The organism is Synechococcus sp. MU1642, from assembly GCF_020514115.1.
GTDB lineage: Bacteria > Cyanobacteriota > Cyanobacteriia > PCC-6307 > Cyanobiaceae > Parasynechococcus.
Map to the genome: position 1 here is coordinate 1 of NZ_VTKZ01000003.1, position 57,671 is coordinate 57,671.

44 protein-coding genes and 1 tRNA gene (1 of these 45 running past the window's edge) are annotated in these 57,671 nt (G+C 51.8%); 28 read left to right on the plus strand and 17 right to left on the minus strand.

Annotated features, from left to right (window positions below; genetic code table 11):
• Positions 1-358 precede the first annotated feature (358 nt).
• Complete coding sequence (locus FZZ85_RS04070; RefSeq protein ID WP_226412510.1) at positions 359-1,144, plus strand: hypothetical protein; 786 nt, start codon at positions 359-361, stop codon at positions 1,142-1,144.
• Between the two features lie 120 nt (positions 1,145-1,264).
• Here FZZ85_RS04070 and FZZ85_RS04075 read toward each other — a convergent pair whose 3' ends face one another.
• Entirely contained in the window at positions 1,265-2,947 is a 1,683-nt protein-coding gene (locus FZZ85_RS04075) for a hypothetical protein (RefSeq protein WP_226412512.1), read from the minus strand.
• 150 nt (positions 2,948-3,097) lie between these two features.
• Between FZZ85_RS04075 and FZZ85_RS04080 the strand changes: the two genes are divergently transcribed.
• The 3 genes from FZZ85_RS04080 (at position 3,098) to FZZ85_RS04090 (ending at position 6,034) form a co-directional block, all read left to right on the plus strand.
• Complete coding sequence (locus tag FZZ85_RS04080; protein ID WP_226412514.1) at positions 3,098-3,943, plus strand: hypothetical protein; 846 nt, start codon at positions 3,098-3,100, stop codon at positions 3,941-3,943.
• Between the two features lie 546 nt (positions 3,944-4,489).
• A tRNA-Gly gene (locus tag FZZ85_RS04085) sits at positions 4,490-4,561 on the plus strand.
• Positions 4,562-4,684: 123 nt separating this feature from the next.
• A complete protein-coding gene (locus tag FZZ85_RS04090; protein WP_226412516.1) occupies positions 4,685-6,034 on the plus strand; it encodes a sugar transferase in 1,350 nt (449 codons plus the stop codon).
• Between the two features lie 666 nt (positions 6,035-6,700).
• Here the strand turns inward: FZZ85_RS04090 and FZZ85_RS04095 are convergent.
• Both FZZ85_RS04095 and gmd read right to left on the minus strand, forming a co-directional pair.
• Positions 6,701-7,714 (minus strand): GDP-L-fucose synthase, encoded by a 1,014-nt coding sequence (locus FZZ85_RS04095; RefSeq protein ID WP_226412898.1) that lies wholly within the window; start codon positions 7,712-7,714, stop codon positions 6,701-6,703.
• Positions 7,715-7,727: 13 nt separating this feature from the next.
• Positions 7,728-8,825 carry a GDP-mannose 4,6-dehydratase gene (gmd, locus tag FZZ85_RS04100; RefSeq protein WP_370631131.1) on the minus strand — a complete coding sequence of 366 codons (1,098 nt, stop codon included), beginning with the start codon at positions 8,823-8,825 and terminating at the stop codon, positions 7,728-7,730.
• Between the two features lie 66 nt (positions 8,826-8,891).
• Here gmd and FZZ85_RS04105 point away from each other — a divergent pair, with 66 nt between their 5' ends.
• The 4 genes from FZZ85_RS04105 to FZZ85_RS04120 all read left to right on the plus strand — a co-directional run bounded on the left by FZZ85_RS04105 (position 8,892) and on the right by FZZ85_RS04120 (position 13,565).
• Positions 8,892-10,559 carry a glycosyltransferase family 4 protein gene (locus tag FZZ85_RS04105; protein WP_226412520.1) on the plus strand — a complete coding sequence of 556 codons (1,668 nt, stop codon included), beginning with the start codon at positions 8,892-8,894 and terminating at the stop codon, positions 10,557-10,559.
• Positions 10,560-10,567: 8 nt separating this feature from the next.
• On the plus strand, positions 10,568-11,266 hold the full coding sequence (locus tag FZZ85_RS04110; protein WP_226412522.1) for a class I SAM-dependent methyltransferase: 699 nt from the start codon (positions 10,568-10,570) through the stop codon (positions 11,264-11,266).
• A gap of 1 nt (position 11,267) precedes the next feature.
• The gene (locus FZZ85_RS04115; RefSeq protein WP_226412524.1) at positions 11,268-12,092 is read left to right on the plus strand and encodes a hypothetical protein; all 825 of its coding nucleotides are present in this window, start codon (positions 11,268-11,270) and stop codon (positions 12,090-12,092) included.
• A gap of 276 nt (positions 12,093-12,368) precedes the next feature.
• On the plus strand, positions 12,369-13,565 hold the full coding sequence (locus FZZ85_RS04120; RefSeq protein WP_226412526.1) for a glycosyltransferase family 4 protein: 1,197 nt from the start codon (positions 12,369-12,371) through the stop codon (positions 13,563-13,565).
• On the opposite strand, the gene FZZ85_RS04125 is transcribed toward FZZ85_RS04120, so the two are convergent.
• Both FZZ85_RS04125 and FZZ85_RS04130 read right to left on the minus strand, forming a co-directional pair.
• Entirely contained in the window at positions 13,548-14,723 is a 1,176-nt protein-coding gene (locus FZZ85_RS04125) for a tetratricopeptide repeat protein (RefSeq protein WP_226412528.1), read from the minus strand. The two genes, FZZ85_RS04120 and FZZ85_RS04125, sit on opposite strands and share 18 nt — an antisense overlap.
• A gap of 20 nt (positions 14,724-14,743) precedes the next feature.
• Positions 14,744-15,715, minus strand: coding sequence for a glycosyl transferase family 90 (locus FZZ85_RS04130; protein WP_226412530.1), 972 nt, complete (start codon positions 15,713-15,715; stop codon positions 14,744-14,746).
• Positions 15,716-15,852: 137 nt separating this feature from the next.
• On the opposite strand from FZZ85_RS04130, the gene FZZ85_RS04135 reads away from it, so the two are divergent.
• Positions 15,853-16,668 (plus strand): hypothetical protein, encoded by an 816-nt coding sequence (locus tag FZZ85_RS04135; RefSeq protein ID WP_226412532.1) that lies wholly within the window; start codon positions 15,853-15,855, stop codon positions 16,666-16,668.
• Here the strand turns inward: FZZ85_RS04135 and FZZ85_RS04140 are convergent.
• On the minus strand, positions 16,611-17,675 hold the full coding sequence (locus tag FZZ85_RS04140; RefSeq protein WP_226412534.1) for a hypothetical protein: 1,065 nt from the start codon (positions 17,673-17,675) through the stop codon (positions 16,611-16,613). The two genes, FZZ85_RS04135 and FZZ85_RS04140, sit on opposite strands and share 58 nt — an antisense overlap.
• Before the next feature lie 11 nt (positions 17,676-17,686).
• On the opposite strand from FZZ85_RS04140, the gene FZZ85_RS04145 reads away from it, so the two are divergent.
• Positions 17,687-18,883 (plus strand): glycosyltransferase, encoded by a 1,197-nt coding sequence (locus tag FZZ85_RS04145; protein ID WP_226412536.1) that lies wholly within the window; start codon positions 17,687-17,689, stop codon positions 18,881-18,883.
• On the opposite strand, the gene FZZ85_RS04150 is transcribed toward FZZ85_RS04145, so the two are convergent.
• The gene (locus tag FZZ85_RS04150) at positions 18,863-20,059 is read right to left on the minus strand and encodes a glycosyltransferase family 4 protein (RefSeq protein WP_226412538.1); all 1,197 of its coding nucleotides are present in this window, start codon (positions 20,057-20,059) and stop codon (positions 18,863-18,865) included. The genes FZZ85_RS04145 and FZZ85_RS04150 overlap by 21 nt on opposite strands.
• Positions 20,060-20,680: 621 nt before the next feature.
• On the opposite strand from FZZ85_RS04150, the gene FZZ85_RS04155 reads away from it, so the two are divergent.
• From FZZ85_RS04155 to FZZ85_RS04175, 5 genes are all read left to right on the plus strand, one after another.
• Positions 20,681-21,685, plus strand: a complete 1,005-nt coding sequence (locus FZZ85_RS04155) for a glycosyltransferase (RefSeq protein WP_226412900.1) — start codon at positions 20,681-20,683, stop codon at positions 21,683-21,685.
• A gap of 263 nt (positions 21,686-21,948) precedes the next feature.
• The gene (locus tag FZZ85_RS04160) at positions 21,949-22,890 is read left to right on the plus strand and encodes a hypothetical protein (RefSeq protein ID WP_226412540.1); all 942 of its coding nucleotides are present in this window, start codon (positions 21,949-21,951) and stop codon (positions 22,888-22,890) included.
• A 13-nt stretch (positions 22,891-22,903) separates the two neighbouring features.
• Positions 22,904-24,130: a glycosyltransferase gene (locus FZZ85_RS04165; RefSeq protein ID WP_226412542.1), complete on the plus strand. Its 1,227-nt coding sequence runs from the start codon at positions 22,904-22,906 to the stop codon at positions 24,128-24,130.
• Positions 24,131-24,263: 133 nt separating this feature from the next.
• A complete protein-coding gene (locus FZZ85_RS04170; RefSeq protein ID WP_226412544.1) occupies positions 24,264-26,480 on the plus strand; it encodes a calcium-binding protein in 2,217 nt (738 codons plus the stop codon).
• A 122-nt stretch (positions 26,481-26,602) separates the two neighbouring features.
• Complete coding sequence (locus FZZ85_RS04175; protein WP_226412546.1) at positions 26,603-28,702, plus strand: hypothetical protein; 2,100 nt, start codon at positions 26,603-26,605, stop codon at positions 28,700-28,702.
• On the opposite strand, the gene FZZ85_RS04180 is transcribed toward FZZ85_RS04175, so the two are convergent.
• The gene (locus FZZ85_RS04180) at positions 28,689-30,854 is read right to left on the minus strand and encodes a tetratricopeptide repeat protein (protein ID WP_226412902.1); all 2,166 of its coding nucleotides are present in this window, start codon (positions 30,852-30,854) and stop codon (positions 28,689-28,691) included. The two genes, FZZ85_RS04175 and FZZ85_RS04180, sit on opposite strands and share 14 nt — an antisense overlap.
• Between FZZ85_RS04180 and FZZ85_RS04185 the strand changes: the two genes are divergently transcribed.
• Complete coding sequence (locus FZZ85_RS04185) at positions 30,844-32,631, plus strand: tetratricopeptide repeat protein (RefSeq protein ID WP_226412548.1); 1,788 nt, start codon at positions 30,844-30,846, stop codon at positions 32,629-32,631. The genes FZZ85_RS04180 and FZZ85_RS04185 overlap by 11 nt on opposite strands.
• 53 nt (positions 32,632-32,684) lie before the next feature.
• Entirely contained in the window at positions 32,685-33,362 is a 678-nt protein-coding gene (locus tag FZZ85_RS04190; protein WP_226412550.1) for a peptidyl-prolyl cis-trans isomerase, read from the plus strand.
• Here FZZ85_RS04190 and FZZ85_RS04195 read toward each other — a convergent pair.
• Positions 33,350-33,559: a hypothetical protein gene (locus FZZ85_RS04195; RefSeq protein WP_226412552.1), complete on the minus strand. Its 210-nt coding sequence runs from the start codon at positions 33,557-33,559 to the stop codon at positions 33,350-33,352. The two genes, FZZ85_RS04190 and FZZ85_RS04195, sit on opposite strands and share 13 nt — an antisense overlap.
• Before the next feature lie 30 nt (positions 33,560-33,589).
• Between FZZ85_RS04195 and FZZ85_RS04200 the strand changes: the two genes are divergently transcribed.
• Positions 33,590-36,352 (plus strand): peptidase domain-containing ABC transporter, encoded by a 2,763-nt coding sequence (locus FZZ85_RS04200; RefSeq protein WP_226412554.1) that lies wholly within the window; start codon positions 33,590-33,592, stop codon positions 36,350-36,352.
• Entirely contained in the window at positions 36,345-37,589 is a 1,245-nt protein-coding gene (locus tag FZZ85_RS04205) for an HlyD family efflux transporter periplasmic adaptor subunit (RefSeq protein WP_226412556.1), read from the plus strand. The genes FZZ85_RS04200 and FZZ85_RS04205 overlap by 8 nt, the downstream gene beginning before the upstream one ends.
• 6 nt (positions 37,590-37,595) lie before the next feature.
• Here FZZ85_RS04205 and FZZ85_RS04210 read toward each other — a convergent pair whose 3' ends face one another.
• Positions 37,596-38,387 carry a glycosyltransferase family 25 protein gene (locus FZZ85_RS04210; RefSeq protein ID WP_226412904.1) on the minus strand — a complete coding sequence of 264 codons (792 nt, stop codon included), beginning with the start codon at positions 38,385-38,387 and terminating at the stop codon, positions 37,596-37,598.
• On the minus strand, positions 38,374-39,525 hold the full coding sequence (locus FZZ85_RS04215; protein WP_226412559.1) for a glycosyltransferase family 4 protein: 1,152 nt from the start codon (positions 39,523-39,525) through the stop codon (positions 38,374-38,376). Before FZZ85_RS04215 ends, FZZ85_RS04210 begins: the two co-directional genes overlap by 14 nt.
• Before the next feature lie 65 nt (positions 39,526-39,590).
• Between FZZ85_RS04215 and FZZ85_RS04220 the strand changes: the two genes are divergently transcribed.
• Positions 39,591-41,174, plus strand: a complete 1,584-nt coding sequence (locus FZZ85_RS04220; RefSeq protein WP_226412561.1) for a tetratricopeptide repeat-containing glycosyltransferase family protein — start codon at positions 39,591-39,593, stop codon at positions 41,172-41,174.
• Here the strand turns inward: FZZ85_RS04220 and FZZ85_RS04225 are convergent.
• Positions 41,151-42,215, minus strand: a complete 1,065-nt coding sequence (locus FZZ85_RS04225) for a hypothetical protein (RefSeq protein ID WP_226412563.1) — start codon at positions 42,213-42,215, stop codon at positions 41,151-41,153. The two genes, FZZ85_RS04220 and FZZ85_RS04225, sit on opposite strands and share 24 nt — an antisense overlap.
• A 23-nt stretch (positions 42,216-42,238) precedes the next feature.
• Between FZZ85_RS04225 and FZZ85_RS04230 the strand changes: the two genes are divergently transcribed.
• Positions 42,239-43,369: a glycosyltransferase family 9 protein gene (locus tag FZZ85_RS04230; RefSeq protein WP_226412565.1), complete on the plus strand. Its 1,131-nt coding sequence runs from the start codon at positions 42,239-42,241 to the stop codon at positions 43,367-43,369.
• On the opposite strand, the gene FZZ85_RS04235 is transcribed toward FZZ85_RS04230, so the two are convergent.
• The 3 genes from FZZ85_RS04235 to FZZ85_RS04245 are packed head-to-tail and all read right to left on the minus strand — an operon-like array spanning position 43,357 to position 45,882.
• The gene (locus FZZ85_RS04235) at positions 43,357-44,283 is read right to left on the minus strand and encodes a DUF5672 family protein (protein WP_226412567.1); all 927 of its coding nucleotides are present in this window, start codon (positions 44,281-44,283) and stop codon (positions 43,357-43,359) included. The two genes, FZZ85_RS04230 and FZZ85_RS04235, sit on opposite strands and share 13 nt — an antisense overlap.
• Positions 44,284-44,285: 2 nt before the next feature.
• Positions 44,286-45,158 carry a hypothetical protein gene (locus FZZ85_RS04240; protein WP_226412569.1) on the minus strand — a complete coding sequence of 291 codons (873 nt, stop codon included), beginning with the start codon at positions 45,156-45,158 and terminating at the stop codon, positions 44,286-44,288.
• A 4-nt stretch (positions 45,159-45,162) separates the two neighbouring features.
• Positions 45,163-45,882 carry a sulfotransferase domain-containing protein gene (locus FZZ85_RS04245; RefSeq protein ID WP_226412571.1) on the minus strand — a complete coding sequence of 240 codons (720 nt, stop codon included), beginning with the start codon at positions 45,880-45,882 and terminating at the stop codon, positions 45,163-45,165.
• 166 nt (positions 45,883-46,048) lie between these two features.
• On the opposite strand from FZZ85_RS04245, the gene FZZ85_RS04250 reads away from it, so the two are divergent.
• The 6 genes from FZZ85_RS04250 (at position 46,049) to FZZ85_RS04275 (ending at position 52,535) form a co-directional block, all read left to right on the plus strand.
• Entirely contained in the window at positions 46,049-47,023 is a 975-nt protein-coding gene (locus tag FZZ85_RS04250; RefSeq protein ID WP_226412573.1) for a hypothetical protein, read from the plus strand.
• A 655-nt stretch (positions 47,024-47,678) separates the two neighbouring features.
• Positions 47,679-48,431 carry a glycosyltransferase gene (locus FZZ85_RS04255; RefSeq protein WP_226412575.1) on the plus strand — a complete coding sequence of 251 codons (753 nt, stop codon included), beginning with the start codon at positions 47,679-47,681 and terminating at the stop codon, positions 48,429-48,431.
• Positions 48,432-48,592: 161 nt separating this feature from the next.
• Positions 48,593-49,753, plus strand: coding sequence for a glycosyltransferase (locus tag FZZ85_RS12170; protein ID WP_226412577.1), 1,161 nt, complete (start codon positions 48,593-48,595; stop codon positions 49,751-49,753).
• A gap of 199 nt (positions 49,754-49,952) precedes the next feature.
• On the plus strand, positions 49,953-50,573 hold the full coding sequence (locus FZZ85_RS04265; RefSeq protein WP_226412579.1) for an ATP-binding cassette domain-containing protein: 621 nt from the start codon (positions 49,953-49,955) through the stop codon (positions 50,571-50,573).
• The gene (locus tag FZZ85_RS04270) at positions 50,570-51,391 is read left to right on the plus strand and encodes an ABC transporter permease (protein ID WP_226412581.1); all 822 of its coding nucleotides are present in this window, start codon (positions 50,570-50,572) and stop codon (positions 51,389-51,391) included. Before FZZ85_RS04265 ends, FZZ85_RS04270 begins: the two co-directional genes overlap by 4 nt.
• Before the next feature lie 43 nt (positions 51,392-51,434).
• The gene (locus tag FZZ85_RS04275; RefSeq protein WP_226412583.1) at positions 51,435-52,535 is read left to right on the plus strand and encodes a glycosyltransferase; all 1,101 of its coding nucleotides are present in this window, start codon (positions 51,435-51,437) and stop codon (positions 52,533-52,535) included.
• Here FZZ85_RS04275 and FZZ85_RS04280 read toward each other — a convergent pair.
• A complete protein-coding gene (locus FZZ85_RS04280) occupies positions 52,516-54,093 on the minus strand; it encodes a glycosyltransferase (RefSeq protein ID WP_226412585.1) in 1,578 nt (525 codons plus the stop codon). The two genes, FZZ85_RS04275 and FZZ85_RS04280, sit on opposite strands and share 20 nt — an antisense overlap.
• Entirely contained in the window at positions 54,093-55,034 is a 942-nt protein-coding gene (locus FZZ85_RS04285; protein WP_226412587.1) for a hypothetical protein, read from the minus strand. Before FZZ85_RS04285 ends, FZZ85_RS04280 begins: the two co-directional genes overlap by 1 nt.
• 236 nt (positions 55,035-55,270) lie before the next feature.
• On the opposite strand from FZZ85_RS04285, the gene secA reads away from it, so the two are divergent.
• Positions 55,271-57,671, plus strand: the 5' portion of a protein-coding gene (gene secA / locus FZZ85_RS04290) for a preprotein translocase subunit SecA (protein WP_226412589.1). The gene runs 434 nt beyond the window's last position; only the first 2,401 of its 2,835 coding nucleotides appear in the window; its start codon is at positions 55,271-55,273; its stop codon lies off the right edge, out of view.

The window sequence follows — 57,671 nt, forward strand, 5'->3', positions numbered from 1 at the left end:
GTCTTGTTTTCGCGAGCCTTTGTATCACGCTACCAAATTTTCCCATCAGCCTTATTATGATCTCTTTTACATATATTTATCTTGAATAATAAGCCATTGCCTCCTTCAGTAGTATCTAGATAAGTTGAATGCATAGTCGCTTATTAACCCATTAGTTTTACTTCGTGGCTAATAATCTTTCATTCTACTCAAACTTGGCTGAATTATTTTGCCATCGCTTATCGATGCTATGGCTTTCAGCATTTTTCAAGATTATCATTAAATAGTCCTCTTGTTCCTAACTGGATCTGTCTTTTATCTGTTATTACTCATTATCAACTCTAGATCTCCGACTAACTCGATGTTATCATTCTCTTAGATGAACCTTCAACCTGTGCCAAAGTTGTTTTGTGTTTATGCCAATATTTATATTGATAATCAGGAGAGGTGCCAACGAATGTGGGATAGTTTCTTTTCTATATATCCCTTTTTAGATGGTGTTGAATGGTATGTTAATCTTCGCGGTTCATATGCAAAGTCTGTCGGAGAACGTCTCGCCAAGCATTCTCATATATTTGTGAGCTATTATCAGGGAGATTGGATTAACCTAGCCCATAAATTCACTATAGATTATCGTTTTAGATATGAATATGTTTTAATCTGGTTGGAAGATCATATCTGCATGAATCCATCGATAATCCCTGACGTATGTCTAGACATGCACCAGACACTTTCTGATTCTCTCTATTATTCATGCTTCCAGTTTGGGAAATATAGAGAGATGCACTATGACCTTACTGAGCCATGTCTTGAGACTAACCTTATCTATGTCTATGATCGTTTAAATGGGGTTCAAGTATCAAGTACTGCTGATCCTTTTCTTTTCTCTGTTTGTTCCATTACTTCCCTTAGGGTATTTGAGTTTATAACCCGACAACGCTACAACTATCAGTACGGATACGAGGATATTCTTGAAGCTCCCTTTGCTTGCGAAGTAGATTCCTCACATAATTGGTTGAAGCCATTTAGGTCTTGTCTTCCTAAAATTGAGCTATTTGCGTCAATAGATGATGATCATGGGGTGATTGGAAGCTGTCTTATTGCAAGGGGTTTATATCAAAATCGCTTAGGTCAAAGGCTTTCATATGCCGACAAGAATGAGTAGACATTATTCTGTCTTGATTGCTAACATTGAGTTCCTCTTATTGAATTCCTTTCTTGCGTTTTAATGTGTATTCGCCTTTATTCTGTCTTACTATGATCAATATGTTTCTATATGCTCATTTTATGGCCTATCTAGTAGATATCTCATTACGTACTCGTTGTATCTATTGGTTACTTCGATAGCCCTTTGAACTTCCAATATATTAGCCTTATATAGATTCTCAGAGCATAGAATTAAATTGCACAGATTATTGTAGTATTCTTCAATGTCTTTTGACAGATTTTTTTCACCTATTACTTGTGAGATATCATTGGGTGAGTTCACAACTGATGCTATTCCAGCATTTGCACATAGTGTTACCGCTTCCCCGCTGCCAGATGTGAGTGGAGGTACACATAATATGGTTCGTATGGGAGATCTAGAAATTTTCTCTAAAAAACTCTCTAATCCATTGATAAACGGCAACTTTAGAATTCTATCTCCAAAGTAGTGCTCTAGGTTGTCATATAGTATCTCATTTTCAGCTGACTCTACCCAGCCGACAATTGTTACACCTGTCTTTCTTGTTTTTGATTTTAGTATTCTATCTATTGTGTGTCTATCATTTTTACTATAGAAGCTTTTTGCATTTTTGGTTCCAATTAGTATGATTTCGCTTGTCAATTCTGGTTGTGTCTCTATAAATCTATCTCGATCACTAATTGACCTATTTACTGCCAAACTTGATCCTTTGTAAGGCAAATCTATATATGGACAGCCCCAGGGATAAATCGGTTTGTTAGAGAGTGTTTGTTTTGGCGAAGGACTCAATACAGCTGTTATGAGGTCAGGTAATTCTCTCACTCGGTTATTTACGCATGGCAATACTACATAGTTGCGACACGATTTGTATTTTCTTAGGTAGTAAAAGAATGGTACGCCTGTTACGCATGCAATTGAAAATGTTGCAACTGGCGGTTTTATAGAGGTGATTTCTGACCCGATTCTTTTTATGTTACTCCGAAGTGTTTTGCCGATATCGTTGTCGTTTTTTAGGTTAATTATCTGTATCCGATTGTGTAGTTGATTTATTAGTGGATGTTTTCTTAGGAGATATTTAATAGCATTCATTAATGTCTGCTTGAAGTTTTCGCCATATTTTTTGTGCATCAAAAGAAGTGGATCGCCGGATGGCCACCCATTCCCACCCAGTGGAATATTATGTATAAATAATCTTGTTCGATATCCCATTGATAAAAATGTCCATATGTACATCCCTAAAAGTCTAAAATGTGAGTCAAGGTCAAAGTCCTCAAGAGGTGGTGTATTAAATCTATTTAGGTGTATATCAATGTATTCATTTCCAACCTCTATTTTTGATTGCTCGATCTCTAGTCCTGTACTGAATTTTTCTCCAAATCCTATTTTTCCACTATCTCTACTCTTGCTTCTCACCTTTTGTGTTTTTATCATGTTGTCCCAGATTAAATGGTGGAGTGCAATTCTTTCTTGCTCTCTCCCCATTAGAAGTAGGTCTAGTTCAAGTAGTTTGTCTATAGAGGTTGATGCTATAAAGCTTGACGATATGTATTTTGAGAAAAATCCCCTTATTTCATTCCTTTCAGATATTCGAATTCCGTTTAAATATCTTTTTTCGTACTCCCATAAATTGTAATATTGCGGGAATCGACGCTCTATTTCCCCTAGTTTATGTTCTGCTTTTTCTATTGCCATTTTATTGCAGTAATTGTCGAACTCAGTGATGGCTATGATGAATTCTCTTGACTCTTTATTATTTAATTCCGAATCTTGATGGCTTGACAAATTTCTATTTGATTTACTATAATAATTTTAACATAAACCAGTTTTTCGTCAAAGGTGCATATGGATATTTATGATAAATACCTTCGTCTTCCTAGAGTTGCAAAAAAGACGTATGTAAGCTCATACCCGCTGATTTCGCCGTATACATTTATGGCAGAACTCTCTGATATGTCATTGATGAGAGGTGATGACACCTTCTTTGCACGTAATTATTCTCCATTAAATTTAGATCATATTGAGGATGGGACTATTATTTACTGCGTGACAGATCTTGCAAGACACTTATATGATGCTCTAAAGAAAGTACAGAAGCGTGTAGTTATTATTTTCGGACGAAGTGTTTATTCCGTAAGTGACGATTATTCTCTCTTTTTTGATGATTGCAATGTTGCACATATCTTTGGCCAAAACTGCATTACCTCGGATCCTAGATTTACCAAAATTCCATTAGGTCACGAGAATAAGCATTTCGGTTCATTGTGTCATCCATCCAACTCCGTTGGACTTATTCAGCGAATGATTGAGGAGCAGACCACTAAGCCTAAACAAGTCTCCGAAGAGTTATTTACTTCTTTTTCTGTGGCTACTAATCCTGTCGAACGTAAACGTTGTCTTCTCAGCGCTATACGAGCACCTTACACTCGTATTGCCAATATGATCATTGACACATCTGACGAATATCAACAATTGCAATTTTATAATCAGATTCGGCGTGCCCGTTTTGTTCTTTGTCCGTGGGGAAACGGTGTTGATACACATAGATTTTGGCAGACTCTTTATATGGGTTCTGTACCCATTACTAGAAGAAATCCTGCTCTTACGGACTTTTTAGATACAGGTGCTTTATTTATTGATTCCTGGGAACAGATTCTAAGCTACGAGACTCTTCTTGATATGTACGATCAAACTGTTGTTGGCCGTGTCAATCAAGATAAAATATTTTTTGAGTATTGGTCAAATGTTTTTTATAGCAAGATCAAAGAGCTTGGTTTTTGACGAGCTACCTTTTTGATTCGTTCTTGGTCTATAGCTCTATTTTATGCTTTGTTTTTGTGCTTACACCCATTGAAATGCATATTTCTTTGTCCTTTTCTTAGTTATTATAATTAGAGTTCTATTTCTTTGATTTCTTTCAGTTTCCATTTGATCTCCTTAATTGCAGGCTTTTACTCTTCTATATTTGATTTATTACTCTTTTACTCCTTAATTCTCTTCTCGTTTCTATCCTGTGCGTATCTTTATTTTTCCGTGGCAAACATCCTTTGTGATATTCTACGTCGGTCTTTGGACTTTTGGATACCTTTATTACGCTTCTTGCTTTGTTAAGCATGGTGACATCTCGTAATTATTCAGTGTTGTTGCCACCTGACTGATGTTATGGGCCGCTTTATCTTTATATCGCTAGCTACAGCCCACTCCCGCTCTGTGCTTGCCGCTTATTCACACCCCAACCTGTACTGTCTTTTCTGCATGGATTGACCTATGGGCCCTCGATGCTGCATGATTACGGGGTCGTGAGGGGTATCTCCCAAGCGCCCTAACGCGGATGTAGCTCAGTGGTAGAGCATCTCCTTGCCAAGGAGAGGGTCGAGAGTTCGAATCTCTTCATCCGCTTTCTTTTGTACGGCCTCTGGTCGCTTGTATTAGCACCATATTTCCCTTGCATCTCCCTAATCCAGTCATGCTTTGCGTTAGATGCTTTTGTCAAGCCGTGTGGGTACGTAACCTTCCGCGTGGGTGAGTGACTTGCGCTCACTTCTTTTCCGGGCTCTGCTTCTTGACTGGTTCGGTCAGGCTCTGATCCTTTCCCTCTTCCTCTTTATTCCCTCCTTGACAGCCGGCGCTCAAGGTGTGAGCAGTTCTGACGAGCAGTGGTCTTGGTTTGCGTTTGTGCTTGTTCTTTATCCCATTTTGGGATGGTTATTCGGTAGCTATACCGTTCTTCGTTGGAAACGGCTGGTTTTGCCGGTGCTTATACAGCGCCTTTTGATTACTGCTTTCGCCACATTTATTGTCCTTTCGACAGCTCGTTGGTTCATCAACCCTGTTGATGCTGTTTGGATTGTGGACAATCAAATTCAGTTTCTTTGGATTGGGGGGACCACGCTCTGGGCGTTAATTGTCCGTGTTGGCTTGCGTCGTGGTTTTTTACTGCCTGTGCAGCCTCGTATTCTGCTTCTTGCTCAGACTGAAGAGCTTAAGAATCTTTTGGCAGCCTGGGCCAGGGTTCAACATCGACAGCATCTACTACCGGTTGCGGGATCTTCCTTCGTCCAGCATCTCCAAAATACTGAGGAGCCGCTTCTTGTTGCTTTCAGTCAGTCCGCGCTTCAGGATCCTGCTTTGCCTCCATTAATCGCCAGTCTTGAGATGCATGATCCACGCCAGGTGCGTGTGCTTTCTGTTCTGAGCTTGTTTGAGCAGCAGCAGGAGCGTTTACCACCTTTTTTGATGCCCGAAACTGTTCTTGCTTATGACGATTTGCCGTGGGCTGCCACCTTTAGTGTGCAAGCCCAGCTCAAGCGCATGGCAGATCTACTTGTATCGGGCGTTTTGCTTTTGCTTACCACTCCGTTTGTTCTTCTTTCGGCGCTGTTGATTTGGCTTGAAGACCGCGGCCCTGTGTTTTACGCCCAGCAGCGGAGTGGATGGTTGGGCAGGCCGTTCACTGTATATAAATTGCGCACTATGTCTGTGCAGCCTGTTGATGCTCCGGCCCGCTGGACACAACCGGGTGATCAGCGTATTACTGCTGTGGGTGGCTTGTTGCGGCGTGTTCGAGTCGATGAACTCCCCCAGCTACTCAATGTTATTAACGGCGAGATGAGCTTGATTGGTCCTCGACCAGAGCGCCCCGAATTGGAAGAGGAGCTTGAGCGGCGTATTCCTCATTATCGAAAACGACACTGGATGCGTCCGGGATTAAGTGGTTGGGCCCAAGTATGCGCTCCTTACGCGAGCAGTATTGAGGATGCAGAGCTCAAGCTTTCCTACGACCTTTATTACTTGCGAAATTTCAGTTCTTGGCTTGACCTCCTGATTTTGTTTCGCACCGTAAAGACTGTGCTTAAGGCTGGCGGGCGTTGATATTGAGGGATTGCTCAGATGTTTGTAATCCAGATATACCCCATTCGCGAATCCTTCTGATCCGTTAAATCTCTTTTGGTCTAGTTTCCCAGATAGTATTGTTTCTCGCCAGGGTTTTTAGATGGCGACCTTCAGAATATTTTGCTAAAGCTATATCGTTGTCTTTGCTGTTATTCCTCTCTAGATTGGCTTATTGAAATTGGCGCACGACTAATGCGACAATTCCCCGTCCCTGAATGTACAAGTTGATGATTTTTGTTCTTTGGCCACTTTGTCATTTCTAGCCCGGACCTCTTTTGCCAAGTTCCACTGCGAGTTTTTATGGTCTGATTAGGTGAATCCAATCATGTGTCCGACTTGTTGCGGGTGTTATCATTTTCCTGCTCTATTAGTAGTCCTAAGCTTGTCTGGGTTTATTTATAGATTCTTTTTGATATCCACTCTGTATGCGTCCATCAAGTTTAAATCTACTAAGGTTTGGTTTTCCTTTTGAATTTTTCTCCAGGCTGTTCCCGCTACCGCCACCCTTTTCTATGATCTTCTTTTGACTGCTTGATATTCCAGGGTTGCTCTGTCGGTATTGCTGATTAATTAATGCTGTAGAAACGCTGTTTTTTCAATTTATTTGTTACTTGCTCTATGGCAGCATCTTGCTGGATCATTTTTTCACTGATCTAGGCCACGTGGCTTTTCTGAAGAAGCGAATTCAGCAACGGTACTAACCAATCCTTGTGTTAGTGGAATTTGTGCTTGCCAGCCCATGGCAGAGAGTCTGCTTACATCTAGTTGTTTCTTAGGAGTGCCATCAGGTTTACTGTTATCCCAGTGAACCGTTCCCTTGTAGCTCACTGCATCGGCCACCTGTTCAGCTAGCTGGCGGATGCTTACATCCACGCCGGTCCCGACGTTTAGAAAAGCCAGTGGTTTGCCCTCGTCGTCTCTAGGAGCTTCTTCGCTGAGTGCCGACCAGTGTTGCAGGGCGAATACGCAGGCTTCGCCAAGATCGTCAGAGTGAAGAAACTCTCTTAAGGGTTTGCCTGTGCCCCAGCATGTCACAGAGGTTTCGCCGCTTTTCTTCGCACTGTGGAAGCGTCGGATTAAAGCCGGAAGTACGTGGCTGTTGCTCGGGTGGTAGTTGTCGCCCGGCCCGTAGAGATTCGTAGGCATCAGGCTGATTGCATCAAAGTTGTGCTGCAGGCGCAGCGCTTCGCAGAGCTTGATCCCGGCGATCTTGGCGATCGCGTACCAGGCATTGGTGGGCTCCAGGGCGCCCGTGAGTAGTGACTCCTCTCGAATCGGCTGCTCAGCGAACTTGGGGTAAATGCAGCTACTTCCCAGAAACAGCAATCGCCGTACGCCTGTCCGCCAGGCTGCTTCGATCACCTGGGTTTCGAGTCGCAGGTTTTCGAGCAGGAAATCTGCCGGCCGTCTGCGGTTGGCTTCAATTCCCCCCACGGTTGCGGCAGCTAGCACCACCACATCTGGCTTGTGCTCACTTATCCAGCGATGCACGGACGCGTCATCGAGCAGGTTTAACTCCTGCCGGTTAGGGGTAAGCAGCTCGCCGCCTTGAGCTGGATTGCCATAGCCGTTGCGTTGGAGGGCCCGCACGATGGCACTGCCGGCCATGCCCCTGGCGCCGGCCACAAAAAAACGATCGCTCGGCTGGATCAGTCGCATCGCCATCGTTCCTTTATTCCCTCGGTCCCACCACCTGGAAGCCCTTGCGCTTCAGGTAGGCCTCCTTACGTGCTTCTTGTCGGTCGTGATCGATCATCTCGTTCACCATCTCTTCCAGGCTGGTGCTGGGTGTCCAGCCCAGTCTCTCTCTTGCTCTGGTCGGGTCACCGAGCAGGGTTTCCACTTCAGCCGGGCGGAAATAGCGCGGGTCGATCCGCACCACCACCTCACCATTGTCACTGCGGCGCCCCACTTCCTCAACGCCTTCTCCCACCCATTGCAATGCTCCCCAGCCCAGGGCGCTGGCCGAGAGTTCGATGAAGCGGCGTACTGATTCCTGGCGGCCGGTTGCAATTACAAAATCCTCGGGTTGCTTCTGTTGCAGCATCCGCCATTGCATCTCCACGTAGTCGCGTGCATGGCCCCAGTCGCGTAGGGCATCGAGGTTGCCCATAAAAAGACACTCCTCGAGGTTCGCATCGATCCGGGCTAGGCCTCGGGTGATTTTGCGAGTCACGAAAGTTTCACCCCGGCGCGGTGATTCGTGGTTGAACAGAAGGCCGTTGCAGGCATACATGCCGTAAGCCTCCCGGTAGTTAACCGTGATCCAGTAGGCGTAAAGTTTGGCTACTCCGTAGGGGCTGCGCGGGTGGAAGGGAGTCGTTTCCCGTTGGGGGATCTCCTGCACCAGGCCATAGAGCTCGGACGTTGAGGCCTGGTAAATGCGGGTTTTGTCGACCAGTCCGCAGATACGCACTGCTTCAAGGATGCGCAGTGTGCCCAGGGCATCCACGTTGGCGGTGTATTCCGGTGCCTCGAAGCTCACCGCCACATGGCTCTGGGCGCCCAGGTTGTAAATCTCATCGGGCTGAACCTGCTCAATGATTCGCTGCAGGTTGCTGCCGTCGCTCAGGTCGCCGTAGTGCAGCGTCAGGCGTGGATCCAGCTCATGCGGATCCTGGTACAGGTGATCGATCCTTGTGGTGTTGAAGCTGCTGGCCCTGCGCTTGATGCCATGCACGGCGTAGCCCTTCTCCAACAGCAGCTCCGCCAGGTAGCTGCCGTCCTGGCCGGTGATGCCGGTGATCAGGGCGTTTTTCCGGTTGCTCATGGTTTTCATTGTCGCTGTTGATCGCTGCAAGTCCCCGTAAACTCTCCTCAAAACAGTGGTGGCGGCATGCGCCTGGCGATTCATGCCCCCAATCTCGGACTGAGTCTTCCGAATCAGCCTTTCGGTAAGGATGTGGCCAACCGAGGCCTCTACACCGCCTTGGCAAGCCATGGAGGCTTTGATCAGATCAGCTTTTGCACGGCGGAGCATCCCACGCCGGCCAGTCTGCAGCAGCAGTTTGGAGCTGCACCAGGCGCTGCCCGCCTCAGCGTTTCGTCACTCATCCAAACGGATTCAGCTGTCCAGGCCGGCACCCTGCTCCGCGGTCAGCCCTATCTCTCCGAACTAGCCTGGGAGCGAGGACATCGTCATGGCCATCAGGCCTACAGCCTGGTGGGGATGATCCATACCTTGGCTCCTCCCAAAGTGCGCGAGCTGATCGGTGAGGTTTTGCTGGCTCCTGTGCAGCCCTGGGATGCCCTTATCTGCACCTCACCCGCAGTGCGTCAGTGCCTGGAGGGCTTGCTGGATCGCTGGCAGGTGCACCTCAACCAGCGTTTCGGTGGAACCCGTGCACCGCGCCCCCAGTTGCCCTTACTGCCATTGGGTGTCGACCAGGCGGCTCTCATCGAGCAGCGAACCGATCAGCGCTCCCGTGATTTCCTACGCCGCCACCTTCGCCTCACGGAGCATGACGTGCTTGTGCTCTGGCTGGGGCGGCTCTCGTTTTTTGAGAAGGCCTACCCCCAGGGCATGTTCATCGCCCTTCAGAAAGCGGCACAACGCTGTGGAAGGCGCCTCCATTTCGTCATGGCGGGCTGGTTTCCCAACGGCGAAAGCGACCATAGCTACTACCAGGAGGCGGCCCAGTGCCATGCCCCGGACGTGCCGGTGCACTTTCTTGATGGCAAGAACCCGGAGGTGGTCCGCTGCTGTTGGGCTGCGGCGGATCTTTTCATTTCCCTAGTAGATAATCCACAGGAAACTTTCGGTCTGGCGCCGGTGGAGGCGATGGCGGCTGGGTTGCCTGTTGTAGTGAGCGATTGGGATGGCTACCGATACACAGTTAAAGATGGGGGGGAGGGCTTCCGGGTGCCGACGTTGGCCCCCCCCTATGCAAGGCAAGGTGAAGAGCTAGCCCTAAAGCACGATCACGGCCTGCTCTCCTATCAGGACTATGTCGGCGCAGTGGCACAGCATGTGGCGGTCGACACCGAAGCGGCGGCTGCGGCCATTGTGCGCCTCGCTGAAGACCCAGCCCTGCGTCAGCGTATGGGTGAGGCTGGCCGGCTCACCGTGCAGCAGCGTTTCGACTGGCCAGTAGTAGCGCGTCTGCACCACCAGCTCTATGCAGAACTGGCTGAGCGTCGTCTTGCCGGTCAGGAACGCCTCGGCTTGGAAGCTCAGCACCCTCTGCGGGGCGACCCTTTCCGCGATTTTGCGCCGTTTGCCACGGCCTGCCTCGGGCCTGAAACCAAGCTGCGCCTGGCGATGCCTTTGCCTGTGTTAGGTAACCGGCTAAGCAACCTCACATGTCTGGATCGCTTCTACGGGCAGCTCCATGCGAGTCCAGAGGATGTGCAGCGACTGCTGGTCCAGCTTCAAAGTGAAGGAGCCCAATCCTGCTCTCTGGAGAGATTGCTAAGCGCCTGGCCCGTCGAGCAGCACGATGACCTAAAGCTGTCGCTCACCTGGTTGGCGAAACTGGGCTTCATTCACTGGTCTCACCCCTAGGCAGCGCGATGACTCAGGCGGAAAATCCCTACCGGCAGGATGTGTTCCTTGAAGATCTGAGGCAGCAGAAGGATCGTGGACAGCAGCGTATCTGGGCTGAACACCAGGAGATGCAACTTTCGTTTCTGCAGCGCAGTGGCCTTACAGCGTCTTCAACAGTGCTCGATATCGGCTGCGGTCCAATGCGGCTCGGTTCGGCTCTGATTCCCCTGCTCAACGAAGGTTGGTATTACGGACAAGATATCAACCCTGGCACTATCGCCTTTGGTGAGGAGGTACTGCGTGAGGCCGGTATTTCGGAGCAGGCTCCCTATACGCTTTTCGCCTCCGAACAGTTCGAGTTCACATCGGTCGATCGCCAGGTGCAGATCGCATTTGCCAATTCAGTATTTAGCCATCTCACCCTCAATTCGATCTTCACGGCCTTGCTGCAGCTGCAGACCGTGCTAGCTCCGAATGGCGTTCTTTATGCAACGTTCTTCGCGCTGGAGCCCGGTCGCCTTTGGCTCAAGCCCCATCCGCGCAACAAGTGGGGGCGTCAGTTTGAGACCTTTCCCCATCAGGATCCCTACCACTACCCTCTACCTCTGTTGCAGGATCTGGCGCGTCAGGCCGGGTTTCGCCTGGACGTAGTCGATGATTTCGGCCACCCCACCCAGACCATGGGCAGATTCCATCGGCCAAGGTGGCGGCGCTGGTTCTGCTGATATGCGCATTGGTCTGCTGTCCACCCTCAGGGATGAAAGTCAGGCCCTGCCCCGTTTTTTCGGGTTGCTTGAAGCGATCGAGGCCGACCCCAGAGTGGAGCGTCTGTTCTGCAGTTTTTATGAGAACGACTCAAGCGACGACACCTCCCAATGTTTGGCTGCTTGGCTGAGGGATCGCCCGGGCCTCCTCCAGAGCGAACGGTTGGGTGCTCCCCGCCTGCGAGGTCGCGAGATCAGCCGCACCATGCGCATGGCGGATGCGCGTAACAAAGCTCTGGCCGGTTTCGCTGATGAGCGCCTCGATTGGTTGGTTGTTATCGATGCCGATCTTCATGCCAGTCCTAGGCACATCTGGCAGTTGATAGACGTGCTGCAGCATGACCGCGGCGTGGCCATGGCCTGTGCCAGCGCCCTGCAGAACCTGCCCGACATCTTCGGGCGCAGCTCCTGGAGCTACTACGACAGTTTTGCTTTGGTTGATCAAGGCGGACGCCAGGGTATGACGGGTGCGCGCGTCCCTTTCTGGGATCTTGATGACCGTGCAGCCTGGATGGCCGGTCGACCGGTGTCTGTTCGATCTGCGTTTGGCGGAATTGCGGTTCTGCCTATGGAATTGCATCGGCGTTATCAGCTGCAATGGCAGGGCGATCAGGGCTGTGAGCACTGGGCGTTCTGTATGGCAGCTGGACAGGCGGGGCGGGTTTTGGCCTGTCCAGATGTCATGCCGTTGGTGATTCATGAAAACGATTCGATCGCCTGGCATCCCACTTATCCCGACCGTCGTCGCCAACAGTTGAAGGCGTTTTGGCGCAACGCGTTGATGTGATCGCTTATCCGCTCTAGTGCCCCCACACTCGGTTTGTGTACAACATCGGCATTCAGCGTTGTATGAGCGCTAAGGGTCTCACCGTCGTTGGCAGCCGTTCAAGGCGCGATGGGCTGAAAGTTTTTGGGAGGTTTGGATGGGGTGCCCTGGCGGCAGCTTTGGATCGATTCGTTCTTTGGCTATCCCGTTTGCATCAGAGCCAAGATGATTTAAGCCGACGTTGAGGTGCTCGGCAGACTGTGTCGATCAACTGCGAGCCATGCTGAGTTGTATTACTTGAATCAGAAACGCACTACGGCCTTTGTGGGTTTGGCCCCAGCCCCGTGGACGGGGTGGGGAATCTATGCAAAGCAACTTTGCATGGCCTTAGTGAGTGAAGGCTTGGCCTGGCCCCACACTCCATTTGGTGCAGGGAAGACCCCAGCTTGTGGTTATGACTGGTCTCTTCTGTCTCGTCAGATCAATGCGGCCAGCTTGGAACTGTTTGGTGTCTTGCCGCCAAAAGAATACGATCAAGAACTGATTTATGATTATATATTTCATGGCTTTGGCAATGGCTTAAATGACGCTAATAATTTGCCGCTAAATGGAAAGAAAAAGGTTGCAATTGGTTTCTTCGAAGTTGCCAATCTTGATCATGATCTTGTTAATTATCTTGATCAATTTGATTTGATTGTTGCTGGGTCAACCTGGAATAAAAATATCTTGCTTCGGCACGGTCTGTCTCGTGTTGTGAGAGTGCTTCAAGGGGTAGATACGGCTGTATTTAATCCGATCCCGGTGCCGCGCCTTATACATGCGAGTGTTGTTATTTTTTCAGGGGGAAAACTTGAAATTCGCAAAGGTCAAGATATTGTTATCCAGGCATTTAAGAAGCTGCTTGCGATTTGTCCAGATGCTCTTCTCATTGCTTCTTGGTGTAATGAGAGCGCTTCACTGTCGAGCATTTCTATGTCTCCCTATGTCTCAGGCGCTCCAGCTAAGGGTGATGCTGATTCGATTGGGAATTGGTTGGAGTCCCAAGGTGTTCCTCGTAGGAATTTCGTTGTTCCAGGTATTTTGAACTCAGCTCAACTGGCTTCTTTGCTTAAGCAGGCGGATCTTGCTGTTTTCCCTAATCGCTGCGAGGGGGGTACCAATCTTGTTGCGATGGAAGCTATAGCCTGTGGCATTCCAACGGTGCTGTCTGCTAATTCAGGTCATCTTGATCTGATGTGTCTTGGCTGCCCTGGAGTATTGCCGTTGCCAAGTAAGCATCCATTGAGCCTCCCCTTATCTGATTATGAAAATTTTCGGGCTTGGGGTGAGTCTGATCCCGATTATTTGTTGGGAATTTTTGTTGAGTTCTTGGAATCTCGTCTGCAGTTAAGGAATTCTCATGTGCAGGAGAACTTTGAAATTCTGGACGCATTGAGTTGGCGATTCAGCTTCAAAACGTTGTTTTCAGTTTTGGAGTCACTCTCTCCTTCTTAAAGGAATTTGTTCCAGTTCTTTTTTCATGGTTTGAACAACTCCTGTCCAGTCCCCATCGAAGCGTTGACGGAAAAGCTTCAGGCTGGAGTACCAATCTGTGCTTGTTCCCTCAAGCCCCCATCGCCACTCTGGGATCCAGCGCAAGGCAACCCAGGTGGGTATCCCCATGGCACCTGCGAGATGGGCAACGCTGCTGTCTGAACTGATCACAAGATCGCAATTCGCAATTACAGCTGCTGTGTCGCAAAAATCCATTGACTTACTTACTGCCTTTTGACCACTGACGAAATCGAGTCCTTGGTCTGTTTTTAGTTGGTCACTTGCTTGCCCCTTTTGGATGGAGACGAATTCCACTTTGTCGATTCCTTGGAGACCAAGCCATTCCCGGAATGGTAATGAGCGTCCTCGTGAATAAAGGCTGTGCTCATGATCTGGGTTCCCTTGCCAGTGCAAGGCAATCAGTAGATGCTCAGGTTTGCGTTTTAGTTTATGTCTCCATCTGGCGATCGAATCAGCACTGGCTTTCACATAACCGCCTGTGAGGGGAATCTTGTCATTGATGCAACCCATCAGTGGTCCGAGGTTCATCAGTGGTAGCCAAACGGGATTGCGTTTTTGTTGCTCTTCCAGGTCGAGGCAATCATCTACTTGGTGCAAGCCAACTGAATCCCGCAAGAGCCCTACGAGCGGGGACTGGCTAAGAACTGTCACATCAACGCCTTCGTGTTGCAAAGCGAGTGCATATCTCACGAACTGTAAGGTGTCGCCCAGGCCTTGTTCGCTCATCAGTAACACCGGTCGTTCCCGGTTTGGCACCGCGACATGAGCTGCCCCGAAAGCCTCCGCAAAAATAGGGTAATTACCGGGTTTTCTTTTAAAGCGTTGGTTGTAGAGAAACCATCCAAGTTTCCATTCCCCTTGAAGGAGTAGATCCTGCGACAGGTTGTTGCGGGTAGCAATGCCTGTTTCGGCTGAGTGTGGAAGAGAAAGGCAACGCTTATAAGCCTTGATGGCTGCTGAAATTTTCCGCTGCTGATGCAGCCCAATTCCCAGGTTGAACCAGCCGATGGCCTGATCTGGTTCAAGCATTAATCCCTTTCCGATTAAGCGTTGGGCAAGGGCTGGATTGGTGGCGAGCAAGCCGCCCCCCTGATTCATCCAATCGTCTGCTCTCCAGCTCATCCTTTTAACCAATGTTGGGCATAGCGCACGGTGGCTGCGCAAAGGTCGTGATTGAGATCGGCAACGATTTGCTTCCCTAGTTGTTGACCAGCGGCCGCAATGAACTCACAGTGCTGCCTATTGCGGAGGCACCAGTGAATTCGCTCATGTAAGTCGCTGAGGTCGGGAGCAATTGGAACCATATGCTTCCAAGGAATCATTCGCTTGTGAAACCACTGCTGGCGATGGCTTGTTACACGGAGTACACAACATCCTGAGAGCAGTTTCCAGAGCAGTCCCCAGGAATTGACATTACCGTCAATATCTATCAACCATGCATGCAGGCTGGCATGCCAAGGCCCCACGGTCGGGCTCAGTAATCCTTTATGGCGCAGCTGTTCGCGGACGGCTCTCAGGCTCACATCGTTAAGACACTGAACAATGTGATTGAAGCGGGCATCCAAGTGCGCCTGTTTGGAGAGGCTGTTACAGCACAGCTGATAGCGCAGGTTGTATTGCAAGTTGTCCGGCGTGATGTCTTTGCTTCCCGTCGTTGAACCTCGCCAAAACACCACAGGAATTCGGTTGCGCCACGCAGGAAGGGGGTTCGTTCTTAACTGCTTGCGGAACTCCTCATAACCGTTGGTTCCCAGGCAGTAGGGGTCTGGAATGAGCGGTGATGACTCCAGGTCAGCTCCTACTGGTGCGTCCATCCGCAGGCAGCTAACGCCAGGATCTTCATCATGCAACTGGATCCTGATGTGCTCGCCGCTGAAGCGTGGTGCGAGGAGGCATGCCATTTGTTGGGCCATGCGGAGCTGAATTTCCAGCCGTTTGCCAAGCTTCAAATCCACCTGCCTGATGCGGGCAATGCTGCGGCTGGCGTGGGCAATCTGCACATCGAGCCAGGGCTCCGAAGCAGTGCTGTGAAGTTCTAGACCACCCGTGTCAACCTGACTCGGAAAGGGGTGAAGCCACTTGCCTGCCATGGGAAAATAAGAGCCCAAATGGGACGTTGGTGCGGATACTGCTTGCGATTGTCCATTATTGGAATCCTGAGGGAGGAGGTGCCCACGCTTCTTTGAGGCCCGACCCAAGGCCAAGGATCGAGGCTTTCCAGCAGCAGTTGCTTGCCTTGCAGCGTTTGGGAAATCGGCAGGCTCAGCTCAATATGGCTTCAATGAGCGCCGATTCTGCCAACAGGCAGCTGCAGCATCAGATTGATATCAAAGTAATCACTGACGGTGAAAATCATGTGCTTGATCGTCTTGATTCTCACTATCGGGGGTTGTTTCAGATGGTAATAACCAAACCATCAAGTCCAAAGCATTTGGGTTTTGAGGCGCAGCGTTTTCTCGCTAGTCGCCTGGATCAAAACTATGACTTTTACGGTTATTTCGAGGATGATCTGATTATTCACGACCCATGGTTTTTTCGAAAAATTGACTGGTTCCGCACTAACGCTGGAGATGATTGTCTTCTGCTGCCGCATCGTGTTGAGTTTGCGCGGCATCCCAGTGAAGTGGACCGCTTCTTTATTGACGGGCCAATGGCAGAGTCCGATCTTCGCTTTGTGATCCCTGAGCCTGGCCCTAGCTTTGCTGCCCCTTATCCTGGGGGTACAGTTTATTTTGAGTCACCTAAAAACCCTCATTCTGGCTGTTTTGTTTTGAGCCAAGTGCAACTGAAGGCTTGGACGACCAGTAGCCATTGGTTGGATGGAGATGCGTCCTTTGTTTCACCGCTTGAGAGTGCGGCAACGCTTGGCATTGCCAAAACCTTTCGCCTCTACAAACCTGTGATGGCAATGGGGTCATGGCTTGAGTTGCAGCACTGGGGCCGTTCTTTTCATAGTTTGTTGGGTAATGTGGTTTCGTTTCCCTCTCAGGATGACGAGCAAGACACCAGCGAGGACATAATGTCTTCCCAATTGCAAAATTGAGTCTGCTGAAGAATGGTTAAATACTTCTCATAGCAGTTATTTGGTTGACGTAGCTCGTTCCAGCGCTCGTCGGGGATTTGATTTAGAATCAGTGTGGCATTTGACCCCATCACGGCGCAGAGGTGCGCGAGGGCAGTATCTATCGTGATAATCCTTTTATTAATGCATTTTTGAGTCAGGCCTTGAAGTCCTATCTCCCGTGGATCTAGGCATTCCACGCCAAGCCCCCTGAGTATGGCTTTTTCTTCGGATTTCCAGTCACTTATATCGATCACGACTGATCCGGGGTGGATCTGTTGCATTGTTTTGTAATAGGTTAGTACTAGAGGAAATGGGACGGAACGGAGATAGGCAGATAGTGGATTGTCTTCTCCCTTGGCTCTCCAGCAACACAAAGTGCCTTGTGTAGCTTCTTGGTCATACTCATCGTTTGTGATCCATGTGCCGTAATGGATAGGTCCATAGTGTCTACATATCCACTCCCTAATCGCCATGCCTTGCACCGCTCGCGGATGAATGCTGCTTTGCAGTGAAAGTTGGGGAATTAACTCGATCAGGGGAGCGAGAGCTTGTTCGCGCTCAGGGGTCACTTGGAGAATTAGTGGGTGCGCGTCAATCCGGCTCCATTCCAGCAGCATGCTGATCGCCTCGAGATGATCACCAATACCGCCTAACAGGCTCACGACTGCGGGCATGCCCATGCGGCGAGCATGATCCATCTGTAAATCCGTGAAGGTCTGCACATCCGGCGGAATTAGTTCGGCATATGGGTTCCTGGCTCCTTTGAGGCGTGCCAGCCTGAATTTCCATTGACGTTCCGTCGCATCCTGCAGATTCCGATTCCCTGTGCTGAGGAGCTGTTGCACCGCGTCGGTGAGTCCTAGGCTTAATGCCTGATGTCCGAGCTCAAGATCGCCGGGGGTGCGGGCGAGTTTGTTGTTTACCCACTGCTGAGCCTGATCCAGGTCATTGCAGAACAGGGGCCAGGGAGAATGGGCGCCAGTCATCAGGGTTTCAGGTGCGACTGCTGTTGGTTCATCAAAACTTTCCAGGCCAGTTTCGCCAGTTGGCGCCTCACCTTGAAAGCCGAGGACATGAGCTCGTTGCCATATGTAGTCACCAACGCCCCGTTGCTCTAAGGGGAAAAGTGCTGAGGTATGTCGAGCCCGAAAAACTTTCAGGATTGCCTCTTGGCACACAACTTTGGCACGATGGTCAGCAGCGCTCCGCTGCTGTTGCCGGGTTGGCCAATTGCCTGGCGGCGGAGGGCTGGAAGCCTGATCAAATCCTGGCTCATTCCGGTTGGGGAGAAACCTTGGGACTTTCAGCGATCTGGCCTGATGTTCCCCAGATTCTCTGGCCCGAGCTCTGGATTCGTCCCGAGCATGGTGGTTATGGTGTTGACCCTCTGAAACCAAGGGTCACGCTTGAAAGCCAATTGGATCAGCTGGGCCGTAATGCCATGACCCGTGCGGCTCTGGCTGATGCCACGGCCTGGGTGATGCCCACGGAGCACCAGGCCAACAGCCTGCCCAGTGAGTTTCGTGACCAGCGGCTGCATGTGATACATGAAGGGATTGATACCCAGTTAGCCCAGCCGAATCCTGCGGTGACGTTTGCATTGCGCAGCATCACAATTGATCGTTCGGTGCCCACAATCACACTAGTTAATCGCAACTTGGAGCGTTTGCGTGGATTTGATGTATTCATGCGTGCGCTCCCCACCATTCTTTCCAATCAGACGAATGCCCGGGTCTTGATTGTTGGTGATAACGAATCTGGCTATGGCGGAGAGGGAGGATCAATGTCTTTGCGTGAGCGCATGCTCAGGGAACTTGAGGGCAGATTGGATTTAGACCGCATTCATTTTCTCGGCCGGATACCCCATCCTCAGCTGATGGCAGTGTTGCAGGCAAGTTGGGTTCATGTTTACCTCAGTTTTCCTTTTATTCTTGGTTGGAGTCTGATTGAGGCGATGGCCTGTGGTTGTTGCATTGTGGGCAGTCAGGGTATGCCCGTCTCCGAAGTGATTCAGGATGGGGTTGAAGGTGTAATGATCCCCATGAATTCTCCTGAACTTTTGGCTGACAAAGTCCTTCAGTTGTTGTCTAATCCTGAAGCGCGTGTTCGCTTCGGGAGAGCTGCCAGGAGGCGAGCGCTCCTCTATGACCAGCGCTTAACTCTGAATCAATTGTCAGAATTGTTGAATGCATGATGGGTAATCTGTGTGATTTTTGCGGAGAAGTATTTCCTCAATTTGTTGCGCAGAGAGTTGCACGTCGAATTGTTCCCTAGCCCGTATGAGGCCCTTCTTTTGTAATGCATTGAGCAATCCAGGATCATCAAACAGTCGCTTAATTTGTGTCGTCAGGCTATGTGCATTGCCTGCTTCAAATTGAAGTCCGCTTTTATTGTCTTCAAAGACTTCGCTTGCACCGCCTACCCCGCTGCTAAGAAGGACTAGTCCACTCGCCATCGCCTCTACGGCAACAATGCCAAAGGCTTCAGGGTGCATGGAGGGAAATACTGCAGCGTGGTGAAGGAGAAAGAACCGCGCAAGTTGATCGCGCGTCAATTGTTTGTAAAATGTAATTAAGTTATTGATTTTATTATCGACGCAAAAGGATTTCATTGCTTTTACATAGCTCTTCTGGAAAGGTGCTCCGGCCAGACTTGCGCGAATGGGGTATCCCTGTTGATGTAGCTGGGCTATTGCTTCTAGGAGCGTGTGAGGTGCCTTGCTCTCCATTAGCAATCCTGCAAAGCAGAGATGCAGGGGTTTCCCCTTTATTCGGCAGGGAGGGTTTGGAGGTGCCCGGTGGATAGCCTCTGGGCCAAATAAATCAGTTCTTGCACCTGGGTACACAATTGTTGCGTTGGTTGCGCGGATACCTTCTTTGATCAGTCTGGTTTTAACTGCATGACTTGCTGCCAGAAGCTGGTAATTTTCGATGTTTGGTTGTTGTTCGACTGCATAAGGGCTTTGGACGAATCCGACGTGATGCAAAACCGGCAAGGTCCGATCTAGTAGCCAGTGGAGAAGCCCGACTCCGAGGAGATCAATATTTCCAAGAAGAATGCCGTCCCAGCGGTCTTTGCCCAACCACCGCTGAATTACAGCCTGATTGTGTATGTCAACAGCGTTTTGCTCTGATGCGTTCTGCATCAGGTGCACGCCATCGCTGAAGTCTCCCTTCAGTAAGAGTTCGCGCGCAACGGGTTCTCCGCTGGGGCCGGTGGTGGAAGCTCTCCCTAGATAACTGGCGTCATTGCAGATCACCTGCAGTTGATGCCCCCTCTGTTTGAGCCCCCAGCAGAAATCCGCCATACAGCGCCCATAGCCTCCCAGCTCCTGTGGTGGGTACAGGTTGGTGATCAACAGCAACCGCATCTGCGCCGACGGAAGGCCATAGGCTTCCCATTCAAAGGCAAGACACCGGTGGGTACACTCCCGGCACTGATTACAAGTGGCGACCTCCTTCCCGGAGGTGGGGCCCTGAATGGCCGCCGTTGGGCGGGCCAGCAGCTCCTCAAAAGCTGGGCAGCGCGCTCAGGCCACAGGCCCATGGCACTGGCTAGTCCCAGACCACAGGCACTCCAACAGTTGCTTCCTTTGTTGCGAGATCAGGGTTTTGAGGGTGAGCTCAATGGCTTGGATCTTCTTTCCCCGGAGGGTGTAATTCCATGGGGTGGCTTGTTTCTGCCAGACCCCTCCATTGCTCGCTGGGCTTTATGGAGGCAACCAGTTGGGGCTTCTGCTTTTTCGCTGATCGGTCAGATTCACACCCTTTCCACTCCTGCTGCGCTGGCTCACCTCCAAGACCTGGCGAGTGAGCCAGTACATCCTTGGGATGCGTTGATATGTTCCAGCACGGCTGGGCGTTCTGTTGTTGAAGCTGTTCTCAACAGCAGGGAAGAAGCTCTTGCGGAAAGGTCCGGAGGAGATGTGTCGCGTCTTAGAGCATTACGACCTCAGCTTCCGGTCATCCCCCTGCCGCTACCCGATAGCGCTATGGCTGTGCCAGCACTCGACAAACGGCAGGCGAGGAAGGCCCTGGATCTTCCAGAAAAAGCGTCAGTAGTGCTTTGGCTGGGACGACTTTCGGTTTATACAAAGCTCGACCCATGGCCGACATACGCAATCCTGGAGCGAGTGGCTCAGCGGCTCAACAATCCACTTGTATTGCTGGAGTGTGGGCCCGATGACAAACCCTCACAGGAGCAGGCACTCCTTTCCTTGCGAAAGTGCTGTCCACATGTGCACTTCAAGCGCATGGGTGGTGATGAGCCGGTGAGCGAAGAATCCAAAAGGCAGGCGCTTTCCGCAGCTGATCTTGCTTTGTCTCTGGTTGATAACACCCAAGAAACCTTCGGACTTTCTGTTGCTGAAGCGATGGCAGCGGGTTTGCCAGTCGTTGCCTCAAATTGGAACGGTTACCGCGACCTGGTTCGGCACGGTCTTGATGGGTTTCTCGTTCCTAGTCGTTGGGCGTCTACGGCACCATTAGTTTCAGCACGTTTGGGTTGGCAGCAGTTTTCCGGGATTGAGAGTTTTCCTGTCGTGGCTGGTGCTCTGGCTCAGTTGGTACAGCTTGATGCTGATGCGGCAGAAAAGGCCCTGGTCTCTCTCCTGGCTAGCCCTTTGCTACTTCAGCGGATGGGTCGATCCGCATCAGCACGAGCCAATGAATTGTTTGCAGAGCATGTGGTGATGGATCAATACGAGGCATTGTTCGCCGAGCTTGAGCTGCGCCGCCTGGCTGCACCTGCGGAAGCTGGTAGTGGTCGAGCTATGCCAGCAAGCTTGGATCCGGTGCAAGCCTTTCAGGCTTATCCGAGCCATCCCTCCCAACCTTCTGCTGGAAAAGAACCAGCCTCGGAACTTTTGGACCGGTTGCCCAAAAGCTTGTGCGAGGCTCGAGCGCCGTTATGGCGCCTTCTCAATGAATCCGTTCCTGCTGGCTTAAAGGGGGATTTGCATTCGGATTTGCTGAAGAAGCATCCTGTTCTCCCATGATGAATTTTTCTTTCCTCGTGCGTCTGCGCCACTGGTTCATCGTCAGCCGTTGGCAGAGATGGCTATTTCCAGTGTTGTGTTGCGTTCCCTATCTGGCAATCCTTTGCTGGCTGTTGATGTGCGGTCTCTACTGGGTCGCTCAGGTGCTTTTGGCGCCTCTCCTAATGGGTGCTGTACTCGCCGCTCTTACGCTTTGGTTGGCCCGCCAAGAATTCAGAACTCAGTTGCCTGGTCGTAAGATTTCTAGACGCATCGACTGATCTGTGTTCGAGCTTCCCACCAACCCTTGGACTCTTGCTGACCTCTCTGCTGGATCGAGCAGAGATGTACTTGCTAAGTTCTGGCTTTCGGCTCCGGAAGATTTGCTTCCAAGCCTTTGGTCATCACCTGTTGGTGAATCCACCAAGCAACTGGTGCGACAGCTTGATCCTCAATATGTGTTCACTTCTGATCAAATAGCCCTGCGTAACGCCATAGGTAAGCGGTTTCAGGGCGGATTTCAGGCACCGATGGCCGTTCAGTTGTTGATCGTCAACTTCCTTTATTCCCCTCCTGGCCTTCTGCGTATTCAAAATCCAGAGGCCAATCTCCCGGGCTGGTTGCTGCCAGATTATCAATCGCTGTATGAGTCCGTTCCTTCAATGCCCGCAGCAGTGGCAGCGCCACCCGCCCCGGTTCCTGCCAAGGCCCAGCAGGTCCCTGAAACTCATCTCCCCCAACCTGATTTCGGGCTTTTTCCAACCACTCTCCAGGAATTGGTTGGTAACCGCATACAATTAAACCGTCTCCTAGGGCTGTCTAATCTCTATTACATAGATCCTGAAGATCAGGAAATTCTTCAGGAGCTACGCCAAGTGCGTCTTTCTTTAATTGAGGCTATCGGGCGTTGTCCTGAATCCGAGCTTGAGCAGCTATGGGCAACCGATTTGGGTGATCGTTACTGGGCATTGGTGCGTTCCGGCATCCAAAAAGAGTCACTTACACCCGAAGAAGAGCGAAGAAAGCAGGCAGTCATACAAGCTCTTAATCCTGCGGCAGGTGGAGGGTTCGGCAGGCCTGGTGCTGTTAACGCCTTCCTGACTGCCATGGTTCTGTTCGAGCCTGGCACTATGCAGGTTGATGGTGCAGAGCAAAAAATACCGGGCTGGCTTCTTCCGCAGTATCAGCAGGTCTTCGCTGAGTCTCTCCCAGCCCAGTCAGCTTGATGCAGGGATCCAGATGAGGATCCTATTTTCTCACAACAATTTTCCTGCTCAGTTCCGTCGACTCGCCCCTGCTCTTGCAGAGCAGGGGCACGATGTTGTTTTTTTGGCGCAAAACCGTGAGTGGCATGCTCCTCCGAATGATGGCGTAAGACTCAAGCAGTACTCGATTCATCGTCATGGTGGAGGAGAGGCTCTGCATCCTTACCTTCGGCGATTCGAATCCTGTGTTCTTCAGGGTCAGGCGGTCTATCGAGCTTGTGAGGACTTGAAGCAGGAGGGATGGGAGCCTGACTTGATTATTAATCATGTCGGTTTTGGAAACGGTCTCTACTTGAGTGATGCTTTTCCTCTGGCCCGAAGGATCGGTTTGTTCGAGTGGTACTACAACGCAAGTGGTGCCGATGTGGATTTTCTGCGCCGTGGACCGCTTGAGCCAGATAGGGCTCTGCGTTTGCGCACTTGGAATGCTCAGACGTTGCTTGAAATAGCTGACTGTGATTACGGCGTTGTGCCTACACACTGGCAGTTGAATCAGTTCCCGCCGCATCTGCGCTCTCGACTAAGTGTGATCCATGAAGGTATTGATGTAGATAATCTTTCCTTGCTAAAAACAACTCCACGGATAAGGCCCTCGTGTCTGCCAAGTGGTTCTGAGGTTGAAGTCCTTACTTATGTGAGCCGTGGATTTGAGGAATACAGAGGTTTTCCGCAGGCGATGCAGGCAATTGCTTTACTGCAAGCCCAAAGGCCCCAATTGCATGCCTTGATTGTGGGTTCCGATGTTGTGGCTTATGGCGGTTCGCGCTCTGATGGCCGTAGTTGGGGAGCGTGGGCTAAGGAAGATATCGGCCTCGACCCTCAGCGCACCCATTGGTTGGGTGCTCTTCAGACTGAGGAATACCACGATGTACTTGCTATCAGTGATGTGCATCTCTATCTCACGGTGCCCTTTGTGCTGAGTTGGAGTCTCTTGGAGGCTATGGCTGCTGGTTGCGCGCTTGTTTGTAGTGCCACGCCTCCTGTGGAGGAAGTGCTAGAGCACAAAAGCTCGGCCCTCCTGGTTGACTTTTTTTCCCCCCAGGCGCAAGCAAAGGCCCTTGCTCTTCTGCTTGACAATTCAGATCTGCGTTTTGCCTTGGCTGCCGATGCCAAGAAGAGGGCGTCCGCATATCAGTGCGGGGATGGCCTGAAAGCCTGGATGCGACTCCTGTCTGGATACAGTGATCAAACCGCACCCTGAGGGTGCAGGGGTTGCTTCATTGAGGTATAAATACGATGCCTCGTACCAACTTGGTGCGTAGCGCACGCCGCCCCCATGGTGGGTGCGGTTGTGAGGAGACCAATCAACTCACCCACCACACGTCTGAGTTCTCATGACCTCGAGCTACAACTCCATTCAAGGGACAGACTCCGCGAACACCCTCATTGGTTCGACTGGAGCTGATTCTTTTGTTGCCCTTGATGGCAACGACAACGTTTTAGCGGCGCAAAGTAACGACATCGTTGATCTTGGCGACGGTCAAGATTCCGTGAGCTTCAACGAAGACGCAGATGGCGCAACTATTTATGGCCGCGGCGGTAATGACTCCTTAGGAATTACCGTTGCCTTCGATTCTTCTACTGCTTCCGGCGGTGAAGGTAACGACACCATCTGGCTCTCCCGTGGTGCATCCCAAGTTGTCTATGGCGATGCGGGCAATGACAGCCTTGAGATCAAAATGGGTCTCACCAATGCTTCCGTTTACGGCGGCAATGCCTCGACAGCTACCTCTACAGACGGAAACGATTCAATCGTTCTGTCCTCCTCCGTTTCTGCCAGTTTTGTTCAGGGCAACGGCGGCAATGACACCATGTACGTCGGCAGCTCCGTCTTCGGCGGTAGCAGCATCTACGGCGGTCAGGGCGTTGACTTGATCTCGGCTGTCGGCAGTGTTGTCGGTTCGACTGTGGGCGGCAACCTTGGTACAGATACTCTCGAATTCGAAAACGTCGTTAAGGGCTCTGCCATCTACGGCGGTGGCGGTTTCCAGTACGACACCTCTCTGGATGGTGCTGACAGCATCAGCTTGGGTTCCAAGCTCAGTGCCAGCAGCTTGATTCAGGCCAATGGTGGTAACGACACCATCTACATCGCGGACGACGTTCTCGGCTCCACCGTTTATGGCGGCCAAGGTACTGACACCATCCAAGGTGCGGCTGCTACCTCTACCCAGTCGTTGTCTGGTTCCCTGATTGCAGGTAACCGCGGTAATGACAAGATCCTGTTCAACAGCACTTACTCGATCTTCAATACTGAGGTTTACGGTTCGGATTCGACAGGAACCCTGTCTGGAAATGATTCGATTCAGCTGGCAGGTAACACTGTCCAGACCTCAACCGTTTACGGCGGTGCAGGTAACGACACCATCTTCGTTGGTAACTACACCACGCCTGCTAGCGCACAAATCCTGAAAGTTGATGTTGGTGCCTTCGCTGGCGCTGACTCCATCCAAGTTGGTGGCTCGTTCGTTTCTTCCACTGTCAATGCTGGTGCTGGCAACGACACGATTGCTATCAAAGCGACAACCGGTACTTCCTCTTCGACTGCTACTGAGTTCTACGCAGGCGCGGGTGCTGACTCTGTGTTGATCGCAGATGGTCAAAACCTGACCATCTACGGTGACACTTCTGCAGCAGATACAGCAGGTGGTGCTGACTCGCTTCAGATCACAGATCTGACTTCTTCCACCGTTTACGGTGCAGCTGGTGGTGACACCCTCAATGTTGCTGCCGTAAGCAACTCCCGCATCGATTTGGGAGCCGGTACCAACTACGCAACTGGCGCTGGTACTTACACCAGTTCCACCCTGATCGGTGGTGACGCAGTCGACAAGCTGTTTGTCCACAAATTCACCGGTGGTGGTCTTGTTTCTGCTGGTGCAGGCGCTGACTCCATCGTCTTTAACGGCTCAGTCACTGGTAAGGATGCAACTACCAAGGCAACTGTCCTTGGTGGTACTGGTGCCGACACTCTCGATTTCAACGGCGCTATTTCCTACGCCACCATCCTTGGTGGTACTGACTCCGCCGGTCTGATCGAGGCCGCTGCTGTGAGGACTTCCACGCTGCGCGGTGGTACTGGAAACGACACGATTTCCTTCTCCGGCAAAGTCACTAGTGCACTTGTGGCTGGTGGCAGCGGTGCTGACTCCTTCAGCTTCTCTGGCCAGACCTCAACTGACATCCTTGCTGGCGCGGGCAACGACTCCGTTGTCTTCAGTGGAACTGTCGCTAATGCTTCCACTACTTACTACTTCGGTAAGACCGACGGTAAGGACACCCTTGCCTTCGGAGCATTCACTTCAGCTGCCAACGTCGTCGTCGCTGTCGATGCTGCCTATGGTGCAACCTCAGGTATCCAGTTCAGTGGTGACCTTGATGCTGGAACAGGTACTTCCGGTACCATTACCTTCAACAATGCTGAGGCTGGAGTTGCAACAGGTACTTTGTTCCTGAACAACGTAACCGGCTCCAGTGAGGCAGCAGGTGCAGGTCTGACCAGCATCACCTTCGTGACTGTTTCCACGGCTACCATCACAGCCCTTGGCTGATCGCCTCTCCTGTTAACGGTTAAAAGTAAACTGGGGTCCTTCGGGGCCCCTTTTTTTTGTATCAACAACTTTCAGCATGGCCTGATCAACTCAATCGAGAAGACCTGATCAACTCCAATGAGTTGAGGGACGATCAGAAAGCAGCAGGTTTGTATCGGTTGGGGGATGTTGAGCGCGCCGAGTCGTTGCTAATCGCTTTTCTAGCTGATCTTTCGAAATCAAAGCAACTTTCCCCCCTGGCTCTCCTTGCTTGGATTCGTCTAGACAGTCGCGAACTCTCTGGATTTCTGTCCGTTTTCCGTACTTTGCAGCGTAATTGGCCAGATCAGCCTGAAGTTAGAGCATTGATGTTCAGTTTTTTACTAGTGAAAGGTCGTGGGCATACCATCAAAACTGAACCTTCCCAATGGCTGACTCTTTCAGACCCTCAGCTGCGTCAGTTTTTCCAAATTTTGCATGCAGAATGGTTGATTGTTGGAGGTCGTTTTCCGGAGGCAAGATCATGGTTGGATAAGTCTCTGCAAGAAAAATCCCTCGAAGCTTCTATCCTTGTGGCTCGATGTGAGAAGGCAGAGGGGAATCTTGTTACTGCATTGAGTAGTTTTACAGACCTTTTAGAGCGTGCTCCTTCGCATTTTCAGCTATGGCTCTATGCCTTAGAAACTGCACTTGATGCCAGGCATTCCGAAGCTGTACTGGCGTTAGCAAGGCAGGCAATGGAGAGGTTTGGTGAAAATCATCGCCTCCTGCAACATCTGACTCCGATCAAAATGTTGCAGAGACAACCAGGGCTAGCACGACGCAGTGCTTTATTGCAGCAACTCTGGACAACCACTTTGCAATTGCCCTTCACTCGTCTAGGGAATCAACTTAACTCCTATGAGCATAATGGTGATACTCATTGGTTGAAATATCTCAAACCTTCTATTCTTGCAAATCCCCTTTCGGCACAACAGGAATATAGTAACTATATGCTGCAGTTGGCCAGCATTGAATCAACTAAGTATGAAGAGGCGAATCAAAGGTATATTTCTGCATTGCGACAGTGTGATCAATTTCAGCGATGTCGTGATGTAGGTATTACTACATCTCAGCTACAGCTCCGTCCAGCAAAAAGTTTGCGTATTGGATGGATCACTGGTGACCTTTCTCCTCACCCCGTGAGTCGCTTTCTTCTCGGTTTTTTTAATGCGTTTGAAAATGAGACGGCCCAGCATCAACATCATCTAATCAATGTAATAGATCATGGTCCGCAATCATGCACTGATTGGTTTGAGCCTTTACAGTCCATAAATTTGACCGATATCTCTGCATTTTCGGTTGAACGTAAGGTTGATGTTGTGAGGGATTTGGATCTTGATCTTGCGATTGATTTATCTGGTTGGACCTCAGGTCATTTCCTCGCCGGCTTTCTAGCTAAATTGGCACCTGTGCAATGCAGCTACCTCGGATTCTTTGCATCCACTGGGATTCAAGAGATCGATTATTGGCTCGGTGATTGGAGTTTGTTCCCTAAGGACTATGTTGGCTGGCATACAGAGACTCTTTGGAGGCTTGATCGTCCGTTCCTTGCATGGCAGCCTGTCGATCCATTACCGGAAGCTACGGCTGATGTGACCTCAGCCCCATCTGGTCCGATTCGCTTTGGTTCCTTTAATCACAATCGCAAGCTTTCTGACAAAACTCTGAGGCTTTGGGGAAGAATTCTTGATTCTGTTCCTGAATCTACTCTGGTCTTGAAGGCCACTACTTCTTCGGATCAGCCCACTCAGCAGTTGCTTCGGCGTCGAATGCTTCGTGTTGGTCTTGACCCTGAACGTATAACTTGGTTACCCCTCACAGCCGGTCATACCGAGCACTTGCAGCAATATCAGCATATTGATATTGCTTTGGACCCTCTACCCAATGGGGGATGTACCACTACATGTGAGGCGTTATGGATGGGAGTGCCCGTGATTACAACAGCTGGAGATTCTTATGTCAGTCGTATGAGTACCGCTGTATTGAATGGGTGTTCTCTGCACGATTGGGTCGCGACGAATGAGCGCTCCTATCTGAACTTGGCAATTAAGCACGCTACTAATCTTAAATACCTCCGTGCGAATAGAGATCTCTGGCGACATAAGATTCAAAATAGCCTGCTTGGTGATGCCGCTGATCTAATGCACCATCTCGAGCAGGCCTTTACCGAAATGGTTAAGGCAAAATTTAATAGGGGTTAATGTCTTGCCTTAGAGTCTTGTAAATCTTCTCTAGCTCACTGCTTAGTCTCGCTCCATCTGCAAGTTTAGATCTCTCCAGAATTTTTCTTAATTGCAATCTTTTTTTGCTGGTTCTTGGCCCTTGTGATTCAAGGTTTTTTGCGATGTTCACGAATTGATCGTTGTTGTTTGCGACCCAACGCTCACATCCTGCATAGTGCAGCAGGCTCGCTGATAGTCGACCAACCATTCCTTCTCCTCTCATGCTGACAACTGGCACCCCCATCCACATGGCTTCCGCTGTTGTGGTTGCCCCGCCATAGGGAATAGGATCCAGGGCTACATCCATGTGACGATAAAGCTGTAGGTGGTTAATTCCCCCTTCAATCCAATCCAGCAGGATTAAGCGATCAGTTGCGAGTCCTGCCTTTTTAAAACGACTGCGTATCCGGTTTTTTTCTGCCGCTTCATGGAAGCTGATACTTTTGAGTATTAGTTCAGCATTTGGGCAGGAACTCATCACGGCGCAGAATAGATCAATACTTGCATCACTAAGCTTGCGTGCGTGGTTAAAGCTGCCGAAGCGAAAGCGCTCACAAGGCTCACGCACTGGCAATGGAAGGGTTCCGCACGGATCAAATACCATGTATCCACCTTCAATGTTAATTAGTCGATGGGCCTTATTATCTACTTGCGATAGCCCATCAAACAACACCTTGTCTCCTAGCCATCCATCAATGCACTTGAGATAGGTTGGTGCTGGGAAACCTAAGTAACTTAATTGGATAGGAGCTGGTCGATGGACAAGAATTCCTATTCGTGATCCACTTGTGTATCCCCCTAACTCCACCAGTACATCCAAACGTAGGTCAGCAATTAATCTTGCCGATAATGCATCGTTGTGAAATTTGCAATCTAGCCAGTGATCACAATGTTCTTTAAGATGCTCGCTGACCCAATCATGGTGATGCCCGCAATTAATTCCCCAAATCTCAAAGTCATTACAATCATGATTTTTGAGAATTGGGAGCAAAAAACGTCCAACAGGATGGTTGCAGAAATCAGCAGATAAGTAGCCAATTCTTAGTCGCCGTCCTGTGTGGGGTTCTAGAAGCAAGTCTGGCCAAAGAGGTCCGTAACTTTTCTTCTTCTGCCCGTCCTCCCAATGCTTAGCCCACTCGAGTCGCCTTTCGCATAGCTCGTCTGATTGTGTTTGGCTTAGACTTAAGAATTGGCGATTGAAGAGTTGTTCGCTGCTCTTTATGTCAGTATCAAACCCTCGAAATGCGCATATTTTTCGAGCAGCTTCTAAATTACACATTTCACATAGAGCTTGCTCTAGTGCCAGCCACAGATTGTTGTCATTTGGGTTGTATTGCAGCCCTCGCTTCAAAATCAGCGCGGGAGCTACCGTGAACTTCAGGCTCTTGAGGCTGGCGGCCCAATTCAGCCAGTGTTCAGGCTTTCCTGGAGAGTCTCCAGCAAGCTCTGCCAGGATATGACTAGCTGTCACGCAGTCGCCTTCAGCCATCCTCAAATCTGCTACTGCCTTGCGGATATCAGGATGCTTTTGCTGAAACTTGCTAAGAGAATCAACCAAGGTTTGCGCGGCTTGGAATTCGCCCTGTTGCTTAAGGATGGTCAAGAGATTGGCCTTGGCATGGGGCTGGTCTGGATTGATTGAAAGCACTTTCCGATAGCAGTCTTTGCTTTCTTCGAGCTTTTCTGCGCGGGCATGAATAAGCCCCAGGCCCATCCAGCTTTGGATACGACTTGTATCTGATTGGACAATTGCCTCGTAAACGACGATTGCTTCAGCTGTCTCGCCTGCCATAGCGAGAGTCTCTGCTAGCGATTCTCGAAGCTCTGTATCGGTAGGTTCTGCATTTAGTGCGTGCCGTAACCAATGCAGTGCTGCTGCGCTCTCACCCGTTTCCCTCCAGCAGTTGCAGGCATTGAGAATCAGCTTCCGCTGACCCGGCATTCGCTTTAAGCAACGGTGATAATGTGAGCTGCCTTCACGAAGTCTCCTTTGGCTGCGGAGCAACGCTCCGAGATTGACCGCAACATCGGGATCATCTCCCTGCTCAAGGAGAATCCGGTACGAGAATTCTGCTTCGACCAAGCGCCCCTCTGAATGGGCCTGCAGCGCTTTTGTTTTTATGTCTTCCATCGCGAGCAAATCGCAGTCAAGTCCCAACGCCGCATCTTATGGAGAAGCACAAGACTGGATGCGCTCCTTCGAGCGTCTTGGAAAGGGTGAGCTGAGCCCTGATCAGGCTATTCAGCAGGCTAGCCAGGCAATTCTTGCAACTGGCCTTCTGCAGTGGTCCATGCCATTTGCACTGGGCTTGTGGATGAACAAGCGATATGTCGACGCTCTTGAGGTCTTGCAAAGGCCCGGTGTCGAGTCGTCTTGTGGTCATATGGCCTATTTTCACATCCTGATGGGAATGGTGGCCAGACAGGTCAAAGGGAAGCATCAACTTGCTTGCATGTCCTATCAACGTGCACTACAAATTGAACCCGATCGGCATGATGCTCTTTATAATTTGGCAAATCTTATCAAGGATGATGCGCCTGAGGAGGCTGATAAATTATATAGACGCAGTCTGATTGTTAATCCTGAGTCGGCTCCAGTGTGGCATAATTTAGGAGCAAATTTAACTTCGCTGAATCGACCTCTCGAGGCTATTAGACCTCTGAAAACAAGTTTGCAAATCGATGCACTTAATCCTGAAGTGTGGTGCAATTTAGGATTGGCTTTTTACGCTGCTGAAGATTTTGTGAGGGCTGAGCGCTCCTTCCGCCACACCATTGCTCTTGATTCCAGGCATTCGCCGGGATATCAAAACCTCGGTAACACTTTAATTAATGTTTTAAAGGCTGAAGAAGCGATAGAAATACTTGAGAAAGGTCTTGAACTTGATTCGAGTTCAACGCATTCGTTGTGGAATCTATCGTTGGCTTATCTACTTTTGGGTCGTTATAAAGACGGTTGGCGTTATTACGAATCGCGATTCAATTGCCCGGATTTTAAGGATGTGAAGCCACCAACATCCGGCCCTCCTCTTCAAAGTCTCGCTGAGGCTCCAAGAGCTGGTGAAGAGTCTTTGGTTGTGTGGGGTGAGCAGGGGTTAGGAGATGTTATTCAGTTTTGTAGATATCTCCATTTGCTTGAAGCAGCTTCCATCAATTTTGTCTTTATGGTTAGGTCTTGTCTGGTCTCTCTAGTCAGGGATTGGACTGGTTATGGAGAGAGAGTTCAGCCTTTTGATGGTTGCTACCGTGATGATGATTCAAGGTCACATGTGGCACTAATGAGCCTACCGGCCCTTTTCTCAACTGAGTTGCACACAGTGCCATCACATGTGCCTTATTTACGCACAACTCAGCGCTGTCCTGAACACCTGCAAGTTGAGCCGCCTCCGGGGGGAATGAGTGTAGGTTTGGTATGGGCTTCTAATCCAGACAACAAAGCGATGTATCGCAACAAGAGTATGCCGCTTACTGTTTTGATGCCTATCCTCACAGATTTGTTGCACTTAGGTCTCATTGAACTTCATTCATTGCAGTTCGGTCAAGATGCGGATCAGTTAGAGCCCTGGCTTGACGTCGATGGGGTTAAAGATTGGCATTTAGATCTAAACGACTTTTCTGATACTGCTCATCTTGTACAACAGTTAGACCTTGTTATTTCCGTTGATACGGCTGTCGCTCACCTGGCAGGAGCTCTAAATTGTCCGACATGGTTACTTCTTCCTCAAAATGCTGATTTTCGTTGGCTGAAGGGCAGGTCAGATTCTCCCTGGTATCCCTCCATGCGTCTTTTTCGTCAACGTCAGCAGGGTGATTGGTCCGGTGTTGCGGAGGATCTCCGCATTGCATTTGAGGACTTAACCTTGCTGGATTTCAGGGCTCTGGCAAACGATCTTCCTGCCTATAAGTGATGTTATTTCACCAAATACTTAGCGATGCTGATGTACTTTCTTTGGTCCGGCGCATGGAGATGGAGCCCAAACTCCTCCGCCGTCATCTTGAAGAACAGATAGTTGCATTAGTTCCTCTCGAGGAGTCCTGGCTGCAAGAGACACGTTGCGACTTTTTGAACGGTCGCACGGAGGAAGATTATCTTCAAGAGAACGGTTGGACTAGTAATGATCTTGAGCTTCATTTACGTAGGCCTGAAGCGTTGCGACGTTTTGCTCACCAACGTTTTGCTCCAGGTCTTGAAGAACGATTTCTTGCGTCTAAGGGCTCCCGTGATCTCGTGATCTACTCCTTGTTACGAGTTAAGGATTACGCACTTGCGCGTGAGCTGTGGATTCGTCTTGAGGAAGATGAGACTACTTTCGCAGAGGCTGCCAGAGCCTTTGGTGAAGGTCCCGAAGCAGACAGGCAGGGAGTCATTGGCCCAATTCCGATCGGTGCGCTTCAGCCGGCCCTTCTGCAGGATATTCTTCGCGGACTAAAAGCCGGTGAACTGTCACCTCCTATTGGTCTAGGCGAATGGCAAATTCTTCTACGTCTTGAGAAGCTGACCCCGACCCGTTTGGACGACCAGGTACGTGAACAGATGATTCAGGAGTCGCTGGATCAGTTCTTGGACGAGCGTGTAATGAAGATCAGGGCTGGCGAGGGTGACTCCTTAGACCCCTTTCACTACGATCATGAGTCATGACCCAACAGTCCTCTTCCACTTTCGAGGCTTTGCTTCGCCGCTTCGTCGCTTTCAAGGATTTGGGCGATGAACGTTTGAGTTGGCTTGCCAAGCGCGCGCGTCCTTTCCACTGCACTGTCGGCCAAGAATTGCTCCGGCCCGATCGAATGCCGGAATACTGCTTTTGCATTGTTGAGGGTCGGGGCAGACTTCTTCACGACGATCCGGGTCTACGCAGGCCGGTCACCTTGGCCTACTCACAGCCTGGAGATCTGGTTGGCTGGGCAGGTTTGGTACGCCGTGATCCCTGCGAGTGGCTTACAGCAGCAACGCCTCTCAAATTGATTGGTTTTGCTGCCGATGACTTTTACACACTGGAGTCAGAGTCTGAGGCTTTTTCTCGCTGGCTTGCTGCCAGTAATTCACCAGCTGAATTGATGTCAGTTCTGGGACCTGCCTTGCGGGCACGTGTCGTGGCAGAGCCAGCAGAACGAGAAGTCCTTCGGCAACTTCTGCCTGGTTTGCAAGTTGTTGATGCCGTCAATCAGCGCAAACTTCCTGATGATGATGCCGTTTGGCTTTGGAATTCTCAGCCTTTACAGGGAGATCCTGTACCTGTGGGTCAACCTGTAGATCCAGAGCGTTTGGCCTCTCTTCCAGCTGGAGATCCTCTGAGGCTTATTCGCGTAGACCGGCAACTGTGGACGCAGTGCCTCGAGTCTGATGTTGCGCACTCTTCCGAAAGTACAGATATCTCCGCAGATTTGGATGACGATGATCGTTACTCAGATCTGTTGCCTCTTCCTCAAGGGGAACAAGGTATGCCAGATCCACCCCTCGAAGGATCGTCCTCAACTCGCCGCAAGAAATTCGTCCAGGTCACTGGCGAAGGTCCAGTTGGTCAAACAATGGCATGTTTAGAAATGTTGGCACGCCATCACAATGTGCCTTTTCGCCGAGATGTGATCGAGCGCGCAGCGAAAGATAACCTTCGCGGCCAACGCGCTACGAGCCTTGAGTTGGTAGGCAACCTCTCAACATTAATGAACTTCACTGGGACTTTGGCCGATTTGCCCGAAGCCCAGGTCATTCGTGCTTCTTTCCCTTGCATTGCTGTTCTCTGTGGCCAACCTTCGCTGATTCATGAGATCCGCAGCGGTGAGGTTTTCGCGGTGATACCCGAATATGGGAGCGTCCGTCTTCCCCTATCAGAGCTTTTGGGCGATGAAGGCGGTGTGAGGGTTTTGCTGCTCAATCCGGGTCGAGACGCTCAACGCCGCAAGCTTGGACTCTCCTGGTTTTATCCGCAGATTCGGAAGTATCGACGCAGCCTAATTGAAGTGCTGGTTGCTTCTCTTGTTCTACAGCTGCTTAACTTGGCCCAGCCGCTGGTTATGCAGCAGATCTTCGACAAGGTTATTGGTCAGCAAAACCTTGATACTCTGTATACCCTTGGTCTTATTTTGCTGCTCGTCAGCCTTTTTCAGGGCCTACTGGGTGCTGTGCGTACCTATTTATTTGCTGATACTACCAACCGAATTGATATCACCCTTGGTGCTGAAGTGATCCAGCACCTCCTGCGCTTGCCCCAACGATATTTCGATCGTCGCCCTGTTGGTGAACTGCAAACACGCTTGGCCGAGCTTGGAAATATACGCGGCTTCCTTACAGGCAGCCTTCTCACCCTTGGGCTTGATGCAGTTTTTTCCATCATCTATATCGCGGTGATGGTTGTGTACAGCGGAGTGCTTACTGCGGTTACTCTTGGCGTGATTCCCCTTTTTATTGCTCTCACTTTTATTGCCTCACCGGCGATTAAGGCTCAGTTACGCAAAGCTGCTGAAAAAAATGCTGCTACCCAGGCTCTGCTGGTGGAATCTCTGAGTGGAGTTCAAACCATCAAGGCGCAGAATGCTGAAAATACTGTGCGCTGGCGATGGCAGCGCCGGTACTCATCATTTATGAGTGAGAGCTTTAAAAGTTTGCTAATTGGTATATCAACGGGCACTACAGGTCAGTTCCTTAGTCAACTTAGCGGACTAATAACCCTTTGGGTTGGCGCCTACCTGGTTATTAAGGGTGAGCTCACAATTGGACAGCTTATTGCTTTTAGAATTATATCTGGGTACGTTGTAGGTCCTCTAATCAATCTCGCCACTAGCTGGCAAACTTTCCAAGGAGTGGCACTATCGATTGAACGTTTAAGTGATGTTGTTGATGCCCAAGCGGAGGGCTCTGATAACGAACTTGATCAGCTGCCACTTCCACCCGTAGCAGGTGAGGTTGTTTTTCAATCTGTTGATTTCCGCTTTGGTGATGGGACACCTCTTGTGGTTAGAAATGTTAGCTTTTCTGTTCCGGCTGGTGCATTTATTGGAATTGTTGGACGAAGTGGGAGCGGAAAAAGCACGATTATGAAACTGTTGCCTCGATTGTATGAACCTGAAAAAGGTCGCATCTTGATAGATGGATACGATTTGGCCAAGCTTCAATTGGGATCTGTACGGCGCCAAATAGGCATCGTTCCTCAGGACAGTCTTTTGTTTGAGGGATCCGTACGTGACAACATTGCACTTACAGCTCCGGATGCCACTAGCGCTGAGATTGAAGCCGCTGCAAGAGTTGCTTGTGCTCATGACTTCATCATGGAATTGCCCCAGGGATATGCCAGCTCTGTAGGTGAGCGCGGCAGTGGGCTCTCAGGTGGTCAGCGTCAGCGCATTGCAATTGCACGCGCAGTGCTGCAACGTCCAAATCTTCTTATTCTCGATGAGGCCACCAGTGCACTTGATTACCTCACTGAGCGTCAAGTTTGCCTCAATCTCAAAAAGGCTTTTGAAGGATCCACAGTGTTTTTCATCACCCACCGCTTGAGTACTATTCGTTCGGCTGACCGCATTCTGATGATGGATTCTGGTTCTTTGGTTGAGGAGGGAACGCATCAAGAGTTAATTCAACAGCAGGGTCGCTATTTTGCTTTGTATTCACAGCAGGAGGCCGATCTTGACTGATCACGATAAGTCGCTGCCCCCCGAAATTAAGATTTGGGAGGGAAGTTCAGCCTATGTCGAGCAAGGGCGCCATTGGTCTTCTGTGTTGATATGGTTGTGCGCCATCCTCTTTGGTGGCTCTTTGACTTGGGCCTTTATGGCAAAAATTGATCAAACAGTAACTGTCCGAGGTCGGCTTGAGCCATCAGGATCGGTGCGCGAGGTTGATTCTCCTAGTGCTGGTGTAGTAAGTAAGGTTTTTGTTAAAGATGGAGATGAGGTAAAACAGGGTCAATCCCTCTTTGATGTTGAGGCAAAAGGACTCGCCAGTCGTCGAGAAGCGCTTGAAACTACACTCTCATTGTTTGAGCTACAGGCTCGTACGCTCAAGATTATTTTGCGCAGCAGCGGTGATCCCTCGCGCTTTGAAGATTTGCCAGCCATACCGACCGTTGATGATCCCACTCTCAATGCGCAGTTGATCACGGCACGACAACAGAGCCAGCAATTTCTTTCTCGGCTTGAGCAAATTGCTGCGAGATTAAGTAGTCGTCGTTCGACAATGCAATTGAAAGAGCAAATCGCTAGTGATATGAAGCCTCTCTTCGAAAGCGGAGCTATGGCTCGTAATCAATATCTTTTGCAGTTGAATCAAGTGCAGGAAACTCGTGCAGATGTTGCCTCACTTCAAGAGGAGCGCTCGAGAGTTGTTGGGCAGATTGCTTCACAGCTCAACCAGATTAACCGTCAGATGATTCAGATCCGAGCCGAGTTGGTTGGTTTAAATGAAACAATCAGCTATCGCACAGTTCGTGCCCCAATCAGTGGCAAAGTCTTTGATGTTAAGGTCTCCCCTCAGACGGTTGTCAACGCGGACCAAGATGTATTGAGGCTTGTACCAGCTAACAAGCTGCAGGCGCAAATAGCTATTAGTGACAGAGATATTGGCTTTGTCAAAGTTGGTTTACCTGTCAATGTATCGGTAGATTCATTTCCTTCCGGTGAATTTGGATATATAAGGGGAACTCTGACTAAATTAGGTTCGGATGTTCTTCCCCCCGATCGGCAATCGCAACAATATCGTTTTCCTGCTACGGTATCTCTCCAAGAACAATCAGTTCTTGCTGGCGAACAAAAGTTGAATCTTCAAAGCGGGATGGGAGTTTCCGCAAACATTAAACTCCGCTCACGACCTGTCATTTCAATTATTAGTGATCTTTTCACGAAGCAGTTAGAGGGAGTCAAGAGATTCCGGTAAATTTATTCAGTTATGGAAGGTTTGTGGTTTGCGTTTGCGAGTAAGTGATTCATTTTGATTGTTAAGTGCTAATGCAAGTGGTGGAAATATTATCTTTGCTCCTATTTTTTCGTATTGAGTGTTGAGTATTCCGTCGAGAGTCTCGCTGAAGTGAGTCGGAATACCTCTCCCCATTGTAATTACTTCGCTTGTAAGGGGACTGAGCTGCTTGAGCAAATATTCTGATGTTTTCGGTGTTATGCGATATGCGGGAAGTCCAAAACAACGTTTTAGCTTACACATCCGTTTCTCTGTTGAGGAATTGACCAGTTGTGTAAGTTCCGCTTCTTTGGGATAAGCTGGCTCAAATAGGCTGATCACGCCCAGTCCTGGTTGAAGTTCAGCCTGCAAAAGTGAGTCAAGATTCCATCCCAGAAGTAAAAAAGGGGGATGCTCGTCCCTTTCTTTGAGCATCGTATGCAAGTTCTGCTTCAATTTTGCCGCTAATATTGCGTCATCCTCGACAACGACTATTGGCTTACCCAATTGCAGGCAAAAGCGCCAGCTAAGCATATGGCTGAGTGCTGATCCTATTGCTCCTGGGCTCCATCCTTTCAATACATTGTCGCTGATTAGTCGTGATCGTTTGAATAGTTCTTTTTGCAGAGTCCCATCTACTCCCTCAAGTACACGTACATTCCAGTATTTAAGAGCTTCAGCATTCCGCTGAAAAAAGTCCTTTAGACGCTGCGGTGTTCTTGTAAGACTGATTACGCAGAGCTGATCATCGATTTGATCTTGTGAGCTAAGCCTTTGCATTGAGCACACGCCTATAGAGATTCTCCGTTGCATCCACAGTCCGCTCCCAGTTAAATCTTTCTAGTACTTTGCGTTTCATCGCGATTGTGCGTGGGTGATGACGCCCGGCCTTCCATGCTCCAACGACCGCTTTCTGCAGGCTGCTGGCGTCTCCTGGGTCTGCATACCACGCGTCTCCCTCTAGATATTCAAGTTCGTGGCCAAATGTGCTTCCCACCAGCGGCGCACCACCGAGTGCAGCTTCAAGGCTGACGAGACCGCAGGTCTCCATCCAGCTTGGTAGGACGTGTACAGCGGCGGATGCATAGGCCGATGCAAGTAGCGGTTGAGGGAGGTGGTCGATTATGTGAAGCCTTTCACCGCTGATGCTCTTGCATAGATCTGCGTAGGCGGGCCAATGCTTCGATCCCCCAATTAATACGATCGGCAGATTGGTTTCGCGTAGAGCCCAGCAAAGCATGGCCTGATTTTTCGCAGGTTCGATACGCCCAGCCTGCAGAACGAAGGGAGTTTGGATTCCCGTGGCTTTACGGAAGGCATCCGGATCGGGATCCAGAAATAGCCCGGGATCAACACCGTAGTGGGCTATTTCAAAGGTTTCGCCATGCCATTGCAGGTCATGTCGGACGGCTTGCAGTTCCAGCCAGCTGTTTGGCAGCAAGCCGTCAACCTGAAGAAGCAACTCCTTGATGACGCTTCTGTTCACTGGCCAACTCTCGTCTCCATAGCCTTCTGCATTGACTGACCCCTTTGGCAAGCGGACAACCAACTCGCGGTTACGCAGTTTCTCGAGAAGCGAATCCACCGTTGCGGCTGGTGCACCATCAATGGCTTGCTGGAGCACGCTCATTGTTCCCCGACTTCCCCAGAGCGCTTTGGCTAGCGAAATCCAGATAGGTGAGACCACCACTGGTACGCCTGCTTGTTTGCAGCTGGCAACCTGCTGCCGGAATGAACCCTCCACCCTGCAGTTGAATAGATGGACCAGATCGAAGCCCCTTGCATCTGGTTGATCTGCGTTGATTGCCTGCACATGATGGCCACGCTGGACTAGGCGTTTTGCGGTCTCACGTATCTGGACACCATCACCCCCACCCCATTCGCCTGCGGTGCCGTGATTGACGAGGAGGATTCGCATTCCGAGAGTTTCTCATGGCAACTTTGTGGTGTCTGCTAAGGCTTTGACAGAGATGGATTTGGACGATGTCATTCAGCTCTGATCTCGAACGCCTTGAGCAGTCGGGTCAGTGGTCGCAAGCCCTTGAGATGCTTCGGCAAAAGCTCAGCTTTGGCGCGGCCGTCGATGCTGATCATCTGCATTCCATGGGTCGCCTTTACCAACGCCTTGGGGTGCTCCCGCGTGCTGAACGGGCCTATCTGGCTTCCCTACGTTTGGACCCTGACCGGCCCCTCACATGCAACAACCTGGCCCTGCTGGCTCTTCATCAACTTCAGGCTGTCCGTGCTGACGAATGGCTGATGCAGGGGCTGGCTTTAGCCAGAACATCCCACGAACAGGATCTTTTGCATGCCACCGGCTGCTCTCTGAGGTTGTACCAGTTGCGACATATGGATGCACTGAAATTTGCAGATCGACAGCTGAGCCTTCAAGAGACCGTGATGGCGCGTACGAATCGGGCCAGTTGCTTGCATCGACTTGGCCGTCTTCAGGAAGCCGTTTCTAATCAGGAACGGGCGATTCGTCTTCACTTAAATGCTTTTGCGCCTGATCGTGAACGTTCCTCTTTGCTGTCGCTCATTGGATTGGTCTGTGGCGATTTGCAGCAGACTTGCATGCTGCAGCTCATGTTGATGACTCAGGGTATTTTCAGGCTTTGTGTTCATCCCGGTGATGTGGAGGGCCTGAAACTGCTGCTGGCAGGTCAAACGGCGGATCCCACTTACTGGCTCGAGCCTGTTCGCCAGCATTCACGCTGGGATGGTGCTGACACTTCGGAGTTGCTGGTCTGGGATGACCAGGGATTTGGTGACACTCTGCAGAATCTTGCTTGGCTGCCCAACCTCGCTTCAAGGGTGCAACGCCTGCACCTCTGGCTCCGCCCTTCACTGATACCTCTGGTAAGGCACCGCTTCTTTTTGCCAAGTAATTGTGAGCTTGAGCCGATGGGTCCTCAGAGCAAACCATGGGCTATGGGTATTCCACAGGTCGGCACTTACTACCTCCCGATTGTAATGAAGGCCTGGACGAAGTCTGCACGTGATGGTGGCCGGCCTTTTATGCACAGGTGGACCCGTAAAGAGAGGAAGGGGGCTCCGCGAATTGGTCTGGTGTGGAGCGCCGGGCGCCACAAGGCACCTCAGCCGGAGCGCAGTGCTCGGGTGCGTGATGTGCCGCGGCAAGACTTCTTCCGGTTGGCCCAGCAGTGGAGGGAGCATTACATGGCCAGCTTGGTGAGTCTGCAGTTGGAAGGACACAACGAGGCGCCGGCGCGGAGCCTGATCGAGCAAGGTGTACTTGAGCATCCGTTGCAATCGACGGATTGGCTGCAAACCGCAGAGGTGCTCGAGTCCATCGATCTGCTTGTGAGCGTTGACACTTCGGTAGCTCATCTCGCTGGCGCCCTTGGCATTCCCGTAGTGCTCATGCTCAGCGCTCCGGCTGATTGGCGGTGGGGTCAGAGTGCTCGAAAAACCTTTCTTTACGACTCGATGCGGATTGTGCGCTGCGGTGTGTCGGGCGATTGGTCACAGGCCCTCGAGCAAGCAGATCTTGAAGTGAAGGGCTGGTTCGGTTCAATGCCCTCAAATCATCATTTCGCCAGCTAGCGCGAGGCTGGTACCCGCAAACCGTTCCTGGGTGAGGAGGTCAATCGCTTGGCGCTTCCGCCACAGCATCTCGTACAGCCATAGCCTTTGAGGTGAATGAACTTGCAGCGACATTTCGCTACGTACCCAGTGATGGGCCTTAGCTACCAAGTTCTCTCGCGTGGTCTGGTCGTAGGCCAGTCTGCGGGCATGCTCTACCACCTGCTCCGGCGATTCGGTCAGCACACTTAGGCCGCGAATTGCTTGTGTTCCATAGAGCTCAGGCCCGCTAACAGTGGCCACCGACTCGGCCGCGCACTCCATCAGCTTGATTGGTGTTTTACAGGAATTCGCTAAGGATCGGCTTAGAGGAAGCAAGGCTAGTTGGCACTGCCCCATCGTCTGTCTGTAGCTCTTGTAAGTGAGCAGATGAGCGAAGCGAATCCGCTCTTGCGGAAGGGATGAGGCCAGCTCACGATCAGCAAGAATGATCAGCTCTAAACGGGGATCCTCCGCCAGCCAACGCTTTAACCCGCCAAGCATCCTGCGTTGGTCTGCCTCCCGGTTTTGATTGGCAATGAACACCCGTAGCGGTCCTGATTTGTGTTTGGCCATCTGCAGAGCAGGGATTAGGGCAACCGCGTTTTCGAGTACCAGCGTCAGTGGGTTCTGCCTTCGCAATGCATCGGCCAGGTTGGTGCAGGAGGTGTGTAAGCCATGGCACAACCGCAGTGGCGCCAGATCCTGATCTAAGAGGCGCTGACGAGGACCGGCCGGAAACAGATCGGGATGATCGTCCCACTCCGTCAGAAGCAGGCAGCCCCTTTTACGCAACCACTGCAGGTGCTCCCACTGTTGCTGGCGGCTCTGCGGAAGTGGCCGTTGCCAGATCACCAGGCTGTGGGGGCGGATGCAGTCGTTGAAGAGGAAGGGCCGTTCGTGGATCCGGCAATCCACCCCAAGGGCCTGCAGTGCCGCAAAGGGTTCTCGGATGCGTACTTGATCGTGGGGGCCTGGGCTGTTTACCAGCACCTCGATTTGCAGAGGCCGATCGGTCAACATGGCGTGCCGGACATAAACAGACCATGACGGGCATGCAGCGCTACAGCGGCGAGCATCTGGGCTCGGCTCCCCATATCGTCGTGCTCGGTTCCTGCAAGGTGGGTAATTTCGTTGTGAGCACGCCGGTGTTGCGTGGTTTGCGTGCCCGCTTCCCTGATGCGGTGATCGGCTTCATCGGCAGTGAGGTCACTGCTGATTTTGAAAGTGCCTTGCCCATGCTGGATTGGCGCTGTAGTTGGGATGATCCCCGTCCAGGCTCCGGATTGATCCTGCATCAGACATTGGCCGAACGGATTGAATGCCATGGCTCTGTGCAGCTGGCGCTCAATCTTGATGGTTTCAACCCGCTTACCTGCAGCCTGGTGCCTTGGTTGGAGCCGCTCTACGTGGCGGGTGGCAGCCTCTGCGCCAATCGGCGCCGCGATTTGCCCTGGGGAGATCATCCGCGTCAGCGCTTCCTGGCGGATCCCGATTGGGACAGCCCGGCGTTCCAGCAGCGCTACGCCCATGTGTTCGGAAGTAATTACATCGCCGAACTCTTCTGCCAGCTCGCCTGGGTCCAGGACCATGTGGATCCCACAGCGATTGAGCTTCCTTCTGCTGAGCCTCCCTTTGCTGTGCCAGATCTGCTGATCCACTGCACCACGGCTCGGGCCGCCAAGGTCTGGCCCTTCAGCTACTGGCGGCAGGTTTTGGAGGCTGCGGATTCTTATGGTTGGACAGTGGGGTTAGTGGGCAGCCCGCCAGCGGCCCAGAAGGAGGCATACAACGCGGGCGATGGCGAGGACAGCTTGCTGCAGAGCTCCGGGGTGGTTGATTTGCGCGGTCAAACCAGCCTGATGCAACTGGCCGGCGCCTGCCGTAAGGCAAAAGCGGTAATCAGCGTTGATGCAGGCCCTCTGCACATCGCTGCCGCTGTCGGGACTCCCACCTACGCGATTGTTGGCAACGATGACGAGGGCGTTGGAGCCAGCCCTGTGCGTCTTTGGATGCCTCGCTGCAGCAATGTGACACGCAGCATCAGCCCTGTCTCTTGCGACGCCTGTGCAGACAACCGATTTCGCAACGACGGTTGCCTGATTGAAAGTCACGCGTGCATGGCGGCTATTCAGCCGTCTGCGGTGATCAGATGGTTGAAGGTTCAGCTTTCTTGACGGAGGGCATTGGCCATTGATGAGGCGCTGCGGAGGTGTTGACTTAAATGGTCCGCTAAATCTCTGCTGTGCAGGAATTTCCAGCAAGCATGGCTACCTACGGCCATCGGATTATAAGTCGTTTCAGTTGCAAACGCTTGGGCGATTTCTAGGGGTGGAAGTGGCTTTAGCTGGGGGACATACCGGCTGAAGAAAACATCCTCTGCTTCGATTTCGGGGCTGTTTTCCCCCCATTTTTTGCATGCTTGGGCCATTACAGTTCGATGACGTATGGACAAGCCTCCGTTCCCATGTAGGTGAGGGTAGGTGTCTGGATGGGGAGAGTTGTGAATTGGTGTTTCGATTTTAAAGAACCGATTAATGTGTCCGCTTTTGTCTCTTTTCTCAAAGTATTCAGAGTGTTGTCTTGGTAGAAAAGGTGCGCCTAGATAGCAGAATTGGAAGAAGAATGGTTCAAGTGGTTTGGCTAGCAGTGCATCGGTTTGGATGATTAAAAGCTCTTCGTGAGGTAGTGCACTCCAAAAAGCTGTGGTTTTCAACATGCGATTGAAGCTGCTGTAATTGCTGAGATTTGTTCCTGGTAATAAGTCTTCGACGCATAAAAAGTGCGCCTCAAAATCTGGCGCGTGTTGATGAAGGTATGTACTGGCTTTAGAGAGATTGGCCCGGTCTGTAATGAGTAGTATTTCTGTGCCTTGAGGGCACATAAGCCATGTATTCAAAACCGTAAAAAGCCATTGATGGTCGATACGATTCTCGATCAATACAGCTGCTCTCTCACTGGGTTTTTGCGAAAATGCAAGGCCTTCGTGGCAGATGGGTAAAAGAATTTTCTCTAAGACAAATTTGCAATGTTGAAGCCACTGGTGTTCTCGGTGCTCAAGTATCAGTTTGAGTTCGTCGATGTCGTTCATACTTAGGAAAAAGTGGCTCCCCGTTCAAAGGCATGACGCTGCCAGAGTTGATCCTGATGGCGCACCATGAGAAAACGGAAGTGTGCTGGTATTGGTTTCATAATCTTGAGTACAGGCAATAACATTCCGCTTCCAGCCTGCTCCAGGGGGCCCGATAGCTGGAATGGGGCAATCCACTCATGATCAGTCCAATACTTAAGAACCTTCACAGCTTGCCTGCTGCTGAGGAAGTAGCAGCCGGAATGTGGATTGGTGGCTCGGTAGAAGTGGCGTTCCCCCAGAGGCCAGGGAATGCTGAGCATTTCACCGGTATCCCAGAACAGATCCGGTCGGCCCCCATCCGGATCTCCCGAGAGGATCACATCGCCTTGACCAGGGATTTGTTCGCAGCGGTGTGGCAGAAAGGCGTAGCCGCCATCGCTGCAGCGATCCAGATAAAGGATCTTGGCGAAGAATTCTGGATCGCTCAGCAGTAAGTCATCTTCCATGTAGCCCACCAAGTCGTACGTATCGGCTTGCTCCAGCAGGTGGCGTGATGCCACCAGTGGCACTTGGCTGTAGTCGCTAACGCCGGGATCCAACCGTTCCAGTCCAGGATCATCGGGCAGGTCATCCGCCAGGCTGGCGTCAGGAGGCGTGAATAGTCGAATAGTGAGCTCCACGCCGTCGGTGCTCGCCAGTTCCCGGTTCACCACCGGTTGATTTCTACCCAATGAGGCGTGTATCCAGTGGCGGCGGCGGTGGAGGTTCAGGTTGCCGATCGTTGCTTTAAGAAGCGCCTTCTGTTTCAGGCCCCGCTTCGCTTCTGTTTGAGATGAATAGAGCGACCCTTCCTTGGGAGCAAACACATGCGGAATCGCTAGCAGTACTTTCATCAACTCAGCTCCTCAACCAGTCACTGCAATCCCAGCCCAGTAGGTTTTCCAACTGGCCAATCTCCTGCCAGAAGATCTGGCGCAGGCGCTCACGACACGCGGGGGACATCGCGTGGTCGTAGTCACCGTTGTGGCGTTCGAGCGGAGTGATGGCTTGGCGCGGAGGAATGCTGAGATGCTGCCAGATCTCGTCGAGGCAGGTCTGGGGGCTGAGGCGCAGTTGTTCTTGTCGGAGTACCAGTACCTGCTCTCGGCCAAAGAAACGCCAGAGCCGTCTGAGTTGGGCGCTGTAAAAGCCCCGATCGATGTACGAGAAAACCCGGTGCTGGAATGGCAGGGCTTCGCGGCATCGGGCCTCCTCCTGTTCCAGCGCTAGGGCGAAGGGCAGCGGATCGTCTCCACGATGGTGTTCCATTGCCCAGTGTGAGTAAGCCCGCTCAATTGGATTGCGGAGTATCACTATCAGGCGCATTGCGGGGTTGTAGCGCCAGATGCGCTCCGCTGCAGGATCCCAGTAGAGGCTGATCGGGGTCGCTTCTCCCCAAAGCTGCTCAGCATTTGCGTCTTTGAAATGGTGATGCAGTGCGTTCAGGTCTGGCTCAGGCCAGGCCTGCGTCTCATCATCGAAGAAGTGGAGTTCTTTAGCCGCCGGCAGGTGAATCTCTGGGTGTTGGCGCAGATAGGCCGCAAGAGCTGTCGTGCCGCTTTTCTGGGCACCGCACACCAGAAAGCACAGCCTTTTACTCAAGATCTGATAAGGGCTGAGCGGACTCTAGGGCTCCTGATAGCCCCGCTTAGGCTGATTTTCGGTTGGGGATGTTGTTTAGGTGTTTGTCACTGGTTGTCACCGCTCCGGCACGTCCCTGTTGGCTTCCTTGATGCATGGTCTGGTGACCGGCGAGGACCCTAGGCAGCGTCGTGGTGATCTGGAACTGAAGCTGGAGAACCCACTTGGCTTTTTCGAAAGCCAGCGTCTTGTGGAGACCAACGACGCTCTGCTTGGAGCTGTGGGCTGCCAGTGGGATCGACCTCCGCTTCTCCCTACCTGCTGGGACCAGCCTCCTCTGCTAAGTGCGCTTCAACCTCACCGAAGCAGACTCTCTGTTTATGCCCTTGAGCACTCATGGGTTGATAAAGATCCGCGGTTGTGTGTGACATATTCCGCTTATTTGCACATTCTCCTGCGTCGCATACCCCTTGTCGTTGCCCTCCGCGAACCGTTAGCGGTAGCCAAATCACTTCATGCCCGCAATGGCTTCAGCCTGAATCGTGGTCTTGTGTTGTGGTGGATCTATAATCATCACATTGCTTCACAGCTGTGTTCAGAGGACTTGTTGCTCCTTTACAGCGATTTGCTGGCTTTTGATGATCAATCCCTGCAGCAGCATCTAGGTCCGTTTCTCGAGCTTCACAAGCATTCAAGGCCATCAGAAGATCAGACTCGGGCTTTAGTAACAACGCTGATTAGGCCGGAACTTAATCGAGCCGAGGCTCCGATTAATGCTGAACGTCGAGCTCTCATCCATCCATTGCTTCTGAAGATTTGTGAGCATACTTATTCAAATATTATTAAGGCTGCGGACCAATTAATAAGTTACAAAGAGCATTTTAATTCTTTGCCCCGAGAAGTCTTAGAGTGTTCTATGCGTGATCAACTTCTGCCTGAAACTGAGGTTAGATTGCTCCAAAATCGTTTTCATTCTATTGAGAATGACATGAAAAAGATTGTCTCCTCCTTGGAGCAACGAGAGCTCGAGTGCATCTCGTACCAGAGAAAGCTCAAGGACCTTCAGAATTCCCATAGTTGGAGGATCACAGCTCCTATGCGTGCTTTAGGTGACTTCTTTCGGGCTGCATCTAGGTGATCCCGCTTCTGCCAAAAAATATAGGACTAAGACAAGATCATTGTCCAAAATTTTGGTCGTCATTTATCGCCCTTAGCTTTGGGGGTCGATCCACATAATGGCCAATCAGAATGGCTCTGCCTCCTTCCCTGATTGGGGGGGAGCATCCAGGGTCCTTCGGGCTTGGAGAGAAAGTGGACCGTGCGCAGCGGACTCCGTTCTTGCCGATGAAATTCAAACCCAGTCCGGTGGATTTTTACTTCAAGAACTTCATCATCGTTTGCATCGAGATCAAGGTCCCAGGCTGCTGATTGATGGATGTTGGTTGAGTCGACCCCATGGCGGTATCACGCGTGTCTGGCAGCAGATTCTTTCGACATGGCAGTTGCCTGGGTTGATAAATGCTGAGTCACCTGTAGCTGTTATTGATCGAAAAAGTCACTTCAGTCTCACCAGTTCCCTCTTATCACTTGAGGGGCAAGAGGTTGATCCTCTTGATCCTCAGGCAGTAGCAGATTTGTCAGAAGAAAACAGCTCTTTGGTGAATCAGTGGAAGGCCGATGTGTTTTGTTCTAGTTGGATTAGTAATTGTGGCTCTAATCGCCCGGCTTGTCCCGAACTTGCTTTGGTACATGACTGTTTGCCGGAGCGTATTCGGCCTGATCAACCAGAACTGATGGCTCTACGTCGCCGGTGGTGGCAGAAGGCAGTTACTCATCTTGCTGTGTCTTCGGCTACTGCTGAGGATCTCGCTTATTTGTTGCGGAAGCCTGATCTTCAACTCTCCTGGTGCCACCTTGCTCCTGCGGAGGTATTTCATCAAACTCATGATTCACCTAGCGAAGTGTCGCTCTGGCGCCGTCTTCAACAGGAGGCAGGCTTACCTGAAGCGTTCGTTCTCTTGCCGGCAACCAGTGCAATTGGCAGTTACAAAAACCCTGAGTTCGTGGCTCAGGCTCTCGCCGATCCAGATCTGCTTTGGCTGCCGCTAGTGCTTTGCGGCATTGCCGCAGAGCAGCGGGCCCAGGAGCTGGAGGTGCGCTTTCCCCATCTGCGTGGGCGGATTACGGCAGCCGGGTTTAGCGATTCCGAGCTGGCGACGGTTTACTGCCAGGCTCTTGCTGTAGTGATTCCTAGTCGAATTGAGGGTTTTGGTTTGCCTGCAATCGAGGTTATGGCATCTGGCGGTTTGTCTTTGGTGGCTGATGCCCGTGGTCTGCGGGAGGCTGGGGCTGAGGCGGCCCTTCGGTTTTCCCTGCGCAAGCCTGAGCAGCTCAGCGACCTTTTGAAGGTTGTGGCAAATACTTCATCTCGTAAATGGTTGCAGCGCAAGTTGCAACCGCGTGTGCGCTCACGCCTCGCTCGTCTCAATCCTGACCTTATCGGTTTGTCCTTGCTCGCTCAGGCACGAAGGGCCCTGCTTGTTTGATCCAGGATCTGTTGGCTCTGTCTCAAAGGTAGGAAGAGGTTCACAGATTACGTTGACTTTGGTCGGTTCATCCCTTGGTCTAGGTCGTACTCGGCCAGAGGTGATGGGACTGGAGAATAAGTGCCTTGTTACTTCCTAATGTTTCGGGGGGCAGTTGATCGGTGGCCATTCAGCAAATACTTCGGGAGTGGCCACCTGGCTATGGCGGAGTTGAAAGGGTGGCCCACGAGCTGAGTCTTTGCTGGGGCGGAGTTACGTACAGCCTCGATGTGCAGGGTCAGGCATGTTTGCGTCAGGATGCGCTACCGGTGACTTACATACGCAAGCGTTTGCGCTCGGTCGGGGTTGGCGGGCGCTTGCACGTGCCGTTGCCGAGCCGGCCACTCATATCTCTATTGGCTTCTTCTGATCCGCTTCATGGTCATTTGCCCTCTCCGGGGGTTCTGCTGCTGTTGGTTCTGGCACGCTTGTTAAGGCCTCGCCGCGTTGTGACGGCCCATTGGCATTCTTTTCTCGAGAAAACGCCCGGTTTAAGCGGCCTTTTGTTTGGGTTGTACCAGTGGATCGCTTTGCGGGTTCTCCCCCATCTGTCCGCAGTGGTCACCACATCTCCTGTGATGTCTGCTGAGCTGCAGCGTTGCGGTTGTTCCCCTGCCCAAGTGGTGGTGTTGCCCTGTTGTTTGAGCGCAAGCCAAGAACAAGCGGCCATGGCTTTACCTTTACCTGTGATGGAAGAGGGTGACCCATTACGAGTTCTTTTCATCGGTCGCCTCGACAGCTATAAACGTCTTGACTGGCTGCTTAAAGCATTGGCAGCCTTGAGGTCACCCTGGCGGTTGTCGGTGGTTGGGGATGGACCTAACCGCAGTCGCTTTGAGTATTTGGCGCAGAGGTTGTTCTTCAGCCAGCTTCGATCGGATTCAAAGTTGGTGCAGTTTCATGGGCGCTTGCCTGAGCGGGAAAAACAGGCCCAGATTTCTGCTTCAGATGTGTTGGTGTTGCCCTCCGACCGCAGCAATGAGGCTTTTGGCATCGTGCAGTTGGAAGCGATGGCGGCCGGCAGGATTGCCTTGGCTTTTGACCAGCCGCGATCGGGGATGGGCTGGGTCGGGCAGCTGTCCGGCTTGCCCTGGTCGCAGTCGCCCGAAGGGTTGGTAGAAGTGTTGCAGCGGTTGGCGGATCAGCCCCAGTTGCGCAACCTCATGTGTCTGAAGGCTCGGGACCGCTACACCACCTTGTTTGCTCGTTCCGTTTGGCTGCAGCAGTTAACCAAGTTCGGAGACCGGTTGAAAACAGGTATGGTCCGTTCATGGACAGAGTGAAGGGTCATTGGTGATCAATCAGCAAGATCTCCCCCCTTTAAATGAACGCCCGGTAGTGCTTGAGCTTGAGAATGTCTGTTTGGACATTCCTGTTTTCACGACGGAAACCCGTTCTCTCAAAGCATCCCTGATTCGCTCCGTCACTGGAGGTCACCTGAGTCGCAGTCGAGGAGGTGCAGTGATTACTGCTCTTCATGGGGTGACTTTGAACGTCCATCAGGGGGGGAGGGTGGCCCTTATCGGTCATAACGGTGCTGGAAAATCGTCCTTCCTGCGGCTTGTTTCGGGCATCTACAAGCACACTTCCGGCCACTTCAAGGCCCATGTGCCTGTATTTCCGATGATTCACAAGGGATTTGTTACGAGTCCGGAGCTCAGTGGCCTTCAGGCGATCAAGGCTCACTATCTGTTGGCGCACGGTCATCTCCGTGGCTTCGGGGAGTTCTGCGAGGACGTAATTGATTTTTCTGGTCTAGGCGACTTCATCCATTTGCCGGTGAAGACCTACAGCCAGGGCATGGCAGCGCGTCTTTTGTTTGCCGTACTTACTGGAGGTAGTCACGAGTGCCTAGCTATGGACGAGGGGTTAGGCGCAGGCGACACCAGTTTTTACGAAAAAGCCCAGGAGCGCATGACCCGCTTTCTCAGTTCAGCTGGCACCTTGTTGCTTGCTTCCCACTCAGACGAGTTGTTGCGACGTTTTTGTCGCCGCGGTTTGGTGTTCGACAGTGGTCGCGTGGTGTTTTCCGGGCCTCTAGACGACGCGCTGGAGTACTACCACCGCACCCATTGTTCTTCCTCCATGAGGATGGCGTCATGACCCAGGTCAGTTTTTGCCCTCAGGGCATCGCCCACTCCTCCGTTCGCTCCACCGTGAAGGATGCCTGGCGAATGCGTCGTGCCTGGTGGTTTACCGCCACTGCCCGCACCCGCGCACGTTTTGCTCGTACGTTCTTTGGCAGCTTCTGGTTGGGACTTTCCAATCTGCTGTCGATTGCAGCTCTTGCGCTGGTCTACGGCACCGTGTTCAAGGTGCAGGATTTCAGCACTTATGTGGTGTATCTCGGTATTGGTTTGGTGGTGTGGAACGCCATTAGTGCGGCGATTGGTTCGGCACCCAATTTGTTTGAGCACAACCATTCTCACGTACACAACACAAATCTGAACCCGATCTTTTTTGTGCTTGAGGAGTGGGCTTTTCAGGTGCAGACATTCCTTCAATCGTTTGCATTAGTGTTGCTTGCTTTGAGTTGGTTTCAGCGTAATTTGCTACTCAATTTATTTGTCTATGGTTGGTTTCCACTGCTTAACTTATTCTTATTCTTGTTCTGGCTGCCGATGATTGTTTGTCTCCTCGGTGCTCGTTACCGCGACTTTTATCAGCTTGTTCCTATTGTGTTGCAGCTGGTATTTCTACTCTCTCCAATTCTGTATCGCAAAGATAATCTTGGGACGATGGCTTGGACTGCCAACTTAAATCCCCTTTACCGTGTGCTAAGCCCAGTGCGTCACTCTCTAATGACTGGGGAATTTCAATGGTCTGTGGGTTTGTTGTTGCTAGCCCTCAATATTATTGGTTTGTGGGTTGCGTTGAATTGGTTGAACCGTGAACGCCCTTACATTCCTTTTCTGATCTGACCCTCTCTATTCCTACGGATAGTTGCGCCGCTAGCTCATTGTTGTGACCCAGCTGATCAACTTGCTGTCTTGGCAGCCCGGTCATTCCGGCTTTGGAAGCTACGTGCAGAGGGTTGTGCCAGGAGTAGATGGTCTTCGCCTTCAGTTAGGGCTCGGAGGTCAATTGGAGTTGGTGCCCCCTGAGCAATGGTCACCTGAGCCGCCTGCCCGGGCGCCGGGGCTTCCCATGCGTTTTCTGCAGCGCTACAGCCTGGTGCAGCACGGAATTGACCTATCGGCTTTGCTGCAACGCGAGGGGATCAAGCGAGCTCAACTAGAGGCGATCTATTCGCCCTTCTTTGATGCCCTGCTCTGTTGGCCTGAGGTACCTCAGCTGATTACATGCCATGACCTCACACCACTGGTCGCTTCCAACAGCCGTAAGGCTTGGTTGCGATATCGCTTATGGCAGCCACGCCACTGCCGGGCTGCTACCCGGCTGATCGCGATTAGCCACTACGTGGCCAACGAGCTTGTGGAGTTTGGAGTGGAGTCGGATCGGATCGAGGTAATTCCGAATGGAATTCAGATCCTCCGTCCCCCTGTTCTCGAGCCTTCGAGTCATGACCTCGTGGCCCTGGCTAGGCATGACCTGAATAAGAACTTGCCAGCTCTATTCCGGGGCATCGATCAGCTGCAACGCCAGTGGCCAGAATGGAATGGAACGCTGCGGATCATCGGCCGAGTCGGTCCCCAGACATCAATGGTGCATCGATTGCACAAGGGTTTGCCTCGCCCCGAGCAGGTCGAGCTGATTAGTGCATTGCCGCATTCTGAGTTGGTGGCTGTGGTGCGTGCTTCGATGGCTCTGGTTTCAGCTAGTACTGAAGAAGGTTTCGACTATCCGGTCTTGGAGGCGAAGGCTGAAGGTATTCCAACGCTGATCACGGACATACCCGTACACAGGGAATTTCATTCCGAGAGTTCCATGTTCTTTCCCGTTGATGACAACGGCAGGTCTCTGGCACGATTAGTTATTGATTTGTGCCGAGACCCAGCCCTCTGGGGGCAGTTGTCGCTGCGCGGCTTAGAGCTGGCACGATCTCTCAGTGTGGAACGTCAGGTTGATGCGATCAGCGCCCAGATCAGAGCCTTGGCACGGTAGTGCTGAGGTTTGTATGGATGTCCTCGCTGAGCAGCTCGCAGAGACCAGCCCTGAAGGCGATCTTGATCTCCTCTTGCAGTACCTGGTAACGCTGGATACGTTCCCTACGGATCTGGTTGAGCATTAACTCCGCGCCTTCGGTGCTGAGGTCTTGGAGCTTCTGTTGCAGCCGCAGGGCCACCAGTCTCATCGCACTGGCCCAGTCGCTGGTGTGCAGAGTGGAGCAGAGCAACACGTGCTCCTGGAAGTCATGCATCGCCTGAATCTCGCGGTGGGAGCCAATCGGGCTGGCTAGGGCCGGCAGCCCTAGACAGGCGGCATCGAGGACGGGAATGCCGAATCCTTCCACCAGAGAAGGGCTTATCAGAGCAAGTGCATTCAGGTAGAGGTGTCGTTTGGTGGCTTCATCTACATATCCGGTAAAAATCACGCTTTTGTGTTTCCTCACTAGATCGTTCACTTCCCTGCTGTAGGCATCATTTTGTGGCTGACCAGTGATGCAGAAGTTCACCCCCATTCGCTCAATGTCCGATTCCATGTACGCCCGAAGGGCGAAGAGAAGATTTTTATGGGGTACCACCGAAGAGTTGAAGAGCAGGAACTGAGAGGGCGTCAGCACATGCAGCTGCTTTTGGTTGCTTGAGAGCACCTTCAGGTCGCTGGTGCGAGCCTCCCAGTCGAGGGCGTCGCCTGGGAACTGCAGTGAGGGGGGTTGGGTTAGAACCCGCGTGGGGGTTAGCTCTTTAGTGTTTTTGCAAGCCGAAAGCAGGCCGGCATTGAATTTCTGCTCAGCGTCTTTGGAGACGTAGATCCGGCGGGCACTGATGGTTGCTAGCAGGCGGCGGCTGAAACTGGGTAGGTGGTCGAGGGTGCGTCCGTATTCCAATGGGATCAGATCGTGCACTGTCTGCAGGAAGATCGGAGTGTTCAGTGGCTGCAAGTTGAGGGGGCTGGTTGTAATGAAGCCATCGAAGCCATTGAGGTCGATTTGCAGTGTCGGGCTGGTACGTTTCCTGGCCAGGCTGAACGAGTCACGAAAACAGTGTCTCGCGCAGATCACTCCATCTATGTCACGCAGATAGGCCAGCCTTTCGCAGCGTTGGTAGGGACTGTTTAGTAGTTGATTGGCTGGAATCTTGGTCAGTTGACTAGTACTGACCCGCCGGCGCGGAAACAGTGATTGCCTTTCATACCGGATCTGATCGAGCCATCTCAACCACCTGCCCAGCCGCGGAAAGTTGAGCAACCAGCGTTTCAGAGCGGAATTGATTCTGAATTGGGATTCACCGCTATTAAGCTGATCGAGCAGGCGAGCTGTAAATACGGTGCGACGCACCGCTTGCGGCAACCATGCTCGCGACAGCATGTCTTGCATCGGCGGGGCGACTTCGCTCAGTAACCAGACCTCTGCTCCAGCCTGTTTGAGCGATCGCAGCAGCCCCTTGCTGAACACAGCGATGCCACGATGTTCGCGTTGCTCGAGTTCGTAGCCGCACACCACCAGCTTGAGCCCTTTTAAGGGCTGATCGGTGGTGCAATATCGATGAGTAGAGCACATCAGCGGCAGTCCTCCTTGGCATCCAGTTGATCGCGCAGCCGCAGTCGTTCTTCCCGCAGCGAGAGCAGTACCGCCTCTTGCTCTTTGAGGCGAAGGCGCAGCTGTTTCGCGTTGCCGCACTCCTGCTGGAGTTCATCGCGCAATAGTTGGGATTCACGTTGCTGTTGTTGTAAAAGCACGCGCAACTGTTCTCCTGTGGCCTGATCTAGGAAGTTCCTCGTGCGGGCGCGTAAGCGAAGCTCATCAGCGCTGTTACCGGCTTGAAGTGGATCTTGGCTGCGTGTGGTTTCCGCGTCGTGAATAGCGCTGGCGTCGCTGCAGAGCCACACTTCCTGGCCAAGATGCTGTTGAACGTCGAGGCAGAGCTCAACGTCTTCGCCATTCACTAGGTACTCCGAGTTGAAGGGGTGCCGCAGGAAGGCATCGCGATCTATCCATTGCAGAGCACCGGTGACCGCTGCCACCGGTGCAGAAGGAATCAAACCCTCTGCGATTCTTGCCACAGGCAAAACACGATCCAGCAGGTGATAGCTAGAGCAGCGCAAATCAAAGTTGATGCCGGCATGGCTGAGGAAGCCCTGGTTATCACGTAATAGGGCTCCCACCAATCCCACTTTGGGTCGACTGCTCAAAAGCTGAATAGCCGCATCAACGCAGCCAGGGTCGAGAATCAGGTCGTCATTCGCCAACATCAAAACTTCTCCGCCTGACAAAGCGGCAAGGGAGTTCATGTTGGTGGCGAAATGGTACGGAACTCGCTGAGCGATGTGAAAGTCGTAGCGGCTGCTGTTGCGGATCTGTGCTTCCTCCACATCACTGCCATTCCACGAGCAGAGGATCTCGACATCAATTGGCGCTAGGCCGCAGGCAGTGTCAAGGCTGTCGCAGAGGCGATTAATCAGCGCTGCTGTCCTTGAAACCACTAATACGGACAGCCGCATCAAAGAAGCTGAATTTTCTGGACTGTATCAATGGCTCGAACAGTGGGATCTCAACAGCTCTAACGAGCCCCGCGCCTGGATGGCAGGGTCGCTGCTCTGGATGCTCAATGCTCGGGTGAGCTGCTCCAGCTGCACCTAATGCTGAAGGCCTGTCATTGGACGTGCTTGTTCGGATGGCCGCAGTATTTCTGCTGAGCAGGCTCAGTAGGCTGCTCTCATATCGATTTGCTGTATCCATGCTCAAGCTGCTGCTGGGTGACCCCAATGCCCGCAAGCTGAAGCGCTTCCAGCCGATCGTCTCTGATATCAATCTGTTGGAAGAGGAAATCGCGCCTCTGTCCGACGACGAACTTCGTGGAAAAACAGTTGCTTTTCAGGAGCGACTTGCCAACGCTGGAAGCCTGGTCAACCAGCGTCCGATCCTGGATGAGATCCTGCCCGAGGCCTTTGCGGTGGTCCGTGAGGCCGGCAGGAGAGTGCTTGGTATGCGTCATTTCGATGTGCAGCTGATCGGCGGCATGGTGCTGCACGAAGGCCAGATCGCCGAGATGAAAACCGGCGAGGGCAAGACCCTGGTAGCGACCCTGCCCAGCTATCTCAATGCTCTCACCGGGCGCGGCGTTCATGTGGTCACAGTCAACGACTATCTCGCCCGCCGTGATGCTGAGTGGATGGGCCAAGTGCACCGCTTCCTCGGTTTATCCGTGGGCCTGATTCAGCAGGACATGCGCCCGGAGGAACGACGGCGTAACTACAACTGCGACATCACCTACGCCACCAACTCTGAGCTTGGTTTCGACTACCTGCGGGACAACATGGCCGCCGACATCAGCGAGGTGGTGCAGCGGGAGTTTCAGTACTGTGTGATTGATGAGGTGGATTCGATCCTGATCGATGAGGCCCGCACTCCGCTGATCATTTCCGGTCAGGTGGAGCGGCCCCAGGAGAAATATCAGCAGGCGGCCCAGGTGGCTCAGGCTCTTGAGCGTGCTGCCGAAATGGGCAAGGACGGTGTTGATCCCGAAGGGGATTACGAAGTCGATGAGAAGCAGCGCAGCTGCACCCTCACAGATGATGGTTTTGCCAAGGCTGAGCAGATGCTTGGAGTTCAGGATTTGTTTGATCCGCAGGATCCCTGGGCCCACTACATCACCAATGCTCTTAAAGCCAAAGAGCTGTTCGTGAAGGACGTGAACTACATCGTTCGCGATGGCGAAGCGGTCATCGTTGATGAGTTCACCGGCCGTGTGATGCCTGGTCGCCGTTGGAGTGATGGACAGCACCAAGCCATCGAAGCCAAGGAAGTGCTGCAGATTCAGGCCGAAACCCAGACTCTCGCCTCGATCACCTATCAGAACTTCTTCTTGCTTTATCCCCGATTGGCGGGCATGACCGGTACGGCCAAAACTGAAGAAGTGGAATTTGAGAAGACCTACAAACTCGAGACCACAATTGTTCCCACCAATCGGATGCGTGCCCGTCAGGACTGGGCTGATCAGGTTTACAAAACAGAAACCGCCAAATGGCGGGCTGTTGCCAACGAAACTGCCGAGATCCATAAGAAAGGCCGGCCGGTGCTCGTGGGCACCACGTCCGTGGAAAAGAGCGAGTTGCTCAGTTCTCTTCTTGCTGAGCAGGAGATCCCTCACAACCTGCTCAATGCCAAGCCGGAGAACGTCGAGCGTGAATCAGAGATCGTGGCTCAGGCCGGTCGTGCTGGAGCCGTCACCATCGCTACCAACATGGCGGGCCGGGGCACCGATATCATCCTTGGTGGCAACAGCGATTACATGGCCCGCCTTAAGTTGCGGGAGGTTCTGCTGGGCCGTCTAGTGAAGCCCGAGGACGACCACAAGCCCCCGGTGCCTCTACAGCGCAGTTCTGCAGCGGGAGGTTTTGTCGATACTGCTGCGCCAGCGCTGCCCCGAAGCGGTGAGAGCCTTTATCCTTGCCTCCTCACCGACGGCACCGATCAAGACCTGGGTCAGTTGGCCCGTGATTTGGTCAAGGCTTGGGGCGATCGGACGCTGAGTCTGATGGAGCTGGAGGAGCGGATTGCCGCTGCTGCTGAGAAAGCGCCCACCGAGGACCCTCAGATCCAGGCCCTGCGCGAGGCGATTGGACGAGTAAAGGCGGAATATGACGCTGTGGTAGAGCAGGAGGAAGCCCGCGTACGCGAGGCCGGCGGCCTACATGTGATTGGTACCGAACGGCATGAGTCCCGCCGGGTGGACAACCAGCTCCGGGGTCGTGCCGGTCGTCAGGGCGACCCTGGCTCCACCCGCTTCTTCCTGTCTTTGGGAGATAACCTGCTGCGCATCTTCGGCGGTGAACGCGTTGCCGGCCTTATGAATGCCTTCCGCGTTGAGGAAGACATGCCGATCGAATCCGGCATGCTTACCCGCTCCCTGGAAGGGGCCCAGAAGAAGGTCGAGACCTATTACTACGACATTCGTAAGCAGGTCTTCGAGTACGACGAGGTGATGAACAACCAGCGCCGGGCGGTGTATTCCGAGCGTCGTCGGGTGCTGGATGGCCGTGCATTGAAGAAGCAGGTGATCGGCTATGGCGAGCGCACCATGGCCGAGATTGTTGAGGCCTATGTGAATCCGGATCTTCCACCGGAGGAATGGGATC

Excerpts from the sequence above, each read along its gene's own strand:
- FZZ85_RS04255 (WP_226412575.1), top strand. The coding sequence starts at position 47,679 with ATGGCTCTACGTCGCCGGTGGTGGCAGAAGGCAGTTACTCATCTTGCT.
- FZZ85_RS04220 (WP_226412561.1), top strand. The coding sequence starts at position 39,591 with ATGTCATTCAGCTCTGATCTCGAACGCCTTGAGCAGTCGGGTCAGTGG.
- FZZ85_RS04150 (WP_226412538.1), bottom strand. The coding sequence starts at position 20,059 with ATGCGGTTGCTGTTGATCACCAACCTGTACCCACCACAGGAGCTGGGA.
- FZZ85_RS04095 (WP_226412898.1), bottom strand. The coding sequence starts at position 7,714 with ATGCGACTGATCCAGCCGAGCGATCGTTTTTTTGTGGCCGGCGCCAGG.
- FZZ85_RS04140 (WP_226412534.1), bottom strand. The coding sequence starts at position 17,675 with ATGACTGGCGCCCATTCTCCCTGGCCCCTGTTCTGCAATGACCTGGAT.
- FZZ85_RS04235 (WP_226412567.1), bottom strand. The coding sequence starts at position 44,283 with ATGAACGACATCGACGAACTCAAACTGATACTTGAGCACCGAGAACAC.
- FZZ85_RS04165 (WP_226412542.1), top strand. The coding sequence starts at position 22,904 with ATGAGGATCCTATTTTCTCACAACAATTTTCCTGCTCAGTTCCGTCGA.
- gmd (WP_370631131.1), bottom strand. The coding sequence starts at position 8,825 with ATGAGCAACCGGAAAAACGCCCTGATCACCGGCATCACCGGCCAGGAC.
- FZZ85_RS04225 (WP_226412563.1), bottom strand. The coding sequence starts at position 42,215 with ATGTTGACCGATCGGCCTCTGCAAATCGAGGTGCTGGTAAACAGCCCA.
- FZZ85_RS04215 (WP_226412559.1), bottom strand. The coding sequence starts at position 39,525 with ATGCGAATCCTCCTCGTCAATCACGGCACCGCAGGCGAATGGGGTGGG.
- FZZ85_RS04240 (WP_226412569.1), bottom strand. The coding sequence starts at position 45,158 with ATGAAAGTACTGCTAGCGATTCCGCATGTGTTTGCTCCCAAGGAAGGG.
- FZZ85_RS04105 (WP_226412520.1), top strand. The coding sequence starts at position 8,892 with ATGCGCCTGGCGATTCATGCCCCCAATCTCGGACTGAGTCTTCCGAAT.
- FZZ85_RS04180 (WP_226412902.1), bottom strand. The coding sequence starts at position 30,854 with ATGGAAGACATAAAAACAAAAGCGCTGCAGGCCCATTCAGAGGGGCGC.
- FZZ85_RS04170 (WP_226412544.1), top strand. The coding sequence starts at position 24,264 with ATGACCTCGAGCTACAACTCCATTCAAGGGACAGACTCCGCGAACACC.
- FZZ85_RS04285 (WP_226412587.1), bottom strand. The coding sequence starts at position 55,034 with ATGCGGCTGTCCGTATTAGTGGTTTCAAGGACAGCAGCGCTGATTAAT.
- FZZ85_RS04210 (WP_226412904.1), bottom strand. The coding sequence starts at position 38,387 with ATGCAAAGGCTTAGCTCACAAGATCAAATCGATGATCAGCTCTGCGTA.
- FZZ85_RS04130 (WP_226412530.1), bottom strand. The coding sequence starts at position 15,715 with ATGGCAGGCAAGTGGCTTCACCCCTTTCCGAGTCAGGTTGACACGGGT.
- FZZ85_RS04110 (WP_226412522.1), top strand. The coding sequence starts at position 10,568 with ATGACTCAGGCGGAAAATCCCTACCGGCAGGATGTGTTCCTTGAAGAT.
- FZZ85_RS04230 (WP_226412565.1), top strand. The coding sequence starts at position 42,239 with ATGACGGGCATGCAGCGCTACAGCGGCGAGCATCTGGGCTCGGCTCCC.
- FZZ85_RS04280 (WP_226412585.1), bottom strand. The coding sequence starts at position 54,093 with ATGTGCTCTACTCATCGATATTGCACCACCGATCAGCCCTTAAAAGGG.
- FZZ85_RS04080 (WP_226412514.1), top strand. The coding sequence starts at position 3,098 with ATGGCAGAACTCTCTGATATGTCATTGATGAGAGGTGATGACACCTTC.
- FZZ85_RS04125 (WP_226412528.1), bottom strand. The coding sequence starts at position 14,723 with ATGAATCAGGGGGGCGGCTTGCTCGCCACCAATCCAGCCCTTGCCCAA.
- FZZ85_RS04155 (WP_226412900.1), top strand. The coding sequence starts at position 20,681 with ATGGCTGTGCCAGCACTCGACAAACGGCAGGCGAGGAAGGCCCTGGAT.
- FZZ85_RS04070 (WP_226412510.1), top strand. The coding sequence starts at position 359 with ATGAACCTTCAACCTGTGCCAAAGTTGTTTTGTGTTTATGCCAATATT.
- FZZ85_RS04185 (WP_226412548.1), top strand. The coding sequence starts at position 30,844 with ATGTCTTCCATCGCGAGCAAATCGCAGTCAAGTCCCAACGCCGCATCT.
- FZZ85_RS04190 (WP_226412550.1), top strand. The coding sequence starts at position 32,685 with ATGGAGATGGAGCCCAAACTCCTCCGCCGTCATCTTGAAGAACAGATA.
- FZZ85_RS04270 (WP_226412581.1), top strand. The coding sequence starts at position 50,570 with ATGACCCAGGTCAGTTTTTGCCCTCAGGGCATCGCCCACTCCTCCGTT.
- FZZ85_RS04115 (WP_226412524.1), top strand. The coding sequence starts at position 11,268 with ATGCGCATTGGTCTGCTGTCCACCCTCAGGGATGAAAGTCAGGCCCTG.